The sequence below is a fragment of the Pseudofrankia sp. EUN1h genome (assembly GCF_001854645.1).
Taxonomy (GTDB): Bacteria; Actinomycetota; Actinomycetes; order Frankiales; family Frankiaceae; genus Pseudofrankia; species Pseudofrankia saprophytica.
The window spans coordinates 1-57671 of sequence record NZ_MBLN01000074.1; the positions used below are offsets into that span (position 1 = coordinate 1).

48 protein-coding genes (1 of these 48 running past the window's edge) are annotated in these 57671 nt (G+C 73.7%); 28 read left to right on the plus strand and 20 right to left on the minus strand.

Annotated features, from left to right (window positions below; translation table 11 throughout):
• Positions 1-397: 397 nt before the first annotated feature.
• The gene (locus tag BCD49_RS28950; protein ID WP_007514501.1) at positions 398-1207 is read left to right on the plus strand and encodes a hypothetical protein; all 810 of its coding nucleotides are present in this window, start codon (positions 398-400) and stop codon (positions 1205-1207) included.
• A gap of 6 nt (positions 1208-1213) precedes the next feature.
• Here BCD49_RS28950 and fxsT read toward each other — a convergent pair whose 3' ends face one another.
• Positions 1214-4885 (minus strand): FxSxx-COOH system tetratricopeptide repeat protein, encoded by a 3672-nt coding sequence (gene fxsT, locus BCD49_RS28955; protein ID WP_071042122.1) that lies wholly within the window; start codon positions 4883-4885, stop codon positions 1214-1216.
• Positions 4886-5062: 177 nt separating this feature from the next.
• Between fxsT and pruA the strand changes: the two genes are divergently transcribed.
• From pruA to BCD49_RS28990, 7 genes are all read left to right on the plus strand, one after another.
• Positions 5063-6688, plus strand: coding sequence for an L-glutamate gamma-semialdehyde dehydrogenase (gene pruA / locus BCD49_RS28960; RefSeq protein ID WP_071042123.1), 1626 nt, complete (start codon positions 5063-5065; stop codon positions 6686-6688).
• Positions 6689-6808: 120 nt separating this feature from the next.
• On the plus strand, positions 6809-8104 hold the full coding sequence (locus BCD49_RS28965) for a methylenetetrahydrofolate reductase C-terminal domain-containing protein (RefSeq protein WP_232794015.1): 1296 nt from the start codon (positions 6809-6811) through the stop codon (positions 8102-8104).
• Positions 8105-8306: 202 nt separating this feature from the next.
• The gene (locus BCD49_RS28970) at positions 8307-9620 is read left to right on the plus strand and encodes an amidohydrolase family protein (protein WP_083401758.1); all 1314 of its coding nucleotides are present in this window, start codon (positions 8307-8309) and stop codon (positions 9618-9620) included.
• Positions 9621-9623: 3 nt separating this feature from the next.
• A complete protein-coding gene (locus tag BCD49_RS28975; protein ID WP_007514496.1) occupies positions 9624-10382 on the plus strand; it encodes an ABC transporter ATP-binding protein in 759 nt (252 codons plus the stop codon).
• Positions 10383-10387: 5 nt separating this feature from the next.
• The gene (locus BCD49_RS28980) at positions 10388-11302 is read left to right on the plus strand and encodes an ABC transporter permease (protein WP_007514495.1); all 915 of its coding nucleotides are present in this window, start codon (positions 10388-10390) and stop codon (positions 11300-11302) included.
• A gap of 174 nt (positions 11303-11476) precedes the next feature.
• Positions 11477-12670, plus strand: a complete 1194-nt coding sequence (locus BCD49_RS28985) for a hypothetical protein (protein WP_007514493.1) — start codon at positions 11477-11479, stop codon at positions 12668-12670.
• 138 nt (positions 12671-12808) lie between these two features.
• A complete protein-coding gene (locus tag BCD49_RS28990; RefSeq protein WP_083401767.1) occupies positions 12809-14173 on the plus strand; it encodes an FAD-binding oxidoreductase in 1365 nt (454 codons plus the stop codon).
• A gap of 258 nt (positions 14174-14431) precedes the next feature.
• On the opposite strand, the gene BCD49_RS28995 is transcribed toward BCD49_RS28990, so the two are convergent.
• The 3 genes from BCD49_RS28995 to BCD49_RS29005 all read right to left on the minus strand — a co-directional run bounded on the left by BCD49_RS28995 (position 14432) and on the right by BCD49_RS29005 (position 17272).
• The gene (locus tag BCD49_RS28995; RefSeq protein WP_007514490.1) at positions 14432-15178 is read right to left on the minus strand and encodes a GAF and ANTAR domain-containing protein; all 747 of its coding nucleotides are present in this window, start codon (positions 15176-15178) and stop codon (positions 14432-14434) included.
• Positions 15179-15229: 51 nt separating this feature from the next.
• A complete protein-coding gene (locus tag BCD49_RS29000) occupies positions 15230-16033 on the minus strand; it encodes a GAF and ANTAR domain-containing protein (protein WP_007514489.1) in 804 nt (267 codons plus the stop codon).
• A 162-nt stretch (positions 16034-16195) separates the two neighbouring features.
• Positions 16196-17272: a fatty acid desaturase family protein gene (locus BCD49_RS29005; RefSeq protein WP_007514488.1), complete on the minus strand. Its 1077-nt coding sequence runs from the start codon at positions 17270-17272 to the stop codon at positions 16196-16198.
• 261 nt (positions 17273-17533) lie between these two features.
• Between BCD49_RS29005 and BCD49_RS29010 the strand changes: the two genes are divergently transcribed.
• Positions 17534-18430, plus strand: a complete 897-nt coding sequence (locus BCD49_RS29010; protein ID WP_007514487.1) for a transglutaminase-like domain-containing protein — start codon at positions 17534-17536, stop codon at positions 18428-18430.
• 30 nt (positions 18431-18460) lie between these two features.
• Here the strand turns inward: BCD49_RS29010 and BCD49_RS29015 are convergent, their stop codons facing one another.
• The 5 genes from BCD49_RS29015 to BCD49_RS29035 all read right to left on the minus strand — a co-directional run bounded on the left by BCD49_RS29015 (position 18461) and on the right by BCD49_RS29035 (position 27860).
• Positions 18461-20305, minus strand: a complete 1845-nt coding sequence (locus BCD49_RS29015; RefSeq protein ID WP_083401760.1) for a phytoene desaturase family protein — start codon at positions 20303-20305, stop codon at positions 18461-18463.
• Positions 20302-21075: a creatininase family protein gene (locus BCD49_RS29020; RefSeq protein ID WP_007514485.1), complete on the minus strand. Its 774-nt coding sequence runs from the start codon at positions 21073-21075 to the stop codon at positions 20302-20304. Before BCD49_RS29020 ends, BCD49_RS29015 begins: the two co-directional genes overlap by 4 nt.
• Before the next feature lie 239 nt (positions 21076-21314).
• Positions 21315-22655 carry a serpin family protein gene (locus tag BCD49_RS29025; protein ID WP_007514484.1) on the minus strand — a complete coding sequence of 447 codons (1341 nt, stop codon included), beginning with the start codon at positions 22653-22655 and terminating at the stop codon, positions 21315-21317.
• Between the two features lie 166 nt (positions 22656-22821).
• Positions 22822-23835 (minus strand): hypothetical protein, encoded by a 1014-nt coding sequence (locus tag BCD49_RS29030; protein ID WP_241832414.1) that lies wholly within the window; start codon positions 23833-23835, stop codon positions 22822-22824.
• Positions 23836-24197: 362 nt separating this feature from the next.
• Positions 24198-27860 carry an NAD-glutamate dehydrogenase domain-containing protein gene (locus BCD49_RS29035; RefSeq protein ID WP_241832415.1) on the minus strand — a complete coding sequence of 1221 codons (3663 nt, stop codon included), beginning with the start codon at positions 27858-27860 and terminating at the stop codon, positions 24198-24200.
• A gap of 461 nt (positions 27861-28321) precedes the next feature.
• On the opposite strand from BCD49_RS29035, the gene BCD49_RS29040 reads away from it, so the two are divergent.
• The 3 genes from BCD49_RS29040 to BCD49_RS29050 all read left to right on the plus strand — a co-directional run bounded on the left by BCD49_RS29040 (position 28322) and on the right by BCD49_RS29050 (position 30435).
• Positions 28322-29326, plus strand: a complete 1005-nt coding sequence (locus BCD49_RS29040; protein ID WP_007514481.1) for a M48 family metallopeptidase — start codon at positions 28322-28324, stop codon at positions 29324-29326.
• 130 nt (positions 29327-29456) lie between these two features.
• Positions 29457-29945, plus strand: coding sequence for a hypothetical protein (locus BCD49_RS29045; RefSeq protein WP_007514479.1), 489 nt, complete (start codon positions 29457-29459; stop codon positions 29943-29945).
• Between the two features lie 88 nt (positions 29946-30033).
• On the plus strand, positions 30034-30435 hold the full coding sequence (locus BCD49_RS29050) for a pyridoxamine 5'-phosphate oxidase family protein (protein WP_007514478.1): 402 nt from the start codon (positions 30034-30036) through the stop codon (positions 30433-30435).
• Between the two features lie 105 nt (positions 30436-30540).
• Here the strand turns inward: BCD49_RS29050 and gabT are convergent, their stop codons facing one another.
• From gabT to BCD49_RS29075, 5 genes are all read right to left on the minus strand, one after another.
• On the minus strand, positions 30541-31998 hold the full coding sequence (gene gabT / locus BCD49_RS29055) for a 4-aminobutyrate--2-oxoglutarate transaminase (RefSeq protein ID WP_007514477.1): 1458 nt from the start codon (positions 31996-31998) through the stop codon (positions 30541-30543).
• 145 nt (positions 31999-32143) lie between these two features.
• Positions 32144-32905 (minus strand): 3-oxoacyl-ACP reductase FabG, encoded by a 762-nt coding sequence (fabG, locus tag BCD49_RS29060; RefSeq protein ID WP_007514476.1) that lies wholly within the window; start codon positions 32903-32905, stop codon positions 32144-32146.
• A gap of 168 nt (positions 32906-33073) precedes the next feature.
• Positions 33074-33904, minus strand: coding sequence for a GNAT family N-acetyltransferase (locus BCD49_RS29065; RefSeq protein WP_071042140.1), 831 nt, complete (start codon positions 33902-33904; stop codon positions 33074-33076).
• Between the two features lie 145 nt (positions 33905-34049).
• Entirely contained in the window at positions 34050-35420 is a 1371-nt protein-coding gene (locus BCD49_RS29070; RefSeq protein ID WP_007514474.1) for a DUF1501 domain-containing protein, read from the minus strand.
• A gap of 77 nt (positions 35421-35497) precedes the next feature.
• Positions 35498-36928, minus strand: a complete 1431-nt coding sequence (locus BCD49_RS29075) for a DUF1800 domain-containing protein (RefSeq protein WP_007514473.1) — start codon at positions 36926-36928, stop codon at positions 35498-35500.
• Positions 36929-37151: 223 nt separating this feature from the next.
• On the opposite strand from BCD49_RS29075, the gene BCD49_RS29080 reads away from it, so the two are divergent.
• From BCD49_RS29080 to BCD49_RS29095, 4 genes are read left to right on the plus strand one after another with little or no spacing between them, the layout of a single operon-like run.
• Positions 37152-37883 carry a response regulator transcription factor gene (locus tag BCD49_RS29080; protein ID WP_051466235.1) on the plus strand — a complete coding sequence of 244 codons (732 nt, stop codon included), beginning with the start codon at positions 37152-37154 and terminating at the stop codon, positions 37881-37883.
• Positions 37876-39516, plus strand: coding sequence for a sensor histidine kinase (locus tag BCD49_RS29085; RefSeq protein ID WP_007514471.1), 1641 nt, complete (start codon positions 37876-37878; stop codon positions 39514-39516). The genes BCD49_RS29080 and BCD49_RS29085 overlap by 8 nt, the downstream gene beginning before the upstream one ends.
• On the plus strand, positions 39513-40151 hold the full coding sequence (locus tag BCD49_RS29090; RefSeq protein WP_071042124.1) for a GPP34 family phosphoprotein: 639 nt from the start codon (positions 39513-39515) through the stop codon (positions 40149-40151). The genes BCD49_RS29085 and BCD49_RS29090 overlap by 4 nt, the downstream gene beginning before the upstream one ends.
• Positions 40144-41202 (plus strand): oxygenase MpaB family protein, encoded by a 1059-nt coding sequence (locus tag BCD49_RS29095; protein ID WP_007514469.1) that lies wholly within the window; start codon positions 40144-40146, stop codon positions 41200-41202. Before BCD49_RS29090 ends, BCD49_RS29095 begins: the two co-directional genes overlap by 8 nt.
• Here the strand turns inward: BCD49_RS29095 and BCD49_RS29100 are convergent.
• Positions 41190-41435, minus strand: coding sequence for a DUF2630 family protein (locus tag BCD49_RS29100; protein WP_007514468.1), 246 nt, complete (start codon positions 41433-41435; stop codon positions 41190-41192). The genes BCD49_RS29095 and BCD49_RS29100 overlap by 13 nt on opposite strands.
• Before the next feature lie 51 nt (positions 41436-41486).
• Positions 41487-42422, minus strand: a complete 936-nt coding sequence (locus BCD49_RS45340) for a hypothetical protein (RefSeq protein ID WP_442960533.1) — start codon at positions 42420-42422, stop codon at positions 41487-41489.
• A 168-nt stretch (positions 42423-42590) separates the two neighbouring features.
• Here BCD49_RS45340 and BCD49_RS29110 point away from each other — a divergent pair, with 168 nt between their 5' ends.
• From BCD49_RS29110 to trxA, 4 genes are all read left to right on the plus strand, one after another.
• Positions 42591-42800, plus strand: a complete 210-nt coding sequence (locus BCD49_RS29110; protein ID WP_241832417.1) for a hypothetical protein — start codon at positions 42591-42593, stop codon at positions 42798-42800.
• A gap of 203 nt (positions 42801-43003) precedes the next feature.
• Positions 43004-44164 (plus strand): serine hydrolase domain-containing protein, encoded by a 1161-nt coding sequence (locus BCD49_RS29115; RefSeq protein ID WP_007520720.1) that lies wholly within the window; start codon positions 43004-43006, stop codon positions 44162-44164.
• 105 nt (positions 44165-44269) lie between these two features.
• Positions 44270-44812, plus strand: coding sequence for a MerR family transcriptional regulator (locus BCD49_RS29120; RefSeq protein WP_071042125.1), 543 nt, complete (start codon positions 44270-44272; stop codon positions 44810-44812).
• Complete coding sequence (trxA, locus tag BCD49_RS29125; protein ID WP_007519317.1) at positions 44809-45204, plus strand: thioredoxin; 396 nt, start codon at positions 44809-44811, stop codon at positions 45202-45204. The genes BCD49_RS29120 and trxA overlap by 4 nt, the downstream gene beginning before the upstream one ends.
• 36 nt (positions 45205-45240) lie before the next feature.
• Here trxA and BCD49_RS29130 read toward each other — a convergent pair whose 3' ends face one another.
• Both BCD49_RS29130 and BCD49_RS29135 read right to left on the minus strand, forming a co-directional pair.
• A complete protein-coding gene (locus tag BCD49_RS29130; protein ID WP_007519316.1) occupies positions 45241-45789 on the minus strand; it encodes a GNAT family N-acetyltransferase in 549 nt (182 codons plus the stop codon).
• 143 nt (positions 45790-45932) lie between these two features.
• Positions 45933-46463: a VOC family protein gene (locus tag BCD49_RS29135; RefSeq protein WP_007519314.1), complete on the minus strand. Its 531-nt coding sequence runs from the start codon at positions 46461-46463 to the stop codon at positions 45933-45935.
• 294 nt (positions 46464-46757) lie between these two features.
• On the opposite strand from BCD49_RS29135, the gene BCD49_RS29140 reads away from it, so the two are divergent.
• The 5 genes from BCD49_RS29140 (at position 46758) to BCD49_RS29160 (ending at position 52268) form a co-directional block, all read left to right on the plus strand.
• Positions 46758-47984 carry an inorganic phosphate transporter gene (locus BCD49_RS29140; RefSeq protein ID WP_083401763.1) on the plus strand — a complete coding sequence of 409 codons (1227 nt, stop codon included), beginning with the start codon at positions 46758-46760 and terminating at the stop codon, positions 47982-47984.
• A 76-nt stretch (positions 47985-48060) separates the two neighbouring features.
• Entirely contained in the window at positions 48061-48378 is a 318-nt protein-coding gene (locus BCD49_RS29145; RefSeq protein ID WP_007519310.1) for a hypothetical protein, read from the plus strand.
• Between the two features lie 184 nt (positions 48379-48562).
• Entirely contained in the window at positions 48563-49552 is a 990-nt protein-coding gene (locus BCD49_RS29150; RefSeq protein WP_241832418.1) for an alpha/beta hydrolase family esterase, read from the plus strand.
• 44 nt (positions 49553-49596) lie between these two features.
• Positions 49597-51300, plus strand: a complete 1704-nt coding sequence (locus BCD49_RS29155; protein WP_071042126.1) for a DUF4139 domain-containing protein — start codon at positions 49597-49599, stop codon at positions 51298-51300.
• 128 nt (positions 51301-51428) lie between these two features.
• Complete coding sequence (locus BCD49_RS29160; RefSeq protein ID WP_007519305.1) at positions 51429-52268, plus strand: mycofactocin-coupled SDR family oxidoreductase; 840 nt, start codon at positions 51429-51431, stop codon at positions 52266-52268.
• 45 nt (positions 52269-52313) lie between these two features.
• Here BCD49_RS29160 and BCD49_RS29165 read toward each other — a convergent pair whose 3' ends face one another.
• A complete protein-coding gene (locus tag BCD49_RS29165; protein WP_007519303.1) occupies positions 52314-53474 on the minus strand; it encodes an epoxide hydrolase family protein in 1161 nt (386 codons plus the stop codon).
• A 294-nt stretch (positions 53475-53768) separates the two neighbouring features.
• On the opposite strand from BCD49_RS29165, the gene BCD49_RS29170 reads away from it, so the two are divergent.
• Entirely contained in the window at positions 53769-54653 is an 885-nt protein-coding gene (locus tag BCD49_RS29170; protein ID WP_007519301.1) for an LLM class flavin-dependent oxidoreductase, read from the plus strand.
• 66 nt (positions 54654-54719) lie between these two features.
• Here the strand turns inward: BCD49_RS29170 and BCD49_RS29175 are convergent, their stop codons facing one another.
• Positions 54720-55640, minus strand: a complete 921-nt coding sequence (locus BCD49_RS29175) for a PAC2 family protein (RefSeq protein WP_007519299.1) — start codon at positions 55638-55640, stop codon at positions 54720-54722.
• 777 nt (positions 55641-56417) lie between these two features.
• Between BCD49_RS29175 and BCD49_RS29180 the strand changes: the two genes are divergently transcribed.
• Positions 56418-57155 carry a TetR/AcrR family transcriptional regulator gene (locus BCD49_RS29180; protein ID WP_007519297.1) on the plus strand — a complete coding sequence of 246 codons (738 nt, stop codon included), beginning with the start codon at positions 56418-56420 and terminating at the stop codon, positions 57153-57155.
• 277 nt (positions 57156-57432) lie between these two features.
• On the plus strand, positions 57433-57671 hold the start of the coding sequence (locus BCD49_RS29185) for a DUF4232 domain-containing protein (RefSeq protein WP_007519295.1). 583 nt of this gene lie beyond the right edge of the window; 239 of the gene's 822 nt are visible here — the first part of the coding sequence; it begins with the start codon at positions 57433-57435; the stop codon falls past the right edge of the window.

Below are 57671 nucleotides of genomic sequence, written 5' to 3' on the forward strand. Positions count from 1 at the left end.
GCCTCGGCGACTCGGATCTGCCCGATCAGCTCCGCGATGTCGGCCGGGGTGTTCTCCACCCCCCGGCTGGTCAGCACCGCGCCGGTCTCAGCGACCTTGATCTCGGCCCAGTGCAGTTGCTTGGCGACGTCGACACCCACCGCTATCGCCACGTCCGGTCTCCTTTCGCCGTCCCGGTCCGCGTGCGGCCTCTTCCCGCCGGCCCTGCCCTACATAGCGATCGATCGCAGTTCCCAATCAGCGGTCAGGAAGAAGCGGCGAGACAGGGGGCCAAGCCACCGTGGCCATCAAGGGCAGCCGACATGAAAGCCATCCCTGCCTCGCTCGCACACCCCCGATCCTGCCGCCCCTCACAGGCGACCCTGCAGACCGGGCGCACTCAGGAAGGTAGGGCGGCATGACCGTACTGAGCGCGGCCGACGTCGACGCGTTCGTCGAGCGCGGCTTCTGCGTCCTGCCCGAGGCGTTCACCGCGGCGCAGGCGGCGGCGGCGCGGGCGGTCGTGTGGCGGCGCATGGAGGAGAAGGCCGGCATCCGCCAGGACGACCCCGCCACCTGGCCGGACGCCTACGACATCGAGGAGCGGCCGGCGGCGGCCGACGTCCTCGGCTGCTTCACCGACCGGCTCGTCGCCGCGATCGAGCGGCTCGTCGGCCCCGGCCGCTGGAACGGCCTGCGCACCTGGGGGTTCTGGCCGGTCAGCTTCGCCTACGGCGCCCACGACCCGGATCCCGTGCCGACGCGCGGCTGGCACGTCGACGGCAACTGGTTCCGGCACACCCTGCACGCCCCGCAGCAGGGGCTGCTGCTCGTCGGCCTTTTCAGCGACGTCGAGCCGGGCGGAGGCGCGACCCTGATCGCCGAGGGCAGCCACCGCCGCGCCGCCCGGGTGCTGGCGGCGCACCCGGCGGGGCTCACCCACCGGGAGCTGTTCGACGCGGTGCTCGCCGAGCCGATCGGGAACATCACCGAGCTCACCGGCGCCGCCGGCGACGTCGTGCTCGCCCACCCGTTGATGTTCCACACCCGCGGCTTCAAGCGGCACGGCCCGCCGCGCTTCATCTCGAACACCGAGGCGGGCCTGCGCGCCCCGTTGTGTCTCGACCGCCGGGACGAGGCGGGCTACTCGGTCCTGGAACACTCCATCCGCGCCGCCCTCGCCGGCCCACCCCCGGTCTTCGCCGACCCGGTGCGCTGCCGCTTCTGACCGCGATCAGCCGCCGGCCGCGCCCGGGCCAGCGGAGCGAAGCCAGGCAACCGTCTCCGCGGCGGCCAGGGTCTCCTCGTGGTCGTCCCCCAGAGTCCGGCGCGACCGTTCCAGTACGTCCTCGGCGAGGGTCACCGCCGCGCCAGGGCCGGCCAGCGCGGCGAGCTCGGCGGCGAGCGCTCGGCCAACCCGCAGCGTCCACGGATGGTCCGCGCCCAGCGCCGCGCGGCACCGGTCGAGCAGCTCGGTGTCGATCCTCCTCGCTTCCTCGTGATCGCCGACGGCCGACGCGCACGCCGCCAGCGAGTAGTCCACCTCGATGATCCGCTGGTTCTCGGCGCCGTACATCCGGGCGTATGAGGACCGCGCCTCGGCCAGCAGCGCGGCGGCGCGTGCCCAGTCGCCGAGGGAACCGAGAGCCCTGGCCAGGCGCATCCGCGCGGCGGCGGTGTCGGGATGCTCGTCACCGAGCATGCGCCGCGTCGCCGTGAGCGCGTCCTCGTGCAGCCGCATGGCCTCCTCATGGTCGCCGAGGCGTTCCCGGCTCTCCGCGAGACTGGAGATCGCGGAAATCGTCTGAGGATGGTTCGGGCCCAGCGCGGCCCGCACCCGGTCCAGGAGGTGCGCCCGCATGTCCAGGGCGGCCTCGACCTGGCCGATCCGCTCGAGGCTGTCGGCGAGCAGGCGCGCCGCGCGCAGGGTGTCGGGGTGGTCCTCGCCGAAGGCACGCCGGTACCGGTCGTGGACGTCGGCGCGCAGCCGGGCGGCCTCGGTGTGCTTCCCGAGCAGCCAGAGACAGCCCGCGAGCTGGGCATCGACACTGATCATGTCTGGCTGGTCGGCCGAGGCGGGGTCACGCGCGGGCAGGTCACGCAGCACCGCGAGCGCGCCGGTGTAGTCGCCCAGCTCGCGCAGGGCCTGGGCCACGTCGACGGCCGCCGTCAGCGCCGAGGGATGACCGGCGCCCAGGCGGCGCCGGGAGACCTCCCACACCTGCCGGAACAGGCCGACCGCCGCGGCGGTCTCCTCGGTTCGCACCAGCACGTGGGCGAGCTCGCGGGTGGCCGACATCGTGTCAGGATGATCCTCGCCCAGGACGCGGCGCAGGCCGTCGACCACCTGGCGCATCAACGCCGCGGACTCCGTCAGCCTGCCGGCGGTCCGCAGGCAGGTCCCCAGTTCCAAGGCCGCTTCCAGCGTCCGGTGGTCGTCGTCGCCGAACAGGGCACGCCGGCGGCGTAGCACGTCGCCGAACATCGCGACGGCCGGTCCGTACTCGCCGCGCTGGCGGAGGCTTCGAGCCACCCGGACCCGCGCGCGCAGCGTGTCCGGATGGTCGTCCCCCAGGCCCGCGCGGGCGCGGGCATACGTGTCGACGCGCAGCTTCTCCGCCTCGGCGTGGTCACCGAGGCGGGCCAGCCCGTCGGAACGACGGACGGCGGCGCGCAACCGGCCTGGATCGTCGGCGCCCAGCACACGAGTACGGGTGGCGAGGACCTCGGCGTCCAACCGGGACGCCTCGTCGAACTCGCCGGTCGACCAGAGCGTGTCTGCCAGGGCGGACTTCGCGATCATCGTCGCGGGGTCATCCTCGCCGGCCAGTTCGCGCAGCCGCCGCAGCACCTCCCGCTCGAGGGCGCGTGCCTCGGCCAGACGGCCCAGCTCGAACAGGCTGTCCGCCTCCAGCTCGGTGGCGGTGAACACGTCGGGATGGTCGGCGCCGAGCGCGGACGTCCAGCGTTCCCGCGCGGCGCGCGCCAGGTCCACCACGGCACCAGCGTTGCCCGCCGCGCCCTGCGACCGGACCAGGTCCAGCAGCAGGCGTCTGTTCGCGCGGTCCTCCGGCGGCGCGTCCACCAGGTCGACGCTGAGCGCGTGCGGGTAGATCAGCGCGTAGGTCGGCCAGTTGGCCGGCTTCGTCGGGTTGCCCGGCGCCGCCGCCACGAGCAGGGCCCGCGCGCGCTCACGCGCCTCGGAGAGCTCCGCCGGCGTCGCGCGGTCACGCAGCACCGCCTGGACGAGCCGATGCATCATGAGGCCCTCACCGGTCACCCGGACGAGGCTCTGCCGACCGACGCGCTCCACGGCGTCCAGCACCACGAGCGGGTCGGATGGCGCGCCGAGATCCGCGTCGACGAGGAGGTCCACCGGCACCGGCCGCGGCGCGAGTACGGCCAGCAGGCGCAGCACCATGTGTGCGGCCGGGTCGTTCAGCCGGTCCAGCGCGACCGTCCAGGCCGCCGCGACCGGGACGGGATAGTGCGCGGGCTTCCTGGCCGAAAGGATCTCGCCGGTACGTGCCGCCAGCAGCCTGGCGTAGAGGTCGGCCTTGATCCCGGTCGCGCTCATATGCCCGGCCGCCTGCTCCAGCGCCAGCGGGAGGTCGCCGAGCAGGTCGGCGAGCCGGTCCGCGTCGGCGGCGGCCAGCCAGGAACATCGGCGGCGCAGCAAGGCGACCGACTCCGCCCGGTCCAGCACACCGAGCTCAATCGACCAGGCGTGCGCCGACCAGGCGGAATCGCGGGAGGTGACGATGACGTGCCCCTCGTTGCCGGCCGCGCTCAGCAGCCCGTGCAGCTCCGACGGGGCCTCGGCGTTGTCGGCGACGATCAGCCAGCGCCGATATGGCCGCCCGCGACGCAGCACCTCCACGGCTCCCGCTGCTCTGCTGTCCAGGTCGGCCCCGGTGTCCACCGCGGAGGATGYAGGGGCCGTGGGCTCGGCATCCTCCGCGAAACGCCGGCCGAGGGCGGTGAAGACGTCTGGGCGGCCGGTGTGCTCGGGCAGGTCGAGCCGCGTCGCCAGTTCGGCGAGCCGGGCCAGCGCCACTGCCGACGAGTCGGCGGGAACCCACCAGACGAGGTCGTAGTCGGCCTTGTACCGGTGGCAGTACTCGGCCGCCAGTTGGGATTTGCCCACCCCGCCCAGCCCATAGATCGCCACCGCCCCCGCGGCCACCGCCCCCGTCGCCACTGGCCCCGCGGCCACGGGCCCCGCGCGAAGCTCGGCGCGCAGCGCCGCCAGATCGCGTTCGCGGCCGGCGAAGTGCGGGTTGGGATCCGGCACCCGCCACACCAGTGGCTTTCCCCCAGGAAACAGGGGCGGRCCCGCAAGCGGCGCGGCCCCGGGGAACGGAGGGCTGGCCGTGGGTATCGCGCGTCCGCCCGAGATCGCCTGCCGGGCGGCCCGGCGCAGGACCTCCTGGGCCTCCGACGCCGAGCGTCCGAACAGGTCGACGGGAGCGATCAGGCCGAGCAGACCCTCCGGCGTGAAGTCGACGACCCGGGCGACCAGCAGCCGGCGGCCGGCACCATCTCGATCCGCCTGGAAGGCGACCTGCCACTGCGGGTTCGCGGTCGACCCGTCGTAGGCGGGTGAGAGCACGACAACGGTTCGCTCCGCCCGCCGTACCGCCTGGTCGACCGCCCCGACCCTCAGAGCCCCCGCTGGTACGTCCCAGGCCTCGATCCACACCTGGTACCCGGCGCTCGTGAGCTCCCAGGCGATCCACTCGGCCCACTGCCTGTCGACCTCGGGGGGCGCGTAGGAGACCAGGAAGTCCAGCCGCTCCGGCTCGCCGTCGCTCCTGGGCCGCGCCCTGGGAGCGCGAACGACCGTCGGCTCGGCGGCCGTCCTGGGATGCGGGAGATCGGCTCCCCCGACGTCCGGTTCCGACACATGGTCAGCATCCCAGCACCATCACCCGCTCTCCCATGGATCGCTGCACGAGCGCACCGCCGCCGCGCGCCCGCCCGGTGGCGGGACGTGGCCCGGCGGGGTAGACCGGAGGCACCGGAGCAAGGGCCGGCTGCCGGGCAGGGCAGGCCGGCGCACGGCTCCCTGGGGAGGCGCGCGATGGACGCGATCACCGCGGTGCCGCGGCCGGTCAACGAGCCGGTGCGGACGTATCCGGCGGGCTCCGAGGCACGCGCGCGGCTCGCCGCGCGGTGCGACGAGCTGGCCGCCACGCCGGTGGAGCTGACGGCGGCGATCGGCGGACAGCGGCGGCCCGGCGGCGGGGCGGCGGTCGACGTCGTCATGCCGCACGACCACAAGCACGTGCTGGGCACGTTCCGGGCCGCGACCGAGGACGACACCCGGGCGGCGCTCACGGCGGCCCGCCAGGCGGCGCCCGGGTGGCGAGCGCTCGGATTCGACGACCGGGCGGCGGTGTTCCTGCGGGCGGCGCAGCTGCTGGCCGGGCCGTGGCGGGACACGCTGAACGCGGCGACGATGCTCGGGCAGAGCAAGGTCGCGCACGAGGCCGAGATCGACGCCGCCTGCGAGCTGGTCGACTTCTGGCGGTTCAACGTCGCGTTCGCCCGGGAGATCCTCGCCGACCAGCCGGCGTCCGGCCCCGGGGTGTGGAATCGGGCCGACCACCGGCCGCTGGAGGGGTTCGTCTACGCGGTCACGCCGTTCAACTTCACCTCGATCGCCGGCAACCTGCCGACCGCGCCCGCCCTGCTGGGCAACGTCGTCCTGTGGAAGCCCGCCCCCACCCAGCAGCTCGCCGCGCACTTCCTCATGGGACTGCTGGAGGAGTCGGGCCTGCCGCCCGGCGTGATCTCGATGCTGCCCGGTGACGGCACCGCCGTCTCCGCCGTGGCCCTGGCCGATCCTGACCTCGCCGGCATCCACTTCACCGGCTCGACGCGGACCTTCCAGCACCTGTGGCGCCAGGTCGGCGAGAACATCGCCCGCTACCGCGGCTACCCGCGCCTGGTCGGCGAGACCGGCGGGAAGGACTTCGTCCTGGCCCACCCGTCGGCCGACCCGGACGTGCTGCGCGCGGCGCTGCTGCGCGGCGCGTTCGAGTACCAGGGCCAGAAGTGCAGCGCCGCGTCCCGGGCGTACATCCCGGAGTCGGTGTGGCGCCGGGTGCGCGACGGGCTCGTCGCCGAGACCGAGGCGCTGGTGACCGGGGACGTCACCGACCCGGCGGTGTTCTGCGGCGCGCTCATCGACGCCCGCGCGTACGCCCGGGTGACGGCGGCGATCGACCGGGCCCGGCTGGTCGACTCACTGACGATCATCGCCGGCGGGCTGGCCGACGACAGCCGCGGCTGGTTCGTCCGTCCGGCGGTCGTCCTCGGCACCGACCCGACGGACGAGGCGTTCACCACCGAGTACTTCGGCCCGCTGCTCGCCGTCCACGTCTTCGCCGACACCGACTACGACCGGGTCCTCGCCGGGATCGCCGACCCCGACGCGTCGCGCTACGCGCTCACCGGCGCCGTCATCGCCCAGGACCGGACCGCGGTGGCGCGCGCCCTCGACGCGCTGYGGTTCGCGGCGGGCAACTTCTACGTCAACGACAAGCCGACCGGCGCGGTCGTCGGCCAGCAGCCCTTCGGCGGCGCCCGCGCCTCCGGCACCGACGACAAGGCCGGCTCGGCGCGCAACCTGCTGCGCTGGACCAGCGCCCGCGCCATCAAGGAGAACCTCCGGCCGCCCACCGACCACCGTTATCCGTCCTGAGGCGGGCCAACGCCCAGGCAAGGACGATGGACGGATGGGTGACCGTCGACAGAGTGACATTCGTTGATTCGGAGGTATGAAACCTAGATTTGATCGTCTGGCAACCGAACGCTGCCGGTGGTGCTGGACAGTGTTGGCGTGGTCGACATCGGGGGCTTCACCGGCGCTGACTGGCGCGCCGCGGCTGCCCGGTGTCCGAAGACGATGACACACGGCCCGTGCGCCGGCGTCGGCACGGACGGGTCCTGCGAGGTTCCCGGTCTCGGGACCTGCGCCTTCTTGGAGATCGATCCCGCCAGCTGGCCGTACACCGCCGTCCTCGCCGAGCGGAGCCCGGCCGGCGGACGCCGGGACGCGGCCGGCCCGTCCCCGGTGCCGGCCGACCCGCATCCACGGGTCGCGGAGTTCCTCGCCGCGGCCGGTACCCGGCCGGTGATCGTCGCCGACCTGCCAGCCGCTCCGTTGTCCGCCGCCAGCCTGCGCGCCAGCGCGGCCGCGCTCGCCGGAGCCGCCGACGCCTGCCTGCTCGGCGACCACGGCGGCGCGCGGGTCCAGTTCCCGCCCTCCTACCGGGCCCGGCTGCTCGCCGACGAGGGCATGCCCGCCTGGGTCGGGATCAACTGTCGAGACCGCAACCGGGTCGCGATCGAGGGCGAGATCGCGGCCTGCGTCGACGCGGGCGCCGTGGCGCTGCACTGCGTCACCGGCGACCATCCGGCCCTCGGCCACCGGGCCGACGCCCCCGGGGTCTTCGACCTGGACTCCGCCGGCGTAGTGGAGCTGGCCGCCGCCGCGGCGGCGCGCTCCGGCGGGGCGCTGTGCTCGGTCGCGCACGCCCCCGCGGCGCCGCCGGCCGAGCGGCGGCTCCCCCGGCTGTTCGCCAAGATCAACGCAGGTGCCGACGCGGTGTTCGTCGACCACTGCGGCGGTCCGGGACCGGTCGCGGACGCCGTCGGCGAGCTGCGCGCGGCCGGGTTCACCGGCCTGGTGCTCGTCTGTGTCCCGGTCGTGACGAGCACCGCGTCGGCCACGGTGATCGCCTCGTTCGCGGGCGGCCGGCTGCCGGCCGGGTACCTGGAGCGGATCACCGGCGGCCCGTGGGCGCCACCGGCGAACGGTGCCGCGGGCCCCATCGGGGTCGCGGACGGGGGTACCGCGGGCACGGGCGCCGCGGCGGTGGAGGCGGCCGAGATCGAGGCGGCCGGAATCGCCGAGGGCACCGAGCTCGCCGAGCGAATGCTCGAGATTCCCGGCGTCGACGGGGTGAACCTCTCCGGGGGCGCCCCGCCCGGCCAGGAGGAGGCGCTCGCCGCGGCGATGGCCGAGATCGCCCGCCGGGTGCTCGGCCAGGCCGCCCCGGCCGGCCGGCGCGGGTCACGTCGGGCAGCCGCCGGCACGGGAGCCGGGTCGTCATGAGACGGTTCACCATGGGACACAGGGCGCGAACCGCTCGCATCGGGCGAGTCACGCGCGCGGGGCGGGCCGTGTACGCGGCGCGAGCCCCGCATGCGGGGCTCGCCGCGTGCACGGGTCGGGTCGCGCGGACAGGACCGACGTGGCCGGGACCGGCGGTGCGGGCGGCCGGCGGCGTCGGTGAGCCGGGAGGCGTGGTGGGCGGATGGCGGTGGGCATGAGCTGGCTGCGCTCGGCGATGACGGCGACGGGTGACGTCGTCGACGTCGAGATCGTCGACGGGGTGATCGGGCAGGTGCTGCCCGCCACCGGGACGGCCGGCGGCGGGACGAGCAGCAGCGGGACGGCCGGCGGGCTCGGCCCGGACGACGCCGACCTGTCAGGGCAGGTGCTGCTCCCGTCGTTCGTCGAGCCGCACGCGCATCTGGACAAGGCGCTCACCGCCTCGCTCGGGCACAACCTCACCGGCGACCTAGCAGGCGCCATCGCCGCGATGGACCTGCTGCGCGAGCTGACCACGCCCGCGGACATCATCACCAGGGCGGAAGCGGCGCTGCGCATCCACCTCGCCTACGGCACGACCCACATCCGCTCGCACGTCAACGTGCTCTCCGACGTGGGCCTGTCGGGCCTGGAAGCGATGATCGAGGTCCGGGAGCGCTGGCGCGGCGTCATCGACCTGCAGCTGGTGGCGCTGGTGAACGACACCGGCGGCCCGCTGCTGCGCGAAGCCCTCAAGATCGGCGCGGACGTCGCCGGCGGCTGCCCGCACATGGAGGACGACCCGGACCGGGCCGTCGCCGCCTGCCTGGACGCCGCCGGCGAGGCCGGCAGGCCGATGGACCTGCACACCGACGAGACGCTCAACCCGGCCGCGCTGAGCCTGCGGACGATGGCCGACCTGGTCCTGCGCACCGGTTTTCCGCATGGCGTGACGGCGAGCCACTGCGTGAGCCTCTCGATGCAGCCGATCGAGACTCAGCGGGAGATCGCGGAGCGGGTAGCCGAGGCCGGCATCGCCGTCGTCGCGCTCCCGCAGACGAATCTGTTCCTGCAGGGCCGCGACCACCCGGTCGCCACCCCGCGGGGCCTGACCGCCGTCGGGCCGCTGCTGCGCGCCGGGGCGACGGTCGCCRCCGGCGGCGACAACCTGCGCGACCCGTTCCACCTCGTCGGCCGCGGCGACGCGCTGGAGGTCGCCGCACTCATGATCACCTGCGGCCATCTCGACCCGATCGGGGCGCTGAACACGGTGACCGCGGCCCCGCGGGCGGCGATGGGCCTGCCAGCGGTGACGCTGACGCCGGGCGCGCCCGCCGACCTGGTCGCGATGCCCGCGACCGACGTGCTCGACGCCCTCGGCATCGCCGGCGCCGAGCGCACCGTCTGGCGCGACGGCCGGGTCGTCGCCCGCACCGTGGTGCGTTCCGAGCTCGCCGCCCCGCCCGGGGCGTCGCCCGTCTCCGCCGCGTCCGCCTGGTCGATGGCTTCGTCCACCCCGTTCCAACCGAAGGCCTAACCGATGACGACGACAGCCGAACCTTCGCGCGCGGGCACCGCCGCACTGCGTTTCACCGGCGTCAGCAAGAAGTTCAAGGACGGCACGGTCGCGCTCACCGGCGCGGACCTGACGGTCGCTCCCGGCGAGCTCGTCTCGGTCGTCGGTCCGTCGGGCTGCGGGAAGAGCACGCTGCTGCGGATCGCCAGCGGCCTGGACGAGGCGAGCGACGGCGAGGTCGACGTCCACTCGAAGTCCGTCGGCTACGTCTTCCAGGACGCCACCCTGCTGCCCTGGCGCAATGTCTGGGACAACGTCGGGCTGCTCGCCGAGCTCGAGCACATGGCGAAGAAGGAACGAGACCGGCGGGTCCGTGACGCGATCGATCTGGTCGGCCTCACCGGTTTCGAGAAGCACCTGCCGCACGAGCTGTCCGGCGGCATGCGGATGCGCACGTCGCTGGCCCGGTCGATGGTGCTCGCGCCGGACGTGTTCCTGTTCGACGAGCCGTTCGGCGCGCTCGACGAGATCACCCGGGAGCGGCTCAACGACGAGCTGCTGCGCATGTTCATCCAGCGCGGCTTCGCGGCGCTGTTCATCACCCACTCGGTGCAGGAGGCGGTCTTCCTGTCCGGCCGGGTGCTGGTGATGAGCGGCCGGCCGGGCCGGGTGAAGGCCGAGGTCGCCGTCCCGTTCGACTACCCGCGCGCACCGGAGCTCCGCTACAGCGCCGAGTTCGCCGCGCTGTGCGGCGAGGTCTCCCGACACCTCAGGGACGTGTGAGGACGATGACCGTAGATTCCGTGCCGGCGACAGATTCCGTGCCGGCGACGGTGGCCGCCGCCCCGCCGGACGAGACGCTCACGGCGCCGTCGGCGACGCCACCGCGCGCCGCCGGGCGGCGGTGGGCCCGCGTTCGCAGCCGGCTGCTCAACAAGTTCCTGCTGCCGCTCACGGTCTTCGCGCTGTTCATCGGCGTCTGGTACCTGGTCTCCGGGCTGACGCTGACCAAGCAGCAACGGTTCATGCTGCCGCTGCCACATGACGTGATCAGGGTGGGCATTCTCGACTGGTCCAACTTCAAGGTCACCCTCGAGGCTCTGCGCTACACCGTCATCGTCACGTTTCTGGGGCTGGCGATCTCGATGGTGCTCGGTGTGCTCGCCGCGGTGCTGATGCACCAGGCCAAGTGGATCGAGAACTCGCTGTACCCGTGGGCGGTCGTGCTGCAGACGGTGCCGATCCTGGCCCTCACCGGCGTGCTGAGCTTCTTCTTCGGGTTCGCGCTCACCAGCCGGACGATCGTCTGCGTCATCATCGCCTTCTTCCCGATCGTGTCGAACACGTTGTTCGGCCTCCAGTCGGTCGACCGCGGGATGCACGAGCTGTTCACGCTGCACCACCCCAGCCGCCTCACCCGGCTGTGGAAGCTCGAGCTGCCAGCGGCGTTGCCCGCGATGTTCACCGGCTTCCGCAACGCGGCGGGCCTGTCGGTCATCGGCGCGATCGTCGGCGAGTTCTTCTTCAAGCAGGGCAACGCCGGTCTGGGCACCAACCTGTCGGTCTTCCAGTCCCGTCTCGAGGGCGAGCGGCTGTGGGCGACCACGCTGGTGGCGAGCCTGCTCGGCATCGCGGTCTTCGTCTTCTTCGGCTGGCTGTCGCGCCGCGTCGTCGGCCGCTGGTACCAGCCCAAGCGAGGCTGACGCCGGTCCGCCCCGCACGACTGCACCACCCACCACCCACCAGCCACCACCCACTCCACCGGCATCACCGCACCGCCGCATCACCACGTCACGCCAGCCGCGCCACCGCGGCCCGGTTTTTGTCCATCGACACCGTCGGGTGCACGCCGCCCGAGGAACCAGGGGGAGACTCCGTTGATCAGACCACGCCCGACCAGGATCGTCGCGGCGACCGCCGCGGCGGTCGCGCTCGCTTTGGTCGCCGCCGCCTGCGGCAGCGACGACGACTCGACGGGCACCACGCCGTCGGCGTCCGCGGGCGGGCCGGTGCCGGCCCAGTACGACCTGAAGGCGGCCGGCTGCCCGAGCACCATCGTCCTGCAGTCCGACTGGAACCCGGAGTCGGAGCACGGCGGCCAGTACCAGCTGCTCGGCCCGAACCCGACATTCGACACCGGCAAGAAGTCGGTCACCGGTGAGCTCGTCGCGCACGGCGGCGTCGACACCGGCGTGAAGCTGGAGATCCGCGCCGGCGGACCGGCGATCGGCTTCCAGACGGTGACGTCGCAGCTGTACGCCGACGACAAGATCACAATCGGCTACGTCAGCACCGACGAGCAGATCGCCCAGTCCAAGGACCACCCGACCGTCGCGCTGCTCGCCGGCCTCGAGAAGAGCCCGCAGGAGATCGGGTGGTCGCCGGAGAAGCACCCGGACTGGAAGACGATCGCCGACATCGGCAAGACCGACACCAAGGTGCTCTACTTCGAGGGCGCCGCGTACATGGACTACTTCACCGGCCAGGGCATCCTGAAGAAGAGCCAGATCGACGGCAGCTACGACGGCACGCCGACGAACTTCGTCGCCTCCGGCGGTGAGTACGCCGTCCAGGGCTTCGCGACCTCCGAGCCCTACACCTGGGAGAACGAGGTCCGCTCCTGGGGCAAGCCGCTGAAGTACCAGCTGGTCGCCGACGCGGGCTTCGACTTCTACCAGCAGGCGATCGGCGTGCGCGCGGACAAGCTTGCCGCCCTCAAGCCCTGCCTCACCAAGCTGGTCCCGATCATGCAGCAGGCGATCGTCGACTTCATCGCCGACCCGGCCACGGCGAACAAGGTCATCCTGGACGCGGTCACGAAGTACAACAACGGCTGGGTCTACACCCAGGGCGTCGCGGACTACGCGGTCAAGACGATGGCCGAGCTCGGCATCATCGGCAACGGCAAGACCCCGACCCTCGGTGACTTCGACGATGCCCGCACCCAGACCCTGATCGGCATCCTCACCCCGATCTACGCCCAGCAGGGCAAGCCGACCAAGGACGGCCTCAAGCCGTCGGACCTCTACACCGACGAGTTCCTCGACACCAAGATCAGCCTGACCTCGTGACACCCGTGGGTCTCGCGGATGCCCGCGGCGTCCGCGAGACCCACGGCGCTCGGGAGTAGCTGACAAAGGCGGGTCCCGGTGGCCTCCGCCCAGCGGGCGGCCACCGGGATTCGTCGTTCCCAACGACGGAGGATGTTCATGGCGGAATCTGTCGCCATGCCGGTGTTCAAACGGGCGACGCTGCCCGAGACGACCCCGGTCGACCCGGAAGCGTTGAACGGCCTGACCTTGGAGCTCACCCGGCTGCTCGGCGAGGACGCGGTGTCCCGCGACGAGGCGGCCCGGCTGACCGCGTCGCAGGACTGGGCGCACATGAGCCCCGTCCTGCGCCCGATGCTGCCCGGCGGCGTCGCCGACGTCGTCGTCCGCCCGCCGGACGCCGACGGAATCGCCGCGGCCGTCGGCGCCGCGCACCGCCACCGGGTGCCGGTCACCGTGCGCGGGCAGGGCACCGGCAACTACGGCCAGGGCATCCCGCTGTTCGGCGGGCTGGTCATCGACACCTCCCGTGCGACGAAGGTGCTCGCCGTCGAGGACGGCTGGATCACCGCCGAGGCGGGGGCGTCCTTCGTCCTGATGGAGAAGGCGGCGCTGGCGACCGGCCAGGAGCTGGCCATCATGCCGTCGACCGTGGGCTCCACGATCGGCGGGTTCATCGCCGGCGGCGCCGGCGGTACCGGTTCGATCGCGAACGGCGCCGTCTGGGACGGCTACATCCGCTCGCTGCGGGTCGTGCCGTGTACCGACGACGCCACCCCGGTCGACGTGCCCTACCCGGACAACATGGCCCAGTCGCACGCCTTCGGCGTCAGCGGCGTCATCGCCACGGCGACGGTGGCGCTGCGCCCGGCGCGGCGCTGGACCGCGCTGTTCGCCTCGTTCCCCGAGCTCGACGGCGCCGTCGCCGCCGGCGAGGAGCTGTTCGGCCTGGAGCCGACACCCCGGCTGCTCTCCCTCGACGAGGCGGGTGTCGTCGCCACCTACCGCCCCGCGGACCCGGCGATGCCGGCCGACCGCCTGTCCGTGCGCGGGATCGTCACCGAGGACAGCGTCCCGGCCGCCACCGCCATCGTCGAGCGCCACGGCGGCCGGGTCGACGCGGTCCGGCCGAAGGGCCCAGCCCTGGTCACGTCGCTGTCCTACAACCACACGACCTATCGAGTCCGCAAGCTGCGCCCCGAGCTCACCCACCTGCAGTGCGGCGGCCCGGGGCTCACCCGGCGCCGCGCCGAGGTGGCGGCCATCGCGCCGGACACGCTCATCCACCTGGAGGGCTTCGCCGACCTGGAGGGCGGCGGCCGGTTCTGGGCCGGCATGCTGTTCCTGCGCTTCGACGACGCCGACACCCTCTACGACCGGATGGCCCGCCTCGCCGAGGTCGAGGTCTACGTCAACGACCCGCACACCTGGGTGCTGAAGAACCGCGTCGACATGATCCGCGAGGYCGCCGCCCGCTTCGACCCCGACGGCCTCCTCAACCCCGGGAAGCTCCCCGCTCCATAACTCTGGTTCGCTCCGTCCGGGCACGGCGCTCCGGCCCCTTACTCGCTTCGCTCCCAAGGGACCTCCGCGCCGTGTCCTCCTCCGCGAACGGGCGCTCCGGCGACCTCGCTGCGGCCCGACCCACGTCGCTTCGCTCGTGGGACGGGCCTCCGCGAGTCGCGCCTCCGCGCCCAGCACGGTCACCTGGCGCTGTGACGTCACCCATCGAAGGGCGACCGCGCCGACGGCCGCCAGGGCCGCCCAGAGCGCCCGGAGCGCTCAGGGCGGCGGCTGCCGGGCTGGCTGGGCGCTGAGCACCAGGCGGCTGTCGAGCGTCCCCTCGACGATGCCGCGGGCAAGGTCGGTGAGGCGGGTGTTGGTGTCGCGGGCGTGCCGGCGCAGCCGGGCGAACGCCTGGTCCATGTCGAGGCCGCCGCGTTCGGCGAGGACGCCCTTGGCCTGCTCGATCATGATCCTGCTGGTCAGGGCGTGCTGCAGCTGCTCGGCCAGCAGCTCGTGGTGCCGGATCGCGCGCTCCTGCAGGATCGCGATCGTGGCCACGTCGGCAAGGGCCTGGGCGACACGGGCCTCGGTGTCCGCGAGCGTGCCGGGCAGGGCTCCGAACAGGCTCAGTGTCCCGACCACGTCATCGCGCAGCCGCATCGGCAGCACGTGCACGCAGCGGTAGCCGGCGGAGCGGGCCTCGGCCGCGAAGATCTGCCACCGGAGGGCGGCCAGGTCGATGTCGGGGACGGTGACCGTCGTGCCGGTCCGGTAGCAGTCCAGGCCGGGCCCTTCGTCGTGCTCGAGCTGGAAGAGCCCCAGCAGGCGGCTCGCCTCCGACGACGCGGCTACCACCTGCAGCCTCCCGCGCTGGTCGGACAGCATCAGGCCGGCCGCGGCCACACCGAGGAGCGCCACGCAATGGTCGGCCAACCGGTGTAGCAGGTCCGCCACGTCATAGTCGGCGACCAAGCTGTCTGCGAGGCCAACGAACGCCTCGCTCAGCTCCCGTTCCCGGCACACCGCTTCCTCCGCACGACTCACCACCGGAGGGACCGTCCCTCCCTGCCCCCATCATCGGGGCAGGTCTCCGTGGAGCCGCACCCGGCGGGCGACAATGTCGCGGGCGGTCTCGTCGGCTATCTGACCGCGAGCACGGGCCAGCGAACGCAGCCGTACGAGGGCCTCCTGCGCGCTCACGCCGAGCTGGGCCATGACCATCCCGGTCGCCTGGTGAATCTCCGGCTGGTACAGCGAGGAGGCCCGCGCCCGCAGCCGGGCCGCGGCCTCGCCCGCCAGATCGCCCCCGAGGTCACCCGTCAGGTCGCCCGCAATGTAGTCCAGGTCACCCCCGGGCGCACCAGGCTCCACGATGGGCGCGCGTCCTTCGGACGGATCGCCCGTCACGTCGTCAGGCGGTCCGCTGGCGGGCAGGTCGAGCAGGATGAGGGCGACGGTGTCCGCGACGACCAGCGCGTCCGCGAGGGCGTCGTCGTCCAGCTCGCCGGGGCGGGCCCGGCCGAGGCCGAGCGTTCCCAGGCCGATCGCGCCGATCCGTAGCGGAAACGCGAAGAAGGCCCGGTAGCCGGCGGCCAGCATCGCGGGCGTGAACCGCTCCCATTGCTGGCCCGCCGGCCCGGCCAGGTCTCCCACGAGCACCGGGTGGCCGTCCAGGGCCGCGTCCTGGCAGGGCCCCTCCCCCAGGGCGAGCTGGAGGTCGTCGAGCCGGCCGGCCGCCGCGTCACTCGCGCCGTGCGCGCCCCGGCCGGTGGCGCCGGCCGTCACCGAGATCGCCGCGCCATCGACGCGCAGGGCGGTCGCGACGCTGGTGCACAGCCGGTCCAGACGCGGGTCTGGTTCTGTGCCGTCCGAGGTCACGCGCGGGCCTGTCAGGAACCGACCCGCCGGCGAGGCCCGCGGCGGACCGCGGACCTGGCACGGGTCACGCGGGCGCTCCCCGGCCGGCCACCGGCCGGGCGAGCGCCTGCCGGACTAGCCGGGCCGCCCGTGGCGCGGTTCGAGCGCCCCGGCCCTGGCTGTTCACACCTGGACGGGACGACGCCGCAGCGGCTCGCCGACGGCGTGCAGGTGGGCGAGCACCTCCCGGTACGAGCCCAGGGGGCTGCTCTCCTGGTAGCTGACGCCGTGCGTGTCGCAGAACTCCTTCACGAACACCTGCGCCCGGCGCAGGTTCGGCCTCGGCATTATCGGGAAGAGGTGGTGCTCGATCTGACGGTTCAGCCCGCCGTAGACGATGTCGGTGATCCGGCCGCCGCGGATGTTGCGCGAGGAGAGGACCTGCCGCCGCAGGAAGTCGGTGCCGGGCTTGGGGAAGATCTCCATGCCCGTGTGGTTCGGGGCGAACGCGCAGCCCATGTACAGGCCGAACAGCGCCTGGTGTGCCGCGATGAAGACCAGGGCCTTCACCGGCGACAGGACGAGGAAGATCGTGCCGAAGTAGGCGATGGTGTGCGCCGCGAGCAGCGCCGCCTCGGTGACCGCGCCCCGGTTCCGCCGCGCCGCCACCTCGCGGATGCTGGCCACGTGCAGGTTCAGGCCCTCGAGCAGCACGACCGGGAAGAACAGGTATGCCTGGTAGCAGGTCATCCAGCGCAGGAAGCCGCGGCGGTCGTTGGCCTCGTCCGGCGCGAACACGAATGCGCCGCTGCCGACGTCGGGGTCGCGACCCACGGTGTTCGGCTGCGAATGGTGACGGCCGTGTTTGTCCATCCACCAGCCGAAGCTCAGCCCTATCAACAGGTTCCCGTGCAGGAGGCCCACGGCCTTGTTGGACCGCCGACCGGCGAAGATCTGCCGGTGGCCCGCGTCGTGGCCGACGAACGCCACCTGGGTGAACATCACCGCCAGGAACGCCGCGGTGAACAGCTGCCACCACGAGTTTCCCAGCCAGGCGAAGAACAGCCAGCCGCCGCCGAGCAGCGCCCAGTTCGCCATGATCACCAGGGCGTAGCGACCAGGACGGCGGTTCATCAGCCCAGCGCCCTTCACGCGCTGAGACAGCTCGACGAAGTCGAGACGGCCGGCTGGTACCGGCGAGCAGTCGTCAGACCGGGTCAAATCCGGAATTTCAGACGCGGCCATGGCATTAACGGTCATGGTCATCCTTCTCAGCCGACCTTACGGAATCAGCGAGTTGGAACCCAGAACAGGCGTTCGGTCCAGACCGGGACGAGTACTCAGTCGCTGTCGAGGAGCTTACCCGGCGGCTGTCCCGGCAACCGCGCGGGCCGACGGACCTCGCACATTCAACTGACCTGGCACAATCGCAGTGTGCGGGATCATGGATCCGGCACGGTGGTCGGCGTCCTGCCGGCCGTAGGCGTCCGGCGGCGGTCGCCGCCGGGGTGAGGCGGCCGCGTGACGACGGAAACAGGAGTCCCCGACGGGACTCCGCCCCGACCGGCCGCCACCGGCCGGGGCCGGGTGGTCAGCGTCGAGCTCGCGTTCGACGTCGAGGAGCCCGCGGACATCGCGTTGTCGATCGCCGCCGCCCGAGGGCCGCGGGTGCTCGTCGAACGGCTGACCGTGGCGACGACGGGCGAGTCCCCCGTCGCCGAGCCGACCGAACTCGCCGCCCCGCACGGCGGCCGGATTCATCTGCTGCATCCCCCCCGAGGCCTGCTGACCATCTCCTACTGGGCGGAGCTCGAGCAGGCGCCGACCGACTCCCACAGGGACATAACGACCGATGCCCCCGACGCCGGCGGACTCACCATGGAACAGCTGACCTACCTCTGGCCGAGCCGCTACTGCCCGTCGGATCACGTCGTCGGTTTCGCGGTCGCCGAGTTCGGCGGCCTACCGCCGGGGCGGCCCCGAGCCGACGCGATCGCCGCCTGGATCCATCACCGCATCGGCTACGTGCCCGGCTCCAGCGCCGTCCACGACTCCGCCGAGGACACACTGCTCACCGGGCAGGGCGTCTGCCGGGACTTCGCCCACCTGGGCATCACGCTCTGCCGGGCGCTCCTGATACCGGCCCGCTTCGCCGCCGTCTACGCGCCCGGGCTGACCCCGATGGACTTCCACGCCGTCTTCGAGGCCTGGATCGACGGCGCCTGGCGGGTCTACGACGCCACCCGCAAGGTCCCGCGGGCGAGCCTGGTGCGCATCGCGACCGGCCGGGACGCCGCCGACGCCGCCTTCGCCGACATCCTGGGGGGCATCGTCACCCTTCAGTCGATCGAGGTCACCGCGACGGCGGCCGGAGACCTCCCCGTCGACGAGCACACGTCCGCCGCCCTGCTCAGCTGAGAGCGCCGGCCCGGGTTCGGACCTCGCCGGCTACAGCGGCAGCCGGGTGCGGCCGGCGGAGGCCAGGACCGTCGCCGCGGCGTTGCGGCCGGAGGCACCCCAGACTCCGGCGCCCGGGAAGGTGGCCCCGCCCGTCAGGTAGAGGCCGGCGATCGGCGTGCGGTAGCGGGACAGCTCGCGGTGCCGGCCCAGCAGGGCCGCCATGACCCCGTCCGGGAACGACGGGACATAGCCACGGCGCAGGAAGAACTCGCGCTCGTAGTCGGGCGGCGTCATCGCCCGCCAGTCCCGCACCGATGCCAGCACGCCCGGCCCGTCGCCGCAGATCGAGGCGTACCGCTCCAGCCAGCCCCATGGCACCGCCGCGTCGCCCCAGCCGCCCCGCCGCGCCCACGGCGTCCACAGAACCTCAAGGCTGAGCACGTGCGCCGCCGTGCCTCCCCAGGGGCCTCCGGCCAGGTCGGCCGAGGGGCCTCCGGACGCGGGAGGCTCCGCCATCATCCCGCGCCCTTCGGCCATGCCGCCTGAGGAGCCTCCGGACGCGGGAGGCTCCGCCATCATCCCGCGCCCTTCGGCCATGCCGCCTGAGGAGCCTCCGGACGCGGGAGGCTCCGCCATCATCCCGCGTCCTTCGGCCGGCGATGGCCGCATGGTCTCGTCCAGGACGGACGGGATGTTGAGGAAGAACATCGGCGGGTCGCTGACCAGGCCCGTCGGCAGCGCCGCCGCGGCGGCGATCTGCTGCTCGGGTGTCGGGCTCACGATCGTCGTCGGGACGTGGCGCAGCGCCGCCGGGAGCACGTCCTCGGGCAGCTCCAGGACCGCGCGGGGCGTCGGCAGGGCGGTGACGACCGCGTCCACCTTCGACTCGTAACCGTCGGCCGCGGGCCTTTCGACCCAGCGCTTCCGCAGTCTGCGTGTGGCCGGGACACCGGCGAGCCAGTCGACGAGCAGGGTGTGGGGGTCGGTGGCGTTCACGACGGCCCCGGCGGTGATCCGCCGCCCGTCGACGAGCCGCACCGCCCGGGCCCGCCCCGACACGATGTCGACCCCGGACACCCGCGCCCCGGTGACGACCTGCCCGCCGTGGGCGCGCGCGCAGGCCTCGAGCGCCGCGGGCACCGCGCCACTGCCACCGACCGGCCGGCCGACGCCGACGAGGTGGCGGATCGCGAGCCCCAGCGCCCCGAGTCCGGTGCCCGGCGCGTCCGGCCCCAGCCCCCACACCGCAGGACCGACGGTGTGCGTCGAGGCGATCATCCACGGCGRCAGGCCGAACGAGGTGAGCACGTCGACCAGGCTGCGCCGCGGCCAGTCCAGCAGCACCCGGGAGCCGCGCAGCCGCTGCTGCGCGACGACGGTGGCGACGATCGACGGCGTCGTCGGCCGGCCGCCCTGCACGGCCAGCACCAGCTTCGCCGCCGGGATCGCGACCTCCAGGTAGCGCCGGTAGGCGGTGGCCGCGGCCGGGTCGATCCGGGCAAGGCCGTCGACGGTGCGCTCGATCGAGCGCCACTGGACGAACACCGGCTCATCGCCCCAGCCGACACCGATGACCAGCGGGTCGACGTCCAGGTAGCGCAGGCCATAGGAGGCCAGGTCGAGCTCCTCGACGATGCCGCTGGCGCGGATCATCGTGTGGTCGCAGTTACAGACGTTGACGCGGGTACCGAGCGCGTCGACCGTCGAGGCACACCCGCCGGCCGTCTCCCGTGCCTCGAGGACGACGACGGACCGGCCGGCGCGCGCCAGGTACGCCGCGCACGCCAGCCCGTTGTGCCCACCGCCGATGACGACGACGTCCGCGTGCGCCGGCAGCTCGGCCGACCCAGGTGTGGCCAGCGGCCGCACGGCCGTCGACAGCTCGGCCGTCACCGGGCGTGCTTCGGGTCGAAGCGGGCGATCTCACGCAGCGACGCGGCGGCGGTCTCGACCATCGCCTCGTAGCGCTCCTTGCCGTGCTCGGCCGTGGCGCCGACCGGGTCGCCGAGGGTGCCGTTCGTCCCGAAGTCGTCGGACAGCCAGCCGAACGAGACCGGGCGGCCCCAGCCGACCCGCTCGAAGGAGGCCAGGTGCTCCGGCACGCTGCGCTCGGCCAGGTCCATCCGGACCAGGTCGGGGCGCAGGTGCAGCATCAGTGACGTCTCCTCGATCCCGGCGTGGATGCCCATGCCCAGCTCGGACGCGGGCGCCGTCCCGCCGTGGTCGGGGGGCAGCGACGGGTGCATGACGAAGGTGCGCAGCCCGTGCGCGAGCCGGATGTCGCGGCTCGCGACCTGCAGCAGCGCGCTGTTGCCGCCATGGCCGTTGAGGAACACCAGCCGCTCGACGGGCGTCGTCGCGAGGCAGCGGCCCAGGTCGTCGAGCGTCGCCAGCACCGTCGTCGCCGACAGCCACATCGTCCCCGCCGACCAGGCATGCTCGTTGGACTTGCTGTAGGCCAGCGTCGGCAGCAGCAGCAGGTCGATCTCGTCCCCGTGGGCCGCGACCACGTCGCGCGCGAGCGTGTCGGCGACGACCAGGTCGGTCGAGAGCGGCAGGTGCGGCCCGTGCTGCTCCACCGACCCGATCGGCAGGACGGCCACCGCCCCCGGCGACAGGTCCGCGATCTCGGGAGCCCGCAGGTCGGCGAAGATCCTGGTCATGCTGCCTCCAGACGGTCGCGCGCTGCCCGGGGAACCGACCGACGGCCCGAAACACGGATCACTCCGGGCGGCCGGACCCCGCTCCCCGCATGGTGGCCCGCCGACCACTCTGTCCAGTCGTCATGACGACACCGTCAGGGCCAAATTTCCAGGTGGCTAACTTCCCGGAACGGCAGGGTTTGCCCGCCGAGGCCGTGGTCGGGCCAGCGGCGCCGCCGGACCAGTCAGGCGCGGGCGGGTCAGATGGCGGTCGGGTCGACAACGCGACCGACGAACAGCGGGGTCGCCGTCGCCCGGTCGTGGATGACGAACAGGAACGGGCGGTCGACGGTCAGGCGACGGTCGGTCATGATCGCCGAGACGGCCATGGACACGGCGGTCGCCGCCGCGGCCTCGGTGCCCTGCTCGTCGACGGCGATGAACGCCTCGTGCACCACCCTGTCGATGTGCAGCTTCTCGGCCGCGGTCATCCCGCTGAAGTCGGCGTCGCCACCGAAGGCGGTCGGCATGCCGAGCGCCACCAGCAGGTCGTTCAGGTCGGCGTGGGTACGAAACGTCCAGCGCGGCAGTTCCAGCTCCACCGCCGCCGGCTGGAAACCGGTGAGCAGGCCGCGCAGCGCCGCCTCGTCGAGCGCCGCCTCGACCGCGTCGAACCGGCCCGGGTCGGGCAGCACGACCGCCATCGCCAGCTCGCCGCCGGCATAGGGGACGTCGACGGCCTGCCAGCCCGGCCCGGTCGCGTACCCGGCACCTGACACCGTCCCGGCCATCAGCTGGGCCTGGACGACCGAGCCGTCGGGGCGGGTGAACCGCGCCGGCCGGGCGTCCCCGAACGGCGTCTGCCACGGGGCACGCAGGTACAGCGCGTTGACCAGCACCAGCCGGGTGGAGGCGTCCAGGTCGCCGGCCGAGAGCAGCCGCGGGATGCGGTCGTAGGTCTGCTTCGAGACCCAGGCGTTGATCGCGCTGGCCGCGCCCGCGGCGTCCGCCCCGAAGTCGACGGTCCGCATGCCCGACCCGTAGTAGCGCGCCAGGGTCGCCAGGAACGGCGTCTCCCAGGGCACCTGCCGTTGGCCCCACAGCGAGTTCGCCACGTCCAGGACGAGCTCGATCGTCGAGCCGTCGGGCAGCGTCCGCTTGCTGGCCCGGCTCTCCATCGCCAGCGCCAGTGCGTTCAGCCCGACGGGCAGCCCGTCCGGCCCGCTCCCCAGTGCGGACGCGTGCAGCACCGCGTCCATCTCGGCGGCCGTGCGGCCGGCGGCACCGGCCCGGGTCATCCCGAGCGCGACCGCCACTGAGTACGGCGAGCAGACCAGGTTTCCGGCGTTCGCCGCCGCGGCTCGCCGGTAGAGGTCGGCGGTGAACCCGCGGACCGCGGTCGCGGCGCCGCCGAGCGCCGCCGCATCCGCCGGGGCCCGGGCGACGTTCTCCGCGACCACCGCCCCACCGGCGGACCCACCGTCACCGGCGGGCCCACCGCCCTCGCCACCGGCCGCGTCGCCGCACGCACCGGTCAGGGCGCCCAAGCCCAGGCCCGCCGCCCCCAGGACGGCCGCCCGCAGTAATTCCCGTCGCCGCATCACGCCCTCTCCGACGCACCCTCGGCGACCTCGGTTCCAACCCGCGCCGCCCTGTCGCCACGGAGCAGGGCCGTCGGGTCGCCGGGCCGTCGGGTCGCCGGGTCGCCGGGTCGCCACGCCGCCAGCCGCCGGGTCGCACCCAGCCATGCTTCGGGCGCCCGCCGGTTCACGGGCAGTCGGGGCACGGCCGGTACACGCCTGCCCAGCCGCGCGCCTCGAGCGCGGTGGCAAGTTGACGGGCGACCCGGCAGGGGCCGCCGAGCACCTGCCTGCCAGAGAAGTGCTGCGTGTCGAGGCCCGAGTTCTGGATGATGTTGTCCCGCTCGAGGCCGGCTTCCCACTGCCCGACAGCGGTGTGAACGAGGCGGCCGTCCAGTTCGACCGCGAGCTCGAACTGCTCGTACAAGGCGTCGAACCGGTAGGACCGGTCGCCGTCGCGATGCCAGATCTGTCGTCTTGGTTCCGGCAGGCCGTGGCGGCGCACGAGCTGCACGAACCGGATCTCGAGCACCGAGTGGGCGCCGTCCTCGGCGAGTCGGATGATCTCGCCGAGCAACCGCCGGTGGCGGGCGTGGCTGCGCCGTTCCAACGCGGCCACCAGCCGCGGCCCCGTCGTCAGCTGGCCGCGGATCGCCTTGGCGACGAGCTCACACACGTCGTCGGCCTCGTCCAGCTGTTCGGCCAGGTCAAGGACCGTCCGTTCAATGGTCGTGCGGGGCGGAGCCGCGGACCGGTGGATGTCGCCGGGAGGAATCGACCGACGGGTGCGGTGAACGCGCACGTCGTCTGCCGCGACCAGGCGGGACAGGCCTTCGACGAGCACGTCGATGGTCGACGGCGGCGCGGCGACCAGGCCCCACGCATGCCCGGCGGTCCGCAGGCACAGAACGGCCGTGTCCGGTCCGGCGTAGAGCACGGCCGCCCACAGCCTGCTCTCTTCGGTCAGCGGACCGTTGTAGGCGACGTAGACCCGCGGATGGACACGTTGCCATCGACCGGAGACGACCTGCGCTCGGATGTGATGGTGGGTGATCCCGTGTTGGCCGGCCTGGGCGACGGTAAACGCCTTGGCCTGGGCGTTGATGAGCGCCTCCCACCGCGGGTTCGACAGGAGTAGCACCGCGCGCCGCCGGATCGTCACGCCGCGAGGATGCCCGACCGCCGCCTCCGGCGCTCCCACCTGTCCACAGGCGCCTGGCCGTCGAATCGTGGCCGGTCATCGACCACACGGGCACCACCATCGACCACAGCTCAATTGTCGATCATCGAGCGTGGTCGATGGTGGTGCCCCGGGGCACCACCATCGACCACGATTCGGCGCCGGAGGGGGTAGGAGGACGCCCGGTGAGGTTGCGCCCGTGGGAGGGGCGGCGGGATGGAGCAGGCACGGTTCAGCGCTTGACCCCAGGTCTGTCCCGGTCGCCCTTCAGCGTCCCGCTCAGCCGCGCACGATTGATTACCGATGGTTACCGGTGGCGCGGCCGGCTCGCGGTCCAGGCAGGTCAGGCCGGAAGGCCGGACGGGGCGCGCCAGGCCGGTGGGTCAGTCGTCGCGCAGGCGGGGGCCAAGGCCGTTGTCGGTGAACTGGACGCGTTCGACGAGGAGGCGCAGCTCGCGGATCGCGACCGTGGCCGCGGCGACGTCGATGGGGCCGGTGCCGACCCGGACGTCGGTGGGTTGGAAGACCGCCCGGCGCGCGGAGCGGGGGCGAGGCTCGCCCGAGGGCGGTTCGCCGGCGAGCTCGGCGAGGACGGCGGTGAAAGGGCCGACGGCGTCGGCGCGCCGGGTGAGCCAGCGAGAGGTGAGCGCCCGCTGGCCGTCGGCCAGACAGGCGTCGGCGTCCCCGCCGGTGCCGGCCGGCTCCGCGGCTCCCCACGAGGCGGGGGCATCGGCGCGGGCGGCAACGAGGACGAGCCAGTCGAGCGTCGCCCACAGCTCGGTGAGCCGGGCACGCAGGGCCGCCTTGGCGGCGAGCGTCCAGTGCGAGTCGGCGGCGACGTCGACCAGCCGGGTGTGCAGGCCGGCGAGGCCGAGCCAGCGGCCGAGCACCTGATGCACGGCGGCGGCGTCCTCGATGGCCGCCGGCGCCGGTCGCGGCGCGGCGACCAGCAGGTCGAGCGCGGTGCCGAGCGCGCCGAGCCCCGCGATCCTCGCGGTCAGGTCCGCTTCGGCTGCCGGGCCACCCACGCCGAACGCGGCGGCGAGGTCGGCCGCCGGCCGGCGCAGTCGTTCGGTGACCGTCGTGGTGCCGGCCGGGCCGCGGGCGTGGCGCAGCAGCCACCCGGCCGCCAGCTCGTGGAACTCGCGGGCCGCGCGCCGGCCGGCGAGCTCCTCGGCGGCCGCCATCGCGTCGCCGCCGCGGTCCAGCGCCGCCCACAGGTCGTCGAGGCCGAACAACGCCGCCGCGGCCGCGTACGCCCGGGCGGCGTCGGCGGTGGTCACGCCGACCTCCTCCTCCAGCCGGAAGACGAAGCCGGGCCCCATCCGGTTGACCAGCTCGTTCGCCAGCCGGGTCGCGATGATCTCGCGGACCAGCGGGTGCGCGCTGATCCGGACCGCGAAACGTTCCCGCACCGCCGGCGGGAAGTAGCACTGGGCGATCAGGTCGAGCGCGGGCGCGTCCGGCAGCGTCGAGTCCAGCAGCTCCTGGCGCACGAGCGTCTTCGCCTTGGCCTGCAGCACGGCGAGCTCCGGGCGGGTGAGTCCGGTGCGCTCGGCGCGCAGCTCCTCCAGCCGCGTCTCCGACGGCAGGTGCTCCAGCGCCCGGACCAGGCCGGAGCGGGCCTCGAGGTTGCGCAGCAGCCGAATGTGGCGGTCCAGGAAGAACGGCGCGTAGGTCGCCGCCAGACTCACCGCCACCGCCTGTTGGGCGCTGTCGTCGAGGACGGCCGCCGCGACGTCGTCGGTCAGCGAGCGCAGCAGCTCGTCGCGGCCCGCGCGGGTGAGCTCGCCGTCGTCCACCGCGCCGGCCAGCAGGATCTTCAGGTTGACCTCGCGGTCGGAGGTGTCGACGCCGGCGGAGTTGTCGAGGAAGTCCGTGTTGATCTTTCCGCCGAGGTGGGCGAGCTCGACCCGGCCGGCCTGGGTGACACCGAGGTTGCCGCCTTCGACGACGACCCGGGCGCGCAGTTCGTCGGCGTCGACGCGGACCGCGTCGTTCGCGTGGTCGGCGGCGTCGTCGTCGTCCTCGGTGCTGGCCTTGATGTAGGTGCCGATACCGCCGTTGTAGATCAGGTCGACGGGGGCGCGCAGCAACGCCTGGATCAGCTCGACCGGCGACATGCCGCCGCCGGCGGCGGTGCCGCCATCGCCGGCACCGCCGCCGGTGTCGCCCGAGGCGCCGTCGCTGTCGGCGGTGGGGGCGGCGGGCGGGAGGCCGAGCACCTCGCGGGCCCTGGCCGAGAGTTCGACGCGGCGGGCGTCGCGGCGGAACACGCCGCCACCGGGCGAGAGGATCTTGGGGTCGTAGTCCGCCCACGACGAGGCGGGCAGCTCGTAGAGCCGCTGCCGCTCGGCGAAGGAGGCCGCCGGGTCGGGATCCGGGTCGATGAAGACATGCCGGTGGTCGAAGGCGCCGACCAGTCGCATCGAGCGTGACCGCAGCATGCCGTTGCCGAAGACGTCGCCGGACATGTCGCCGATCCCGACGACGGTGTACGGGTCGCGGTCGGCGTCGACGCCGAGCTCGCGCAGGTGCTGGCGGGCCGACTCCCAGGCCCCCCGGGCGGTGATCCCGATCTCCTTGTGGTCGTAGCCGGCCGACCCGCCGGACGCGAACGCGTCGCCCAGCCAGTAGCCGTACTCGGCGGCGATCTCGTTGGCGAGGTCGGAGAAGGTCGCCGTGCCCTTGTCGGCGGCGACGACCAGGTATGTGTCCGGGTCGTCGTAGCAGATGGTGCGCTCCGGGCCGAGCGGCCTGCCGCCGACCAGGTTGTCGGTCACGTCCAGCAGGGCCGACACGAACGTCCGGTACGCGGCCCGCACCCGCTCCTGACTTCGACGCCCACCACCGGCGCCGCCCGCGCCCGGGTCGCCGCCGCCGGCCGCACCGCCGATCCGGGTGCCGGCGCCGATCCGGGTGCCGGCGGCCGTGGACGGATCATGCAGGACGAAGGCGCCCTTGGCCCCGTCGGGAACGATGACGACGTTCTTGGTGACCTGTGCCCGGTAGAGGCCGTGCGCCTCGGTGCGGTAGTCCTCGGGCCGGTCGGAGAAGCGCAGGCCGCCGCGGGCGACCCGTCCGCCGCGCATGTGCACGCCCTCGACGGTCGGCGACGTCACGAACACCTCGACCCAGGGCCGCGGCGCCGGCAGGAGGCCGAGCCGTGACGAGGCGATCTTCAGCGCCAGCGCCGGCTTCGCCCGCCCGGCGGCGTCGCGCTGGTAGTGGTTGGTGCGGATCACCGCGGTGAGCACGTCGCGTAGCCCGCGCAGGATCCGGTCCTCGTCGAGGCTGGCGACGGCGGTGAGCAGCGTTTCCAGCCTGGCCAACGCCGCCGCCGCGGCCGCCGCCCGGGCCTCCGGGCCGGGCTGCTCCGAGCCGGTGTGGTCCGAGCCGGTGCCGTCCGGGTCGGTGCGGTCCGGGTCGAAGCGGGCCTGGAAGTAGTCGAGCAGCCCGTGGGCGAACGCCGGGTTCGCCAGCACCGTCCGCGCGGCGTAGTCGTGCGACAGGCCGACCMCRCTCTGGTGCAGGAACCGCCAGGCCGCCCGCAGGACGTCGACCTCGCGCCAGGGGACGCCCGCGGTCAGCGCCAGCCGGGTGAACCCGTCCAGCTCGGCCTGCCCCGTCCACACCGCGACGAACAGCTGCCCGAGCGCCTCCCGTGCCGCCGCCATGCCCGCCGCCGCCATGCCCGCCGGGGCCGTGCCTGATGGCGCCGTGCCCGCCGGGGCCGTGCCCGCGTCGTTGCCTGCCGACGCGATGCCTGCCGACGCGATGCCTGCCGACGCGGTGCCTGGCGGGTCGGGCAGCCGCAGCAGGTACTCGTCCCAGTCGGGGGCCCTTGACCCGTCGGCGCCGGTCGGCGGCCGGTCGTGGTCGACGACCTCGACGCCGAGCCGGGTGAACACGTCGACGACGACCGCGAGCGGTGGCCGCCCCGTCGCCACCGGCCAGGTGAGCACGCACCGCGTCGTCCCGTCGGCGCCGTCGCTGAAGGTCACCCCGGGGGCGGCCACCGCGGGCGTCCCGGACGGCTCCGCCATCCGCGCCCCGCCATCGCTCGCCGTCCCTGCCTCAGGGCCGCCCGCCCTCGAGACCCCCGTGGCCACACCGCCACCTGCACTCACGGTTTCACCGGCTTCGTCGTAGTCCTGACGGCCCTGCCCAGCCCACCCGGCCGGCTCGAGCGGTCAGGTCCGGAAGCCGGTCCTGACGGCCCGACGGTCCAAGGTCGCTTTGGAGGTCGTCCATATCCCGTCTGACGCTAGAACTCAGCACCGAGATCGTGTCGCCTCGGCGGAGTGGGCGGGCTCACCCGGGCTGACAGGTGGACGACAGATCGAGACTTGCCCGACCATCGCAGGATCTACACCGTCTGAAGTAGCCTCCTGCCACCGGGGCCACACCCAGTGCCACGGCGACATGGCGCGCATGCCTTCCCGCGGGCCCTGACCAGCACCCGGCCGCGGCGAGCGGCCGGCGCATGCCAGGAACAGGGGCAGCAATGGACCAGCCCAGCTTCACCAAACCCGCGGGTACCGGCTCCGGCACGTTCCGCGGAACGCGGGTGCACCTCACCGGGCTCGACGCGGATCTCTTCCGCCACCCGCTCGACCGGCAGGCCACCAACAACCTCAAGCGCGTGCCCGGGTTCGACAAGGCGGTCGCGAAGTTCATCGAGTGGGGCGTCGAGCGGATCGAGTACGTCGAGCACACCGCGTCGGGCGTACGGGTCGGCCCCCGGCAGCTGCCCCGCGTCCACGGCCTGCTGCGTGAGGCCTGCGCGGTGCTCGACCTCCCCGAACCCGAGCTCTACGTCCGCCAGGGGCCCCCGAACGCCTACACGTCGGGGCACAACCACCCGTACATCGTGCTGTTCACCGAGCTGATCGACCTCATGTCCGAGGACGAGCTCCTCGGCGTCCTCAGCCACGAGGCCGGGCACATCAAGTGCGGCCATGTCCTCTACAAGACGATGGCGCGGGTGTTCGGCGGCGCGGCGAGCGCGGGGATGCGGCGGGTGAACCCGATGACGGTCGCCGTCGGGCTGGGCATCCGCGCGGCGCTGACGAGCTGGGACCGCGCGTCGGAGTTCACCGCCGACCGCGCCGCGATGCTGGCCACCCAGGACCTCGACGCCTGCGTCGGGATGATGATGAAGCTCGCCGGCGGCGTCCGGTCCGACGAGATGAGCACGGCCGCGTTCCTCGAACAGGCCCAGCACCTGGACGTCCTCGCGGGCGAGAGCAGGATCTCCCGGCTTCACCGTTTCCAGCTGCGCGTCGGCAGCGGCCATCCGCTCGTCGTCGAGCGTGCCCGCCGCTTCCAGGAGTGGATCACCAGCGGTGAGCCCGGCGACATCGTGGCCCGGTACGCCGCGGCCGCGGCTACTGTCCCTGTCCAGTCCTCCGCCACCGCCACCGCCACCGCCGCCGCCACCGAGGCCACAGTCCCGGCTCAGGCCACGATCCCCACCCAGCCCGTCGTCGGCTCCGACGGCCGGTACTGATCACCGTTGGCGTAGCGGAACCGGCGTCCGGCAAGGGCGGCCCAGCTGGCGACGGCGCGGGCACCGCCTCACTGCCCGGGGCGGACGGGATGGACGAGTATGGCCGCATGCGACGAGCGGGGCGTCACCGATGACCATGGCCGGCCTGCCGCCGGAAGGCCGGGAGCTGGCGCGGGCGGTCACGGCCCTGGTCGACGCGGCCCGGCGGGGGGACGCGGCCGCGCTGCGGGCGGCGTGCGAACAGCTGCGCGCCCGGGACGAGACCGTCGCCCGGGACCTGCTGCACCGGCTGACGCTGGGCCTGGTCGAGCGGGCCTACCCCGACGGCCTCGACGGCGACGACGTCCGCGGGCTGTTCGACGAGGTCATCCGCCAGGCGTCGCCGTGGCTGGCGGGACCCGGGCTCGACCCGTACGCGGTCCTCGTCGTGCTCGCCGGCACGCTGTCCGTCCACCCGCCCGACGACGCGCCGAGGCCGAGCCTCGCCCCGGACGCCCTGCCGGTCGCCTGCGCCCTCGTCGTCGACCTCCTGCTCGCCCGCCTGGGTTCCCGGCTGCCCGCCGAGCTGGCCCGCGCCTTCGACGAGCTGCGCACCGCCCAGACGATGGAGATCCCCTGACCCTGTGGATTGGCCGTCATCGGAAAGGTGCCGTGTGGCGACGGGTCCTCGGCACCGCCGCGCGGCGGGGCCCGGCAAGACTGGGCGCATGGCTGACACTCTGGTCGTCCCGGAAACGCACCGGGACCTGTTCACGGGCACCACGTTCCTGCTGAGCACGCTGAACGCGGACGGTTCCATCCAGACGACCGCGATCTGGGGCCTGGTGGGCGAGGACGGTGTCGTTCGGACCTCGCTGTCGAAGAACCGTCACAAGTACCGGAACATGGTGGCGCGCCCGACGGCGACCGTCTTCGCGATCTCCCCGTCGAACCCGTACCACACGGCGGAGATCCGCGCTCAGGCGATCATCGAGGAGGACGTGGACAAGTCCTTCCTGACCACGATGCTCGCCAGCTATGGCCGGACGCTGGCGGACTTCGGCGCCCCCGGCCTCGAGCCCCGGGTCGCCGTGACCTTCCGGCCGACCCGGATCGTCCTCCTCGGCTGACCGCCTCGCCAGACCGCTACGAGCGCCGGGCCCATCGGGCCCACCGGGGCCGCCGGGGCCGCCGGAGCGGCCGAGACGGCCGGACAGCCGGACGGGCAGGACCGGTCAGGGGGCGAGGGTCTCGAGGGCGTCGGTGAGGACGGCGATGCCGTCGTCGAGGAGGTCGTCGCCGATCGCGAGCGGCGGCAGCAGGCGCAGGACGTTGCCGTCGGTGCCGCAGGTGAGGACCACGACGCCCTGCTCGTGGCAGCGCCGGGCGACGCGGCCGGTCGCGGCGGCGTCCGGCTCGCCGGTGCCCGGGTCGACGATCTCGACGGCGAGCATCGCGCCCCGGCCGCGGACCTCGCCGATGGCCGGCACCCGCTCCGCGACGGAGCGCAGGCGGGGCAGCACCCGCTCGCCGATCGTCCGGGCCCGCGCCACGAGCCCGTCGCGCTCGATGGTCTCGATGGCGCCGAGGGCGGCGGCGCAGGCCAGCGGGTTGCCGCCGTAGGTGCCGCCGAGGCCGCCAGGGTGGGCGGACTCCATGATCTCGGCACGGCCGGTGACGGCGGACAGCGGCAGGCCGCCGGCCATGCCCTTGGCGGTGGCGACGAGGTCCGGGATGACCGCCTCGTGCTCGCAGGCGAACATCGCGCCGGTGCGCGCGAAGCCGGTCTGTACCTCGTCGGCGATGAACACGGCGCCATTCGCGCGCGACCAGTCCGCGAGCGCCGGCAGGAAGCCCTCGGCGGGGACGACGAAGCCGCCCTCGCCCTGGACCGGCTCGATGAGGACGGCGGCGACGTTGGCGGCGCCGACCTGGCTCTCGATGATCCCGATCGCGCGGGCGGCGGCCTCGGGGCCGGTCAGGCCGTCGCGGAACGGGTAGGACAGCGGCACCCGGTAGATCTCGGGCGCGAACGGGCCGAAGCCGTTCTTGTAGGGGTGGTTCTTGGCGGTCAGGGCCATCGTCAGGTTGGTGCGGCCGTGGTAGGCGTGGTCGAAGACGATCACGGCCTGGCGGCGGGTGTGAATCCGGGCGATCTTGACGGCGTTCTCGACGGCCTCGGCGCCCGAGTTGAACAGCGCCGAGCGCTTGTCGTGGTCACCCGGGGTGAGGCGGGCCAGCTGCTCGCAGACCGCGACGTAGCCCTCATAAGGCGTGATCATGAAGCAGGTGTGGGTGAACGCCTGGACCTGCGCGATCACGTTGTCGACGACCCGCGGGGCGCTGTTGCCGACGGTGGTGACGGCGATCCCGGAACCGAGGTCGATCAGCGAGTTCCCGTCGACGTCGACCAGGATCCCGCCGCCCGCCGCGGTGACGAACACCGGAAGGGCGATCGACACGCCCCGCGCGACGGCGGCGTCCCGGCGCGCCAGCAGCTCCCGCGACCGCGGCCCCGGCAGCTCGGTGACCAGGTGCCGCCGCTGCGGCAGCCCCGGCCCGCCGACCACGGGCGCCCCGGCCAGGTCCCCCGGTCCGCCGACTCCGTTCGCGTCCGAAGCTGAGCCGATGGGGGCGGCGGGGCCGGCGATCGTCGTCATGTCCCAACGGTAGGCCGCCTTAGGCCTCGCCACCGCCCTCTCGCCGCACCCCTCTGCCCGAACGTGCGAGCCGTTCATGATCTGGTGGGATCTTCGGAGCTCCTGCTCCCAGGATTCCACCAGATCATGAAATGCGCCCTCAGGCCCTCCGGCCCTCAGGCCGTCGGGCCGTCGGGCCTCAGGCCTTCGGGCCGCCGGCGACGTAGAGGACCTGGCCGGAGACGAAGCCGGCGCCCTCGCTGACGAAGAACGAGACGGCGTGGGCGATGTCGGCCGGCTGGCCGACGCGGGCGACCGGGATCTCCCTGGCGCGGCGGGCCTCGTAGGTCTCCCAGGTCTCGCCGAGGCGCTCGGCGGTCGCGTGGGTCATCTCACTCTCGATGAGGCCAGGGGCGACGACGTTGGCGGTGACGCCGAACTTGCCGAGCTCGACCGCCAGCGTCTTGGTGAAGCCCTGCATGCCGGCCTTGGCGGCCGAGTAGTTGACCTGGCCGCGGTTACCGAGCGCCGACGTGCTGGAGAGGTTGACGATCCGGCCCCACTTGGCGTCGACCATGTGCTTCTGGCAGGCCTTCGTCATCAGGAACGCGCCGCGCAGGTGCACGGCCATGACGAGGTCCCACTCGGCCTCGGGCATCTTGAAGATGAGGTTGTCTCGGGTGATGCCCGCGTTGTTGACGAGGATCGTCGGCGGCCCGAGCTCGGCGACGACCTTGGCGACACCGGCCTCGACCTGCGCGGAGTTGCTCACGTCCGCGCCGACGCCGATCGCCTTGCCGCCCGCCGCGACGATCTGGTCGACGACCGGCTTCGTGGCCTGCTCCTCGAGGTCCAGCACGGCGACGGCGTAGCCGTCCTCGGCCAGCCGCAGGGCAGTCGCGGCACCCAGGCCACGGGCCGCGCCGGTCACGATCGCCACCTTCTGGGCGGACTCCGTCATGCTTGCGTTCTCCCGTCTCTCGGCGGGGCCGGGCCGAGTTCCGCGGCCGGACCGCTGCCTGTCATCACCGCCATACTGCCGGTCCGCGCCCACCTCGGTCGTCCCGAACCGGCGGATCTCACGTCCAGGCCGGCCGGCTCTGGGCAGGGCCTCGCGCTGTCGTGCCCGTCAGCCACACTCGCCGGGGCGGACGAAGGGCTCGTCGTCGTCCACCCAGCCACCGGGCTCGTCGGCGCGGGGTTCCGGCACGGCGGGCTCGGGGAGGCGGGGCGCCTCGACGAAGCGGAAGACGGTGGTGGCGCGCAGCTCGAAGCCGAGGTGCTCGTACAGGCGGATGGCCGTCGAGTTCGTGGCCGCCGCGTGCAGGATCGGGGTCTCGCCGCGGGCGCGGATCCCGGCGGCGACGGCACCCATCAGCCGGGTCGCGAGACCGCGGCCCTGATAGGCGGGGTCGGTGCAGACGGCGCTGATCTCGGTCATGCCGGGGATCCGCAGCCGCTCCCCCGCCATCGCGACCAGCGCGTCGCCGTCGAAGACGCCGAGGTAGCTGCCGAGCTCGATCGTCCGCCGCAGGTACGGGCCGGGGCGGGTGCGGGCGACCAGGTCGAGCATCGCGGGCACGTCGCCCGGGCCGAGCGGCCGGGCCTCGGGCTCGGGGGCGCCGGCGAACGCGTCGGTCGCGACCATCTGGACGAGGCCGAGCACCTCGACCGACCGCCAGCCGGCCGGCGGCTCCTCCTCGACGAAGAACAGCACCGCCGGGCCGCCGGGGCCGACGAGCGCGGCCAGGTCGTCCCACGCCCACCGGCCCGGCCCGCCGGCCATCGCCGCGAACGGCGTGACGTCGGTCTGGAACCGCGCCGCCTGCCCGGCCCGCTCGGCGAACCTCGCCTGCGGCCCGGTCAGCGCCGCCCAGATCACGTTGTCCAGCGGACCGCCGCCATCCCCCGACGACTCCGGCTCGGYCTTCTCCGGCAGAACCCGCGTCGACTCCGTCACCGCGCCCATCCCTCCGCCCGCGCCAGCACCCAGGGAGGTGGGCGCCGGCCTCGCCCACCAGCCACCCTATGGCGCGCGACGGAAGCGGCTAACCCGATTTGCCCGTCGTCTCGCCGACCAGCGCCCAGGGCGATACCCGTGGGGATCAGAGGAAGGCGAGGCGGGGGAAGCGCTCCTGGGAACCGAGGACGACGCCGGCGTCGGTTCCCAGGACGCGCTCCAGGAGGGTGGCGTAGACGGAGCGGAAGTCGGTGGTGAACCTCAGGTCGCCGTCGTCCAGGTCGGTCAGGCTTGGGGCGTCGCCGTGGAAGCCGCCGTGGACGTTCGTGCCGAGGACGAGGACGGGGGCGGCGGTGCCGTGGTCGGTGCCGTCGTTGGCGTTGGCCGCGACCCGCCGGCCGAACTCCGAGTAGACGACCGTCGTCACCGCCGTCCCGTGCGGGTTGCCGGCGACGGCGGTCTGGAAGCGGGTCAGGGCGGCGTCCAGCTCGCCGAGCAGCTTCGCCTGGGTCGCCTTCTCCAGGATGTGGGTGTCGAAGCCGCCGAGGTTGACCGAGTAGGCCCTGGTCGGCACGCCGGCGCGGATGCAGGCGGCGACGACGTCGAGTTGCGCCCCCAGCTCGCCGGCCTTGGCCGCGCTCGGCGCGGCGGACGCCGCCGGCGACGTCGCCATGCCGGTGGCCGGGGCCGCGGTGGCGGCGTCGCCCCCACCGGCGTCGAGCTGGCCGGTCGGGCCCTGGTCCTGGTCCGCCTGATTCGCGAGCACCGGGCTGAGCGCGCCCGCGACGGTGAACAGGTCCGCGCCGGACGACGCGACCCGGGCGGCGAGCGGGCCATCCGCCGGATCGGGGCGGTAAAGCTGGCGCAGCTCCTGGCCGATCGCGCCGCCGGGCGCGGTGAACGGGCCGGTGGGGACGGCCGCGGCGGCCGTCGTCGCGCCGATGACCAGTGGCGCGAGCGTCGGGCCGACGGAGACCGCCCGCAGGGCGGCGGGGCTGCCGGGCGCCGACGAACCTCCCGACGAGCCCGAAGCCGGGGAACCGCCCGCCGAGGTGCCGGTCTGGGCGTCGAGCCAGCGGCCGAGCCATCCGGTCGTCGACGTGGTGCCCGGGGAGGCCGTCTGCCAGATCGCCATCGACCGGAAATGGCTGTGGTCCGGCTTGGGATAGCCGACGCCGCGGACGATCGCCAGGCGATGGTCGTCCCACAGCTTGCGCAGCCCGGTCATGGCGGGGTGCAGCGCGAAGCCGTCGGTGAGCGGCAGCGCCTGCTCGGCGGAGTAGGCCAGCTCGCCGCGGGCCGCCCGGTAGGCCGGGTCCTCGACAGGGATGACCATGTTCAGCCCGTCGTTGCCGCCGTAGAGGGTGACGACGACGAGGACACCGCCGCCGGCCAGTGGCTCCTCGGCGGCGCCGTGGTGGAGCTCCCGGTAGGACACGACCCCGGCGGCGCTGGCCGCGGCGAGCCCGCCGGTCACCCCGGACGCGATCAGAAACCGGCGCCGGTCGAACGGCATCGGCCCTCCTCCTTGTTGCTACTGCCTGGTCCCGGGCCTCGTGGACTTCCGGGATCGCTGGGCTTCCAGGGCGGGTCTCAGACGGTCAGGTACTCGGGCGAGCACAGGGCGAGCGCGACGAGGCGGCCCGGGTTGCCCCCGGCGCCGGCCATCGCCTCGCGGGTGCGGGCGGTCCAGCCGTCGAGGGACAGCAGGTGGGCGACGGCGTCCGGCCGGCCGGCGGCCGGCTCGTCCGCGATCACCGCCAGGTTCGCCGCCGCGGCCGCCGCCGTGGCGAACCTGGTCCGCACCTGGGTGGAAGCCGTCGTCAGCCAGGCCGCGTTCTCGGGCCAACCGCCGACACTCGGTGGCTGGAACGGCACCTGGCCAAGGCCGGCAAGCGCCGCCAGCACGACGCGCTGCGGCAGCGCGCCGCTGCCAGCCGCGACGCCGGCCCCACCGCCAGCCGCACTGCCGGCCCCACCGCCAGCCGCACTGCCGGCTCCACCGCCGGCCGCGGCACCGGTGGCGGCGCCGGCCGAGCCGCTGGCGGTCGGCGTCACCCGCAGGCCGAGCGCCCGCAGCGTCGTGACGACGTACTCGACCGGCTGGGCGACGAGCTTGCCGCGGGTCGCGAGGAAGGCGGGCGAGCGCAGCATCGCCGCCGCGGCGGCTCCGATGTCGAGCGTCGAGCCGTACGCCGCCAGCATCGCGTCCGCCGCCGGGTTCGCGTCCGGCGCGACGGGCGCGGCGAACCGGCTGAACAGCCGGGAGCAGACCCAGCGGGGCGACGCCGGCTGATGGGTGACCAGGGCGACGACGTCCTCACCGCCGAGGTTGCCCGTTCTGCCGAGCACCGTCTTCGTCCCGTCGTCGTGCTGCTTCGCGGCCAGCTGGAACCCGGTACGGCTCGCGTCCACCCGCCAGCCGGTGAAGGCTCGCGCCGCCTCCCGGACGTCGGTCTCGGTGTAGTTGCCGATGCCGAGGGTGAACAGCTCCATCAGTTCCCGGGCGAAGTTCTCGTTCGGGTGCTCCTTGCGGTTCTGCCCGGCGTCGAGCCAGGCCAGCATCGCCGGGTCCCGGGCGACCGCGAGGGTGAGCGCGTCGAACGGTCCGGTCCCGGAGTGCCGGAAGATCTCGTTCTGCGCGAGCATCGCCGCCGCCACCCGCACCTTGGTGATCGACGTCGCGAAGTGCCCGTGCCAGAAGAACGTGAGCTTCTCGGTGAACGGGTCGGCGGTGGCGACCATCCGGCGCACCCACCAACCGGTCAGCTCGGTGCCCTGCTCACGCACCATCTGCGCGTAGGTCGACCGCGTCTGGCCGTCCGCGCCGGCGAGCCGGGGCAGCGGGGCGAACGTCGGCGGCGGCTCCGGATCCGCCCCGGCGCCGGGGCGGGCGCCCGCGCCGAGCAGGGCTTCGACTGCGGCGTCGTACCCGCCGGCCACGGCGGCGTCGAGCTGCGCGGGGCTCGCGCCGAACCCGGCCCGCCGGTAGAGGAACGCGAGATCGGAACGCGCGGTGGCCATGGACAGACCGTCCCAGTGGACCGTCAGCGCGCCGTGGCCGCCATGTTCGAGAACGGTAAGACAATCCGGCCGGTACCTGGGCGGGGTCGGCGCGGGGCGCGCGGCGCCGCAGACTGGACGGGTGGGAAACCTCCCGACGCCGCCGTCGCCCGCCGTCCGGCCGGCACCGCCCGCCGCGCCCGCACCAGTGCCCCCGATGCCTTCGATGGCCTCGACGCCCGCGATGTCCTCGGCGCCCGGGCACGCCGCGGAGGTGGCGGGCGCGGCGGCGCGGCGATCGTCGGGGCTCGTGCTGGTGGTCGAGGACGAGCCGCACATCTGCGACCTGATCCGGCTGTACCTGACCAGGGAGGGGTTCGGCGTCGAGGTCCGCCACGACGGCGCGGCGGGGCTCGCGGCGGCCCGGGTGCTCGCCCCGGTCGCGATCGTCCTGGACATCCGGCTGCCGGGGCTGGACGGCCGCGACGTGGTGCGGGCGCTGCGCGCCGACGACGACTGGACACCGGTCCTGTTCGTCACGGCGCGAGACGACGAGGTCGACCGCATCCTCGGCCTGGAGCTCGGCGCGGACGACTACCTGGTCAAGCCGTTCTCCCCCCGCGAGCTGGTGGCGCGGCTGCGGGCGGTGCTGCGCCGGGCGGGACCCCAGGCGGACCGGCCGGCGAGCCGGGTGCTGCGCGCCGGCGCCGTCGAGCTGGACCTGGACCGCCGCCTGGTACGCGCCGGCGGCGCGGCCGTCGCGCTGACCGCGACCGAGTTCGACCTGCTGGCCGCGCTGCTCACCCGCCCGGGGCTCGTCTTCACCCGGGAGCGGCTGCTCTCCCAGGTCTGGGGCTACCAGGCGGCGGCCGGGACCCGCACCGTCGACGTGCACGTCGCCCAGGTCCGTGCCAAGCTCGGCGCCGCCTCGCCGATCCGCACCGTCCGCGGCGTCGGCTACACCGCCGATGGCTAGCGCGCCGCCGTCCGGCTGGCCGGCCCGCGCCCGCCGTCGGCTCGGCCGCCGGGGCGGGCTCGGGCGGCGCTCGGCGCTGGCCACGACGCTGGTCGCGCTGCTGGCGGTGATCATCACCGGGGCGGTGTTCCTCGGGCAGCTGGGCGACGTCGGCGAGGGGCAGGCCCGCCGGGTGCTCGGCCGGCAGGCCGACCTCGTCGTCGCGCTCTACGGGCAGCCGGAGGCGACCGCCGAGCTGCGCGCCGGTGTCACCCGCGCGATCGGGTCGCAGCAGGTCAGCCTGCTGGTCCTCGGCCCGCGCGGCGCCGTGCGCACGACCATGGGCCCCATCGGGGGGCGGTGGGTGCCGGCGCTGCCGGCGGCGACGCTGCGCCGGCTCGCCGGCACCCACCGGACCGACGTCGTGCGCACCACCGCCGGCCGCCGGGTCGTCGTCGCGACCCGGCCGCTGCCCGACGGCTCGACGGTCGTCCTCGTCCAGCCGGCCTCGCAGGCCCGGGAGCTCACGTCGGCGCTGTCGCGCCGGCTGCTGGTGGCGCTGGTGATCGCGCTCGCCGTGGCGACGGCCGCGGGCCTGCTGCTCGCTCGTCTGCTGGCCCGGCCGCTGCGGGCACTAAGCGCGGCCGCGGGCGAGCTCGCCAGCGGCCGGCGCGACGTCGCGGCGCTCGCGCTGCCCGCCGGCGGCCCCGCCGAGATCGCGGAGGTGGCGGAGGCGCTCGGCGGGCTCGCCACCGCGCTCACGGTCAGCGAGGCACGCCAACGGGAGTTCCTGCTCTCGGTCTCGCACGAGCTGCGGACGCCGCTGACCGCGATCCGCGGGTTCGCCGAGGCACTCGCCGACGGCGTCACCCCGGTCGAGCGGACCCCGGACACCGGCCGGGTGATCCTCGACGAGGCGCTGCGGCTGGACCGACTCGTCCAGGACCTGCTCGACCTCGCCCGCCTCGACGCCGACGACTTCCGCGTCGAGGCCGCTCCCGTCGACCTGACGAGGTTCGTCGCCGACGCCGCCGAGGTCTGGCACCGCCGGTGCGCCGCCGAGGGCGTCGAGCTGCGGGTCGAGGTGCCGGCCGGTCCGGTCGTGGCCGTGACGGACGCGGTCCGGCTGCGCCAGATCCTCGACGGGCTCGCGGAGAACGCGCTGCGGCTGGTCCCGGCCGGCGCGCCGATCGTGCTGGCGGCCCGGGCGGAGGTCGGGGGCGGCGAACGCGCGGGGGCCGGGCTCGTGGGTGGCGAACGCGCAGGTGCCGGGCTCGCGGGCGCCGGGCTCGCGGGCGCCGGGCTCGCGGGCGCCGGACCGCTGGTCGCGGTGCTGGAGGTGCGCGACGGCGGACCGGGGCTCACCGACGACGACCTGGCCGTCGCGTTCGAGCGGTCGGCCCTCTACGAGCGCTATCGCGGCCTGCGGCCGGTCTCGACGGGGCTGGGGCTCGCGCTCGTCGCCCGACTCGCGTCCCGGCTCGGCGGGCGGGCGTACGCGACCGCCGCGCCCGAGGGGGGAGCCGCGTTCACGATCCGCCTGCCGCTCGCCGACCGGCCCGGCGCGGACGCGGGCCCGCGTCCGCGCGAGCGGCCGCCTGTCGGCGAGCTGACCACGCCGCCTGCGGTACGTCCTGGAAAGCTTTCGGGGTGAGCCTGAACCTTCCGACGTCCCTGCCCCCGCGGCTGTACCTGCTCGCGTTCAACCTGGAGAAGGGCCGGATGTACCGCGTCCCGGGCCTGGGACGGACGTTGCGCGCCGCCGCGCTGGCCCAGCTTCACCACGACGGCCTGCTCGCCGACGACCGCGGCCTCGCCGTCCTCGCCGAGGCGTCGGCGCAGATCGCCTCGCCCGCCGACGAGCTGTCCAGGCTGGTGCTCCRTCAGGTCACGGCCGAGCAGGCGCCGGGCCGGACGTGGGCGCACTGGGCCGGACACGACCGGGCGACCGCCACCCGGATCGTGCGCGAGGAGCTCGCGGCGGCCGGGTGGGTGGAGCTCGGCCCGCGACCCGACGGTCTGCCGCGACGGGGGCTCACCAGCGTGTCCGTGTCGCCGCCGGATCGGCAGACTGTTCGTGTGCTCAACCGGGAGGCGTCCAGGGCGCTGCGCGGCGAGATCGCCGACGCCGAGCTGCCCTGGGATCTGGCCGCGCTGGTCGCGCTCGCCGCCGCTGGCGGCGTCATCACGCTGGTCAGCGCCAGGGAACGGCGGACCTGGCCCGAACGGATCGCGGCCCTGACCGCCATGACCGGCCCACCGGCGAAGGCCCTCGCGGCACATGGCTGATGCACGATCGAAGCCGCCAGCGCCGGAGCCGCCGGAACCGGAGCCGCCAGCGCCTGAGCCGTTCGGGCCGGAGCCGCTCGGGCCGGAGTCACTGACCTGGCGCTACTTCGGGGACTGGCGGACGCTGCTGCTCGCCCCGTGGGCCGGTGCGATGCAGAACGCGCACCCGGCGCTCGGCGCCGGGGTGGCACAGCATTCGCGGTTCTTCGAGGAACGCTGGCAGCGGCTGCTGCGCTCGCTCTACCCGATCGGCGGGGTCGTCTACGACGGCCCGCGAGCCGCCGAGACCGCCCGCACCGTCCGCGACTACCACCGCGCCATCGGCGGCGTCGACGACCAGGGCCGCCGCTACCACGCTCTGGATCCGGACACCTTCTACTGGGCGCACGCCACGTTCTTCATGATCACGATCCTGACGGCCGAGCGTTTCGGCCCCGGGCTGACCGACGCGCAACGCCACCAGCTGCACGCGGAGCACGTCGCCTGGTACCGGCTCTACGGGGTGAGCATGCGCCCGGTCCCACCGGACTGGCCGAGCTTCGTGGCCTACTGGGACCGGATGTGCGCCGAGGTCCTGGAGGACACCCCGGCGGCCCGCGCCGTGCTCGACCTGCGCGAGCTCGACCGGCCGCCGGCGCTGGGATGGCTGCCGCGGCCGCTGTGGCGGGCGGCCAGGGTGCCGTTTCGCCTGCTGTTCACCTGGCTGACGGTCGGCCTGCTCCCGACGACGGTGCGCAGCCGCTTCGGGTACCGGTGGACGGCGGCCGACGAGCGGCTGTTCCGGCTGGCCTGCCGCGCCGTGCATGCCGGCTGGAGGCTGGTCCCGCCCGCCCGCCGCTTCCACCCGCGGGCGCGAGCCGGGTGGCGTCGCGCCGCCGGGACGAGCGCGGCTGACGCCCCGCCCGTCGAGACCCCGGCCCGCAACCTGCCGCCCGTGAACCGCCGCGACGACCCTCGCCACTACGTGCCCGCCGCGACGGCGCCGCCACAAGAGCGCCCTCTACGGACGCCCGCGCAGGTTGGCCGCCCGGCCATTCGCTACTGGATGTAGCCCTCGACCTGGCCGACCGGCGCCGCCTTCGCCTCGTCCGGATCGCTGCCGGCGTTACGCAGCGCCTCGCGGCGGCGCAGCAGATCCCAGCACTGGTCCAGCGACTCCTCGACGTGGCGGAGCCGCTCGAGCTCGGCCTCGGGGTCGACCTGCCCCGCCGCCCGCTGGGCGCGCAGCTCGTGCTCCTCGGCGACGAGTGCGTTGATCTGAGTGAAAATGCCCTTCTCATCCATGCCGCCACCCAACCACGCCGCTGGTGGACCTGGCCACGGCCCCGTCCGAGCTCAGACCGGGATGGAGACGGCGATCTCCGCGCCGAGGGTGAAGCCGAGGGCCAGTGGGAGGTCGTCGCCGCTCCAGAACCTGCCCGGGTCGTACCAGTTCGGCCGGCGGCCGGAGGCGAGCAGGCCCATCGCCTGGTAGGTGATCGCGACGACCTCGGCGCAGTAGGCCGTCTCCAGGGCGGGGCGGCCCCCGTCGCCCCCGCCCGCGTCGTCGTCCTCGTCGGCCGGACGCCAGTCGGCGGGGCTCGCCGCGCGGGCGGGGCCGCGCCGGGTGGCCAGGGCGCGCAGCCGCGACCAGCGGCCCGGCCGCGCCTCGTCACCGTCCGCGACGTCGACCGACGGCGTGCCGGAACCTCCGCGACCCGCGGAGCCGGCCGCCAGGCGGCCGGAGTCGGTGGGCCCGCTGTGCCACTGGAAGGAGGCGAACCAGGGCTCGGCGGTGGGATCGGAAAGCGGTGCCTCCGGCTCGTCGGCGGCCTCGTCGTCGTGGTCGCGGCGGACGAGTGTCGGCACCCGGCCTCGCAGCCAGCGGCCGGCGAGCTGCGCGGTCGACGGGAACGGGGTGCCGTCGAGCCGGGCGATGATCCGCAGCGCCGCGTCCTCCGCCTCATGGGGAACCTCGGGCTCGAGCTGGCGCAGCCAGGCTCGCTGGCCATAGCGCTGGCCCCACACCTGGACCGCGTCGCGCAGGTCGTGCAGCTGGACGCCGCGATGCCGGTCGCCGGTCCACTGGTCGGTCAGCGACCTGCCGAGCTCGGCATGCCAGATCATCGGCGGCAGGTCGTCGATGACGACCGCCATCCCGACATGGTTCACCGGGCTGTTCGTGAGCGTCTGGATGGCCCGGTCGGCGGGGGTGCGGCCGCGGAAGAGCCACAGATCACCGGTACGGCTCGCCTCCACGGCGGCGTCCAGGCTGACCGGCATGGCGCACATGCTCACAGCCTAGGACGGACTACCCGCCTCCGGACCCGTCCAGACAGGCTGGTCATGCTCCAGACCCATGTTTCCCGCGTCTTTCTCGCGTCCGTCGGCGGTCTTCTGGTGGATTGCCTCGGCCGTGCCCGCGGCCAGGTTCTAGCCTGAGGTATGCGTTGGTGGAAAGTGCTTGGTCTGGCCGGGGTCGTCGGGGTGGCGGCCACGGGCGCGATGGTGGCTCGCTCCGAACGCGCGCGTCGCGCTTACACGCCGGATGAGGTCCGCGAACGGCTGCACAGCCGGCTCGCCGAGAGCACCACCGCGCCGTCGTCCAACGGGTCGTCCGCCTCGACCCGGGCCGCCGGCTACCGCCGCGCCCACCCCGACGCGTCGTAGGGCCGGTGCCGCGCGCCACCGGCCTCTCCAGATCGCCGACCTCCCGGCCCGACCAGGGCCGACGTCGATCGCGGGCCCAGGCCGGTCGCGGGCCCGTCTCGGCCACGGGCTTACGTCGGTTGCGCGCAAGCCTTACCGGGTGCTGACATCCGCTTGCGACGATCTAGCCGCACGCCCTGTCGCCGCACTCCGTGAGGTCGCCGATGCGCCGCCCGCAGCCCTGCCACCGCCCGGCTCCCGTCGGCTTCCGAACGCGCAGGCTCCTCCCTCGACGGGCGGGAGCCGCGGCCGCGGCGTCCGCGTCCGGGCCGGCCTCGGCGCCGCACCAGCCGGGCGACGAGTGGGAGACCGTCGCCCCGGCCACGGTCGGTCTCGACCCGGCCAGGCTCGACGAGATCGCGAAGACGGCCGAGACCGGCAAGTCGAACTGCCTCCTCGTCGTTCGCGACGGGAAGATCGCTGGCGAGTGGTACTTCCGCGGCACCAACAAGGACACCACCCAGGACGTCTTCTCGGCCACGAAGTCCGTGACGAGCACGCTCGTCGGGATCGCCCAGGACGACGGTGACCTGAAGATCAGCGAAAGTGCCTCGACGTGGATTCCCGAGTGGCGCGGCACACCGTCGCAGGCAGTCACCGTCCGTGACCTGCTCAGCAACGACTCCGGCCGGCGCTGGAGCGTCGGTATCGACTACGGCCAGCTCATCCGKGCGACGGACCAGACCGCGTTCGCCGTCGGCCTGGACCAGGCGAACCCGCCCGGCCAGGTGTGGGCCTACAACAACTCCGCGATCCAGACGCTGCGACAGGTGCTGACGGGCGCAACCGGTCAGGACCCGACAGCGTTCGCCAAGGACCGGCTGTTCGGCCCGCTCGGCATGGCCCACACGTCGATGACGCCCGACGCCGCCGGCAACGCGCGGACCTACACCGGCCTGCACACCACCTGCCGCGACCTGGCCCGCTTCGGGCAGCTCGCCCTGGACCACGGCGTCTGGCACGGCAAGCAGATCGTCTCGGCCGACTGGCTGCGGGCCGCGACCGGCACGTCGTCCACCGAGCTGAACGCGGCCTACGGCTACCTGTGGTGGCTCAACCACGAGGGCCTCATCGGCAACCCCCTGGTCGCGACCGACCTCTCCCAGGTCGGCAACCAGACGGCGACCCGGGGACGGCTCGTGCCCGGCGCCCCGGACGACATGTTCTGGGCGATCGGCCTCGGCAACCAGGTCGTCCAGGTCGATCCCGGCTCCGACACGGTCGTCGTCCGGATGGGCATCCCCGAGACCACCCCCCGCCCGCCCACGTTCGGCCCCGGGGAAGCGAGCCGCGTCGTCACCCAGGCCGTCACCGGCGCCGGCTGATCGACCCCCGACGCGGGCCCGGGCCCGGCGAGCACCGCCACCCGGGCCGATCAGGCGGGTTTCGGGCTGGCGTTGACGTCGGCGGCAGGGTTTAGCGTCGGGCTCATGCGGATCGGCGAGCTGGCGCTGCGGGCGGGGACGAGCCCGCGGGCGCTGCGGCACTACGAGCAGGAAGGCCTGCTCGCGGCCCGGCGGCGGGCGAACGGGTACCGGGACTACGACGAGGACGACCTGCGGCTGGTGGCCGAGATCAGGTCGCTGCTCGCCATCGGCTTCACCCTCGACGAGGCCCGTCCGTTCGTCGACTGCCTGCGGTCCGGGCACGACCGCGGCGTCGCCTGCCCGGACGCCGCCGCCGTCCACCGCCGGAAGATCGCCGAGATCGACGCCTGCGTGACCCGGCTCGCCGAGATCCGCGCCGGTCTGGTCGGCCAGCTCGCCGAGGAGCTGGGGGGCCGGGTGGCCGGCGCCGGCACGCCGCCGTCCGGCGAGTCCGCGCCCGGGCCGCGAGCGCCCGCCGCACCGCCGTCGGTGCACGCCGCACGCGCCGTGCCCGTCCCGGCGGCGGCGCCGGCCTGTGCTCTGTCCTCCGAGCAGACCCAGTCCCAGCTGAAGACCTACTCTGAGAAAAGAGGCAATCAGTCATGACATCGATCCACGGTGGGGCGCCCCGGACCGTCGGTGGCGTCGCCGTCGCGCACCCGCCCGTCTCGGGCACCGTCGCGACCGTCACCGACGCGACCTTCGCCGAGGTCGTGCTGGCGAGCCCGCTCCCCGTCCTGGTCGACTTCTGGGCGGTCTGGTGCCCGCCCTGCCGGATGATGACTCCCATCCTGGAGAAGCTCGCCGCAGACTATGCCGGCCGGCTCACCGTCGTCTCCCTGAACTGCGACGAGGAGCCCGAGACCGCCCGCGCGTACGGGATCCTGGCGATGCCGACCTTCAAGGTCCTCCGCGGCGGCGAGGAGGTCGCCTCGATCGTCGGCGCCCGCTCCGGCGCCGCGATGCGCAAGCTTGTCGACGACCTGCTCGACGGTTGAGTCCGCGGTCAGTTCATACCCGGGTGTTCTCCGCTGTCATGCGGAATGGCCGGATGGGGGCGGGGCGTGGCCGCGGGTCTGGGTGCGGTAGGGGCGGAAGCCGCGGGCCCGGTAGTTGGCGAGGGCGTTCGGGTGGTCGAGGGTCGACGTGTGTAGCCAGACGCGTTGGACCTCGTCCAGCGTTGGATGCCCGAGGTTCCAGGCGAGGCGGACGGCGAGCGTGAGCGCGTGGCCACCGATGCCGGTGCCGACGTGCTCGGGTACGAGGCCGAAGGAGACGATCTCCACCTCGTGGGGCGGATGCACCGTTGTCTCGAGGACTCCGGCGATGTCGCCGTCGGCGCGCAGCAGGAAGCTCTGGCGGCGGGGGTCCGCGAACCAGTCGGCCCAGGCCAGGTCCGACCAGGTGGCGCTCGGCCAACGGTAGGGCGTGCCGACCCGCACGATCGTCTCCCGGACCAGCGCCTCATCGTCGGTGCCCACCAGCGTGAGCCGAGGGACGACCCGCCCGGCCCGCAGCTGATCCAGGCTGGTCATCTCCAGGAACGTGACGACCTCACCCCGAACCGGCTCTACCGCGGTCACGCTCGCCTCCCTACCGGCACCCGGCCCCGCTGCCAGCCACGTCCTGACCAGCGTCGACGACGCCACCCGGGCCGAGCACTGCGCCGCGCCGCCCTGACTGGTCCCTTGCCGACTCGTCGATCGCGCACACCGGCGCGAGACCGTCAGAGCACCTTGGTGCCGTACATCTCGCCGAGCGGGTCGGCGATCAGCTCCAGGCGGGCCCCGTCGGGGTCGCGGAAGTAGACCGAGACCTTCGAGTGGACGACATGCTCGACGCCCGCCTCCGCCAGCCTGGCGACCAGGTGCTCCCAGCGCTCCGGCACGACCGAGATCGCGACGTGGTGCAGGCCGCCGAGCACCTCGGCGTACGGGCCCAGGTCGAGGCCGGGGAAGTCGAAGAACGCCAGCAGGTTGCCGTTGCCGATGTCGAAGAAGAAATGCGACGACCCTGGGTAGTCACGGTTCTCGATGAGCTCGGTGAGCGGGAACTCCAGGACGCCCTGGTAGAACCTGATCGTCGCCTCGACGTCGCGGCTGATCAGCGCGGTGTGGTGTACCCCCCGGGCGGACGACGCCGGCCGCTGCTCGGCCGGCAACAGATACCTCTCGCGCAGCGCGGACCGCGCCGCCGCCAGGGCGGGCAGGTCGCGGGGGGCTGGAATGGTCGTCGCCGTCGACGGGTCGCTGCTCATGGTCACTCCGATGCTCGCCTCGGGACGGCGGCCGCCTGGTCGCGCCTCACGTCACCATCCGCGCCAACTAATTGCCCCCACAACATCTTCCTCGGGCCGTCCCGTGGAGCATGCTCCTGTCCGCCACGGGACACACGTCGCCGAGCCCTGCGGCCCGGCCCACGATGGATCGCGCGAGTCGGTCATGCTTGCGTCAGTCGACAGACATCGATCGGTCATCTTTCTGTGACACGACGATAGCGGTCCGGCGCGATGATGAACTTTTCATGAACGAAAAATGACAGTCGACGGAAGATGTCACGGACATCGGGTGCGACCGTCGTCTCCACCCAAGGCGCCAGCTACAACGGTTTTGTGGGTGAAACCGCGCTGATCCTGGTCGTCGTCACAGCTTTGGCCTTTGACTTCACCAACGGCTTCCATGACACGGCAAACGCGATGGCGGCCTCGATCGCAACCAGGGCGCTACGCCCCAAGGCCGCAGTCGCGCTTGCGGCGCTGCTCAACCTGGCGGGGGCATTCCTGTCCCTGTCCGTCGCGGCGACGATCGCGAGCGGGCTGGTCAATACACACCTGATCACACTGCCCGTGGTCTTCGCCGGGCTGGCCGGTGGGATCGTCTGGAATCTGGCCACCTGGTACCTGGGCATCCCGTCCAGCTCGTCCCACGCGCTCATCGGTGGAGTGATCGGCTCGGCGTTGGCGGCGGCCGGCACAGACGCGGTCAAATGGCACGGTCTCGTGCAGAAGGTCGTGATTCCGRCCGTGCTCTCCCCAGCCATCGCCGTACTGATCGCGGGGGTTGGCACCTTCCTCGTCATCCGGATCAGCCGGGGCGTCCGTCAGGAGACTCGAGACCGCGGGCTACGCCTCGGCCAGGTCGGGGCGGCGTCGATGATGTCGCTCGCGCACGGCACCAACGACGCCCAGAAGACGATGGGCATCATCACGCTGGCTCTGATCGCCAACGGTTCCCTCGCCACGGGCTCGAAGGCGCCCACCTGGGTGATCATCGCGTGCGCCATGGCGCTCTCCCTGGGTACCTACTGCGGCGGCTGGCGCATCATCCGGACACTCGGTCGAGGACTCGTGACCATCGAACCGCCGCAGGGCCTCGCGGCAGACTCGTCCTCCGCCGCGACCATCCTGCTCTCCAGCCACTTCGGCTACTCGCTGTCGACGACGCACGTCGCGTCCGGGTCGATTCTCGGCAGCGGACTGGGCAGCCGGGACGGGCGGGTCCGCTGGGGCATTGCCCGCCGGATGGTCACCGCCTGGCTGCTCACGCTGCCGGCCGCCGGGCTCGTCGGCGCGGGTGGCTACGCCGTGGTCCACGGCATCGGCGGCACGGCGGGCGTCGTCGCCGGTTTCGCGGTCCTCGTCGCCGGCGCCGGCGCGCTGTTCGTGCTGTCCCGGCGCTCCCCCGTCGGCCACCACGACATCCACGAGGAACCGGTCGACCCGGCCGCGGACGGAGCCAAGGCGGCCTCCCCGACCGCCAAAACCTCGGTCGCGGCCTAGCCATGGGCGCGGCGCTGACCGGACCCGATGAACCCGCCCGGGTGACGGGACGGGTCACCATGACGGAGGAACGCCGATGACGTCCTGGATCGACCTGGACGCCCTGTGGAAGATCGTCGTCATCGGGCTGCTGTGCGGCGCCGGCCTGCCGGCGGTGTTCGCCGTCGGGCTGCGCGCGCTGAGCCTCTCCGAGCGGCGCGCCGGGGCCGCCGCCCCGGTCTCTGTCCCCGAGGCCGCGCTGATCGCGCCGGTCGCACCGGGCCTGGGCGGCGGCGACTACGCGCGGCCCCGAACCGCGCGGGCGGGGGCCGAGAGGGTCGCCGCGGGCCTGTGCTTCGCCGCGGTACTCGCGGCGATCGGCTGGGGCGTCGCGTTCATCGTCTCGCACGGCTGACCGGGCGCCGCCGACCAGCCTCCGGCCGTTGACCGCCCAGCCGCCCGCGGTCCCCGGGCCGCGGCGCTGACATTTGTCTTACGCGACGCTTACGGCATGTTGGACCGCCTCTGCGAAGGTGCTGCCTGTCAGGGAGGGCAGAGTCCGGCCGGCGGAGGCAAGGGGACAGATGCGACGAGCGGGGTTGCCTCGGGCGCTCAGGACGACGGCGCTGGCGGGCGTGACGCTGGTGGGGGCGGTGGCCCTTACGGCCTGCGGGCCGCGGGACCGGCCGGCTCCCGCCGCCTCGCAGCCGCCGGCGGGGACCGCGCCGCCCGCCGGGACCGTCACCCACACGCTGACGGTCGGCGAGCTGAGGCGTTCCTACGAGATCCACGTGCCGCCGGGCACCGGGACGACCCCGCGGCCACTCGTCGTCGAGCTGCACGGCGGCGGCGGCAACAGCGGCAACGTCGAGGGGCAGACCGGCTTCTTCGACCTGGCGGACCAAAAGGGCTTCCTGGTCGCGAGCCCGAACGGGACCGGCCGGCGCGCGGACCGGCTGCTGACCTGGAACGCGGGCTGGTGCTGTGGGYAGGCCGCCCAGAACGACGTCGACGACGTCGGGTTCATCGCCGCCATGCTCGACGACATCGCGGCGCACTACCCGCTCGACACCCGTCGGGTGTACGCCACCGGGTTCTCGAACGGAGCGATGTTCACCTATCGGCTGGGCTGCGCGCTCGCCGACCGGTTCGCCGCGATCGCCCCGGTGTCCGGCGCCCTCGACTACGACGGCTGCGCGCCGAGCCGGCCGGTGCCGCTGCTGGCGATCCACGGCACCGCCGACCAGAACGTCCCCTACGACGGCGGCACCGGCTCCGGCGGGGACAAGCGGTTCCCGACCGAGAGCGGCCGGGTCGACCGGTCGGTGGCGGACTCGGTCGGGTTCTGGGTCGGGCGTGACGGCTGCCCGGTCACCCCCGTCGAGCGGCGCGACGGCACCGTCACCCGGGCCACGTACGCGCCGTGCGCCGAGGGCACCGAGGTCGTCCTCGACACGATCGACGGCGGCGGCCACGCCTGGCCCGGCGGCCAGAAGGGTCACCCGGGGGCGGACGCGCCGGCGAGCGGCCTCGACGCCACCGCCGCCATCTGGGACTTCTTCGCCCGCCACGAGCTGCCCCGCCAGTAACGGGTCGTGCCGAATTGTCGGACCAGGCCGCTAGGGTGATCAGCATGGTTGCTCCAGCCGCGACGACGCTGACACTGGACGCTCCGATCACGGCGGTCGTCGTCTACCCGCGGCAGGCCCGGGTCACCCGCCGTGGGACCGTGACGCTGCCGCCCCGCCCCGAGGGCATGGGCGACGTCGCGCCGGAGGTCGCGGTGACGCTCGGCGGCCTGCCGATGGAGCTGGACGCGGACTCGGTGCGGGTGTCCGGGYGCGGCGCGGTGCGCGTGCTCGGTGTGGACGTCGTCGTCGAGTCCCGTGCGGTGACGGTGGACCCGCGGCTGGTGGAGCTGACGGACGAGGTCGACCGGCTGCGGCGGCGCGCCCGCGAGCTGGCCGACGACCAGGAGATCGAGCAGGCGCGCCGCAGGTTCCTGGACGTCGCCGCCCGCAACGGCGCCGCCGCGCTCGCCCGGGGCTGGGGTGCGCCGTCATGGAGCGCCAGCCCCGCGGAGGATGGGACGACACCGCCCAGCGGCGAGGAGCGGCGGTTGGCCGAGGCCGCCGGTGCACTGGCCGCGCAGCTGGCGGACGTGCACGCCCGACTGCGCGCGATCACCGACGAGCAGGAGGACGTCCAGAAGCTGATCGACGCTGCCCGGCGCGCCCTGGAGGCCCGCCGCGGCGTGCGCCTGCCCGACACGAGGCAGGTTGTCGTGGCGCTGGAGYCGACGGGTGGTCCCGGCGCCGCCGAGGGCAGGGTCGACGTCGAGCTGGAGATCTCCTACCTGGTCGGCGGCGCCTCATGGTCGGCGCGGTACGACGCGCGGCTGGTCGACGGCGTGGTCACGCTGACGTGGTTCGGCATGGTGCGCCAGCACAGCGGCGAGGACTGGCCCGCCGGCGACCTGAGGCTGTCGACCGCCCGGCCGGGCCGCGCCAGTGGCCTGCCCGAGCTGGACCMGTGGTACGTCGACGTCGCGCGGCCCCAGGTGATGCAGTTCGCCCTGGCCGCGGGCGGTGCCGGCTACGGCGCCGCCGACGCGGCCGCCCAGATGGCGCCGGTCCCGGCCGCGGCGCGGGCGAAGGCTCCGGGGGCGTCGGCCCCGCCGCCGCCGGTCGAGCACGCGGTGGCCACCATCGACACGTCCGGAACCGCGGCGACCTACCGGCCGGCCCGGCCGGTGGCGGTGCCGGCCGACGGGCGACCACACCGCACCACCCTGGCCGTCCTGGAGCTGGAGGCTCAGCTCGACTACCTGACCGTGCCCAAGCTCGCCCCCGAGGCCTACCTGCGCGCCACCGTCACGAACACCTCGGCGCACACCCTGCTGCCCGGGCCGGTCTCGGTCTTCCACGACGCCGACTTCGTCGGGACCAGCACCGTCGAGCTGGTGCCGCCGGGCGCCGAGGTGGAGCTGCAGCTCGGCGTCGACGACCGGCTGCTGGTGGAACGCGAGCTGGTCAGCCGCGCCACCAGCCGCAAGGTCGTCGGCAACCTGCGGCGCACCGACGTCGGCTACGTGATCACCCTGACGAACCACACCCCACGCCCGGCGCGGGTGACCGTTCGCGACCAGATTCCGGTCTCCCGCCACGAGGGCATCACCGTCAAGGACTTCCTGAGCTCGCCCACCGTCGACGAGCGCACCGACCTCGGCCAGCTCACCTGGACCGTCGACCTCAAGYCCGGCGCCCAGCGCGCGATCGAGTTCGGCTTCCGCCTCGAACACKCCCGGAGCCTGGACCTGACCGGCTGGACCGACTGACACGGGCCGGCGACGCCCCCGATCGGTCAGGGCGCCGCCATCGGTGAAAGGCACTTCGGCCCAACCCMTCGCGCGCCAGCCCGTCATGGTGCGACAAACATCAAGACGAGGGCATCGGGAGGTTCGACATGGCCGGGCGGGTCGAAGGCAAGGTCGCGTTCATCACCGGGGTGGCACGGGGGCAGGGGCGGGCGCACGCGGTCCGGCTCGCGCAGGAGGGCGCCGACATCATCGGCGTCGACCTGTGCGCCGACGTCGACACCGTCGACTACCCGATGGCGACCGCGGCGGATCTGGCCGAGACGGTCGCGCTGGTGGAGAAGCTCGGCCGGCGGATCGTCACCGCGGTCGCGGACGTCCGCGACGAGGACGCGCTGCGGACGGCCGTCGACGCCGGGGTCGCCGAGTTCGGCCGCCTCGACGTCGTCGTCGCCAACGCCGGTATCTCCGGTGGCGGCGCCGCGACGGAGACGCTCGACGCGCACGCCTGGCGCACGCTGCTCGACATCGACCTCACCGGCTGCTTCCTCACCGCCAAGGTGGCGATCCCGCACCTCGTCGCCGGCGGGCGCGGCGGCTCGATCATCCTGACCAGCTCGATGCTCGGCCTGAAGGGCCAGGGCTGGATGGCGGCCTACGTCTCCGCCAAGCACGGCCTCGTCGGCCTGATGCGATCGCTGGCCAACGAGCTCGCCGGCCAGCTCATCCGCGTCAACAGCGTCCACCCCGGCAACGTCCGCACGCCGATGGTCGACAACGAGTCGCTGCGCCGGATGCTGCGCCCCGACCTGGCGAACCCGACCATCGACGACGCCGCCGCCGTCCTCGGCGGGCTGCACCTCATGCCGGTCCCGCTGATCGAGGCCGTCGACGTCGCCAACGCCGTCCTGTTCCTCGCCTCCGACGAGGCCCGCTACATCACCGGCGTCGCACTCCCCGTCGACGCCGGTGCCACCGCCAAGGGCTGACAGCCCAGACGGCCTCCTTCTGCCCCTCGGCCTGCGTTCCCCCGGCTAGCGCATCGTGCGGAAGGCGCGGCGGACCTGGTCGGCGAAGACGGCGGGCTGCTCGTAGGCGGCGAAGTGGCCGCCCCGGTCGGCCCGCTCGTAGAAGCGCAGGTCGGAGAAGCTGGGCTCGACCCAGCGCCGCGACAACCGGATGATCTCCCTTGGGAAGACCGAGATGCCTGCGGGCACGCGCACATCGAGGCCKCCGGCCAGGCCGGACGCACGGCTGGGCCGCGACAGGCCCGACTCCCAGTACAGCCGCGCCGACGAGGCCGCGGTCGCCGTCAGCCAGTACAGCGAGATGTCATCGAGCATCTGGTCACGGCTCAGCGCCGTGTACGGGTCGCCGTCGTGATCGGTCCAGGCGTGGAACTTCTCGGCGATCCAGGCGCACTGGCCGACGGGCGAGTCCGCGAGGGCGTAGCCGAGCGTCTGCGGGCGGGTCGACTGCAAAGCCGAGTAGCCGGAGCCCCATTCCAGGAACTCGGCCATCGCGGTGAGGGCGTCCTGTTCCTCGTCCGTCAGCTCGCTGAGGTCGCCCCCCGGGCCGGTCATCACGAAGTTGAGGTGGATGCCGGCGAGGTGGTCCGGGTCAGCCGCGGTGAGCCCGATCGTCACCGCCGAACCCCAGTCGCCGCCCTGAGCCCCGTACCGGTCGTAGCCGAGCCGGGCCATCAGCGTCGCCCAGGCGGCGGCGATGCGCGGTACCCCCCAGCCGGCGGCGGCCGGGCGGCCGGAGAAGCCATATCCCGGCAGCGACGGCACGACGAGGTGGAAGGCGTCCGCCAGGTCGCCGCCATGCGCGGCCGGGTCGGTGAGTGGGCCGATCACGTCGAGGAACTCGAGGACCGAGCCAGGCCAGCCGTGGGTGAGCAGCAGCGGCAGCGCGTCCGGGTTGGGCGAGCGCACGTGCAGGAAGTGGACGTCCAGGCCGTCGATCGTGGTGACGAACTGGTCGTGGGCGTTCAGCCGGTCCTCGCAGCGCCGCCAGTCGTAGCCGTCGCCCCAGTAGGAACACAGGTCGCGCAGCCACTCCAGCGGCACACCCTGGCTCCAGTCGCCCACCGCCTCCTTCTCCGGCCAGCGGGCCACCGCCAGCCGGCGCCGTAAATCGACGAGATCCTCCTCGGGAACCGCGACCTTGAACGGCGCAACATCCGTGCTCATCCGCCCCACCCCATCGTGTTCAGGCCCCTGAGCCTCTGGATACCCAGGCGCGGGGTGGGCGCGCGGGCGGCCTGGCGGTCACCCGGCGGGTCCGGTCCGGCCCGTCCCCGCGCCACCCGGTTTCCCGCGCCCATCCCCTCGCTTCAATATTTCCAACTGTCGGTGGCGCGGGCCACACCTGCCATGGTTTCGTGCCTTTGGTACCAGCCGGCGGCGGGCGGCCGTCGTGGCGCGGACGGGTGGGCCGTGCGGCGACGCGGCGACGCGGCGGCAGGGCCGGCTGAGGAGGCGGGGATGGAGTTCCACCTGTACTTGCCGCAGATGCGGATGACGATGCCCGAGATCGTCGAGCGGGCACGCGGCGCCGAGCAGGCGGGGTTCGCGGGCATCGCGCTGATGGACCACCTCGCGCCGCCCATGGCGGCCCAGACGCCGATGTTCGAGGCGATGACGGCGGCGACCTGGGTGGCGGCGAAGACCGAACGGCTGACGGTCGGCCACCTGGTGCTCTGCGACATGTTCCGTCATCCGGTCCTGCTCGCGAAGCAGGCTGTCACGCTGGACCATGCCAGCGACGGGCGCTTCGAGCTCGGCATCGGCTGGGGTTCCGTACCAGCGGAGCTCGAGCAGTACGGAGTGGGCGACGCGACCCCGCGGACCCGCGTCGAGCGGCTGGCCGAGACGCTTGCCGTCCTGCGCCTGCTCTGGAGTGGCGAGCGCGTCAGCTACCAGGGCGAACACGTCACGCTGCGCGAGGCCACCGCGCTGCCGGTCCCGACCCGGCCGATCCCGATCACCATTGGCGGCACCGGCCCGCGCACGCTGGCGCTCGTCGCCGAGTACGCCGACTGGTGGAACATCCAGATCGGCCGGCTGGACCAGCTCGACGAGCTGCGTGCCCACGCCGGCAAGGCCCGTGTCTCCGTCCAGCAGCTGGTGACGGTCATCCCGCCCGACGCGCCGCCGGCCCGACGCGACGAGATCACCGCGCTCGCCCAGCGCCGGTTCGGCCGGATGGGTGCCGGTGGCGGCCTCGTCACCGGCACCCCGGCCGAGCTGGTGGCCTACTTCGAAGGACTCGCCGCCCGTGGCGTGGACCGTGCCTACGCCTGGTTCACCGACTTCTCGGCGCCCGCGACGCTCGCCGCCTTCGCGGAGGTCATCGAAAACCTCCGCTAGTCCGCTCCCCCACCGACGGGTCCTTCGCGCTGGCGCCGAGTCGGGCGCGCCGGCCCTGACGAGGTGTCAGGGTGCGGTCGGGCCGTCGGTCTCGGACTGTTCGGCGAGAAAGCGCTCCAGCTCGGCGCCGAGCTCGTCGGCGGTCGGCAGGTCCTCGGAACTGACGGTCGGCAGGCTACCGGTGTCCTTGCCGCGCTTGTAGGCGTCGTACTGCTCCTCCAGCGCGCTGACGAGCGACGCCATCTCCCCACCCTTGGCGAGCTCCTGGTCGACCTCGCCGCGCACCGCCTCGGCGGCGGACTGCAGGCCGTCCAGAGGCAGCATGAGCCCGGTGGCCTTGGAGACCGACGTCAGCAGCACCTCGGTCGCCTGTGGGAAGTCCGTCTGGTTCAGGTAGTGCGGGACGAGGGCCGCCAGGCCCATCGCGTCGCGCCCCTCCCGGCCGAACTCATACTCCAGCAGGTGACCCGCGCTGCCCGGCACCTGGACCTGGCGCACCCACGGTTCGTAGCCGGCGATCAGGTCCTTGCGGGTGGCGTGCGCGATCAGCCCGGTCGGGCGGGTGTGCGGCACCGCCATCGGGATGGCGTTCAGGCCGACGGACAGGTGCAGGTTCATCCGTCGGGTCAGTTCGCGCACGGCGGTGGAGAACCGCTTCCACATCAGGTCCGGCTCAGGGCCCGCGAGCAGCAGGAACGGCGTGTCGGCGCGGTCGCGTAGCACGTAGAGGGCCAGCGTTGGATCCTCGTAGTGCTCCCAGTGGTCCTCGACGAACGTCATCGCCGGGCGCCGCGAGCGATAGTCCAGCAGCAGGTCGATGTCGAACGTCGCGACGACCTCGTGCTGCAGCGTCGTCAGCAGGTGCTCGCTCGCGAGCCGAATCGCGTTCCCGGAGTCGACGACCCCGGTCATCGCCTCGAGCATCACCGGCCGCCCCAGGTCGGGCAGTTCACCGTGGATCTCGTAAAGCTCACTCGGGTCGAGCATGGGCCGAGACCTCCCCACTGGTGTGTTGACCGCCTCCGGGGGCGCCCACTCGCTGCATGGTCACTCTCCAGCCGTAACAGTTGCGCATGGTCGCACCTCCTTCGGTCATGGTCCTGCCAGGGTGACGGCCTCGGCCATCACCGCATTGTCGCGTCGCGGGCTTGCCAGCGGGTGGTGCCTGCCGGCATAGTCCTGCCTTGCCCGGTCCTGCCTTGCCGCGAGGCCGCCGCCCGCCGGAACCGCGACATCACCGGGCGAACCGAGGGAGCGGGTGCCGCGGCACGGACACAGCGCCGTCGCCGCGGTCCAGGCGAATGGTCTGGGCCAGCCGGCCCGGCCGCCCGCACCGCGCCGTCCGGTCGGCCCGCGTCACTCGCCGCCGGGCCGTGCCTGGCCGCCGCGCCTGGCCCGACCCCGCTTGTTTCTTCGGCCTCGTCTGCTTCAACGGTGGCGGCGCGGATCCATTCCTACTCCACCCCGCCTACCTTCCAGCTTCCTCCTCGGTCGCCCGGATGTACGTCAATCGGCCGAACCGCGCCGGATGACGTGGCGCCTTCTCCCGTTTCGTGAGGTTGGTGAAAATCCTCCACGCGCGCCGCCGGGACGTCGTCAACGGCGTTGTCTACAGTGCATGTGATCGGACGTGTGATCGGACGTGTGATCGGACGTGTGATCGGACGTGTGATCGGACGTGTGATCGGACGTGTGATCGGACGTGTGATCGGACGTGTGATCGCGGCGCGTCGGCGCGCACCGACGGAACCGAGGTGGATGGCGATGTCGAACGACGTGCTCGAACCGGACGACTCCGAACCGGACGACTCCGGGCCAGACGAACCGGGAACCGGCGACCCGGGCGCGGGTGAGCCGAGCGGCCGGGTGACGGTCAGCGCGGCAGGGCGGCGGACGCCGCGCGGCACGCTGTCACGGCGGGTGCTGCTGGACAGCGCCCTGGAGATCGTCGACATCGGCGGGGTGAACGCGCTGTCGATGCGCGCCCTCGGTGCCCGGCTCGGCGTCGACCCCACCGCGATCTACCGCCACTTCCAGAACAAGAACGAGCTGCTCGACGCGCTCGCCGACCTGATGGTCCGCGGCGAGGAGCCGCTACCCGCGACCGGCGACCCGGCGGCGGACCTGCGGGACAACCTGCGCCAGCTACGCCGCCAGCTGCTGCGCTACCCGACGCTCGCGCCGTCGGTGCTGCGCCAGCCACCGGGCACCGGCTCCTGGTGGGACCGGATGGAGCATGCCTTCGGCACGCTGCGCGCCATCGGCCGGACGGAGGCGGAAGCGGCGGTGACCTGGCAGACGCTGCTGTTCTTCGTCGTCGGCCACGCGCTGGTGGAGGCGCGCCATCTGGCGGAGAACATCGCGACGGACCGGGTCGGTGCGCCGATGCCGACCGTCAACCCGCCGCGCTCCCGCTACCCGGCGCTGGCGGCGGCCGCGCCCCACCTGCACGCCGACCTCACCGACCAGTTCGAGGCCGGCCTCGACCGGATCCTTGGCTGACCCCACTCCCCCACCTCATGCCCCGGTCCACGCCGTCCGCGGTCGCCTTGTCACACCATCGACCCGGACCCGGACCTGATGCCGGTGTCCGGCACGCGGGCAGAACGCCGCATCGGCGGACGCACTGGCCCGGACATGCCGAGAGCGGGTGTTGGCGGCCGGTCGCGCACGCACACGGACCTCGGTGCCGCGCCCGCCGGAATGCCGCCCGGTCGTGCCGAATACTCCCAGGCCAGGCGCCCCGCCGGGGGGCGCGCGGGACGCCCGGGAGCCAGCGATGGACCAGCGGAGTGCTCGAGCGCGGCGCCACGTCGCGAGGGCCGCGACGGCGGCGTGTGTGGCCGCGGTGGCGTTGGGCGCCACGGCCGGCTGCTCACAGCCGGACCCGTCCGCAGGCTTCGACGTCCCGTCCCCGACGCCGACGTCCCCCGCGCCGACGCCCTCGCCACTGGCGGCCGCCGGCTCGGCCCCGACGACCTCGGCCACGGACGACGGCGCGACACCGCCCCCCGCGAC

Excerpts from the sequence above, each read along its gene's own strand:
- BCD49_RS28950 (WP_007514501.1), top strand. The coding sequence starts at position 398 with ATGACCGTACTGAGCGCGGCCGACGTCGACGCGTTCGTCGAGCGCGGC.
- BCD49_RS28975 (WP_007514496.1), top strand. The coding sequence starts at position 9,624 with ATGACGACGACAGCCGAACCTTCGCGCGCGGGCACCGCCGCACTGCGT.
- BCD49_RS28980 (WP_007514495.1), top strand. The coding sequence starts at position 10,388 with ATGACCGTAGATTCCGTGCCGGCGACAGATTCCGTGCCGGCGACGGTG.
- BCD49_RS29005 (WP_007514488.1), bottom strand. The coding sequence starts at position 17,272 with ATGACCGTTAATGCCATGGCCGCGTCTGAAATTCCGGATTTGACCCGG.
- BCD49_RS29020 (WP_007514485.1), bottom strand. The coding sequence starts at position 21,075 with ATGACCAGGATCTTCGCCGACCTGCGGGCTCCCGAGATCGCGGACCTG.
- BCD49_RS29025 (WP_007514484.1), bottom strand. The coding sequence starts at position 22,655 with ATGCGGCGACGGGAATTACTGCGGGCGGCCGTCCTGGGGGCGGCGGGC.
- BCD49_RS29040 (WP_007514481.1), top strand. The coding sequence starts at position 28,322 with ATGGACCAGCCCAGCTTCACCAAACCCGCGGGTACCGGCTCCGGCACG.
- BCD49_RS29045 (WP_007514479.1), top strand. The coding sequence starts at position 29,457 with ATGACCATGGCCGGCCTGCCGCCGGAAGGCCGGGAGCTGGCGCGGGCG.
- BCD49_RS29050 (WP_007514478.1), top strand. The coding sequence starts at position 30,034 with ATGGCTGACACTCTGGTCGTCCCGGAAACGCACCGGGACCTGTTCACG.
- fabG (WP_007514476.1), bottom strand. The coding sequence starts at position 32,905 with ATGACGGAGTCCGCCCAGAAGGTGGCGATCGTGACCGGCGCGGCCCGT.
- BCD49_RS29070 (WP_007514474.1), bottom strand. The coding sequence starts at position 35,420 with ATGCCGTTCGACCGGCGCCGGTTTCTGATCGCGTCCGGGGTGACCGGC.
- BCD49_RS29075 (WP_007514473.1), bottom strand. The coding sequence starts at position 36,928 with ATGGCCACCGCGCGTTCCGATCTCGCGTTCCTCTACCGGCGGGCCGGG.
- BCD49_RS29080 (WP_051466235.1), top strand. The coding sequence starts at position 37,152 with ATGTCCTCGGCGCCCGGGCACGCCGCGGAGGTGGCGGGCGCGGCGGCG.
- BCD49_RS29085 (WP_007514471.1), top strand. The coding sequence starts at position 37,876 with ATGGCTAGCGCGCCGCCGTCCGGCTGGCCGGCCCGCGCCCGCCGTCGG.
- BCD49_RS29095 (WP_007514469.1), top strand. The coding sequence starts at position 40,144 with ATGGCTGATGCACGATCGAAGCCGCCAGCGCCGGAGCCGCCGGAACCG.
- BCD49_RS29100 (WP_007514468.1), bottom strand. The coding sequence starts at position 41,435 with ATGGATGAGAAGGGCATTTTCACTCAGATCAACGCACTCGTCGCCGAG.
- BCD49_RS45340 (WP_442960533.1), bottom strand. The coding sequence starts at position 42,422 with ATGTGCGCCATGCCGGTCAGCCTGGACGCCGCCGTGGAGGCGAGCCGT.
- BCD49_RS29120 (WP_071042125.1), top strand. The coding sequence starts at position 44,270 with ATGCGGATCGGCGAGCTGGCGCTGCGGGCGGGGACGAGCCCGCGGGCG.
- trxA (WP_007519317.1), top strand. The coding sequence starts at position 44,809 with ATGACATCGATCCACGGTGGGGCGCCCCGGACCGTCGGTGGCGTCGCC.
- BCD49_RS29135 (WP_007519314.1), bottom strand. The coding sequence starts at position 46,463 with ATGAGCAGCGACCCGTCGACGGCGACGACCATTCCAGCCCCCCGCGAC.
- BCD49_RS29145 (WP_007519310.1), top strand. The coding sequence starts at position 48,061 with ATGACGTCCTGGATCGACCTGGACGCCCTGTGGAAGATCGTCGTCATC.
- BCD49_RS29160 (WP_007519305.1), top strand. The coding sequence starts at position 51,429 with ATGGCCGGGCGGGTCGAAGGCAAGGTCGCGTTCATCACCGGGGTGGCA.
- BCD49_RS29170 (WP_007519301.1), top strand. The coding sequence starts at position 53,769 with ATGGAGTTCCACCTGTACTTGCCGCAGATGCGGATGACGATGCCCGAG.
- BCD49_RS29175 (WP_007519299.1), bottom strand. The coding sequence starts at position 55,640 with ATGCTCGACCCGAGTGAGCTTTACGAGATCCACGGTGAACTGCCCGAC.
- BCD49_RS29180 (WP_007519297.1), top strand. The coding sequence starts at position 56,418 with ATGTCGAACGACGTGCTCGAACCGGACGACTCCGAACCGGACGACTCC.